This window comes from Cellulomonas sp. P4_D11 (genome assembly GCF_056401915.1).
Map to the genome: position 1 here is coordinate 1 of NZ_JBFUIK010000014.1, position 56,709 is coordinate 56,709.

Consider the following 56,709-nt stretch of genomic DNA (forward strand, 5'->3'; position numbering starts at 1 on the left):
CGCCGCGGCGTCCCGCGTGCCGACCCGGCGGCCGGCCACGGCGAGCCGCCCCTGCACTCCCTCGAGCAGGACGTCGAGGCACGCCGCGCTGGACCAGCGGGGTTCCCAGCCCGCCGCGCGCAGCCGGTCGCTCGCGACGGTCCACGGGTACACGACGAACGCGAGCTCCGACGCCGGCGCCGGCAGCACGCCGACCCGGTGCAGGCGCTCGGCCGTACCGAACGCCGTGGCGGCCGCCAGCTCGACCGTCCGCATCCCGGCGGCGGTCTGCACCTGCGCGGGCTCCAGGACGTCGGTCGCGCCCGCGGTCAGGGTCCCCGCAAGACCGTGCTCGACGGCGAACCGCGCCGCACCCGCCAGGTCGTCGACGTGCAGGAACTGCCACTGCCTCGTGGCGCCCCGCACCGTCAGCAGGCGCGGCGCCTCGAAGTGCCGCGTGACGAAGGTGTCCACGCCCGCGCCGACCACCGCGGCGGGCCGCAGCACGGTCACCAGCGGCAGCTTGCGCCGGGCGCCGCGGGCCGCCACCGCCTCGGCCGCCAGGAGGTCGCCGACCAGCCCGTCGCGCGCCGCCTCGTCCGCACCGGGCAGCGGGTCGGCGTCGTGCACCACGGGCCGGTCGGGCCACGCGCCGTACACGACCGCCGACGTGACCACGACGACGTGCCGTGCCCCGACCGCCTTGGCGGCGGCCAGGCACCGCTGGGTGTGCGCGACGATCGCCGCCTCGCGCTCGCGACGCCCCTTGACGGCCGAGCCGACGAGGTCGCCGGGGTGCGCCACGAGCACGACGACGGTCGCACCGGCGAGCGCGTCCTCCGGTTCTTCGGCGGGTATCTCGTCGACGCTCCGGACGCGCCCGCCCCACGTGGCCGCGATCGCGGATGCGATCGGGCCCCGACCGACCACGACGACATCGTCGTCGTCGACGCTCGCGGGCTCGCCCGGCTGCGCAGCGCCCCGTCGCGCACTGCGCCCTGAGCGAATCTGCTCGCCCACCATCCCTCGTTCCTGTGCTGCGCGGTTACCGTGGTTCGCAGCCGGCCCTATCGTCGCAGGAGGTCCCCGTGAGTCCCGACAACTCCGCTGTCCCCGGAGCCGATGGCGGCGTGCCCGCCTGGGAGCAGGTCATGCGCGCCATGCTCGGCGACAGCGCCGACGAGGCCATCCGCGAGCTCCAGGAGCGCGGCTTCGACCCCGCCGCGATGGCGGCCGCGTCCGGCCTCCCGGACGACCCGGCGGCTCTCCAGCAGGTGTTTGCCCAGGTCCAGGCGCTGCTCGCCGCCTCGGGCGACGACCCCGTCAACTGGCAGATGGCGCACGACCTCGCCCGCCAGCAGGCCGCGGCCGGCGGCGACCCGTCGTTGACGGCGGCGCAGAGCCGGCAGGTGCTCGACGCGCTCGCGGTGGCCGAGCTGTGGCTCGACGCCGCCACCGACCTTCCCCCGTCCACCGGTGCCGCGAAGGCCTGGAGCCGCGCCGAGTGGGTCGAGGCGACCCTGCCGACGTGGCGCACCCTGACCGAGCCGGTGGCGTCCTCCCTCTCCGTCGCCCTGGTCGGCGCCCTGGGCGGTGCCCTTCCCGAGGGTGACGACGACGCGCTCGCGCTGCCCGGCGGGATCGAGCCCGGCCAGCTCCTGCGCCAGCTGGGCTCCGCCGTGTTCGGCATGCAGGTCGGCCAGGCCGCGGGCACGCTCGCGCACGAGGTGTTCGGCACGACCGACATCGGGCTCCCCCTGCTGGACAGGCCGGCGCCGGCGCTCGTCGCGGCCAACGTCGACGCCTTCGCCGAGGGCCTCGACGCCCCCGCCGAGGAGGTCCGCCTGTTCCTCGCGCTCCGCGAGGCCGCCTCCACGCGCCTCTTCACGCACGTCCCGTGGCTCCGGGCGCACCTGCTGGCGACCGTCGAGACCTACGCGCGCGGCATCACCATCGACGCGGACCAGCTGGAGGAGGCCGTCCGCTCGATCGACGTCACCGACACCGCGGCCCTCCAGCAGGCGCTGTCCGGCGGCGTCTTCGCGCCCCACAGCACGCCCGCGCAGCTCGCGGCGCTCGAGCGGCTCGAGACCGCGCTCGCGCTGGTCGAGGGCTGGGTCGACGAGGTCGCGACGACCGCGGCGCTCCCCCACCTGCCGCACACCATGGCGCTGCGCGAGATGATCCGACGCCGCCGCGCGGCCGGCGGCCCCGCCGAGCAGACGTTCGCCAACCTCGTCGGTCTCGAGCTGCGGCCCCGACGGCTGCGCGACGCCGCCGCGCTGTGGGCGCAGATCGGTCGCGACAACGGCCCGACCGCGCGCGACGCCGTGTGGGACCACCCGGACCTGCTGCCCAGCACCGAGGACCTCGACGACCCGTCGGGCTACGCGGCCCGCCGCGCGACGGCCGTCGACGACGCCGCCGAGGTCGACCGGGCGCTGGCCGAGATCCTCGGCGAGGACCCGGACACCACCACCCCGTCCTGATCGCCCGCGCTCAGCGGTCCCGTCTTCCGTCGACGTCACCGAGCTCGAGCTCGAGCTGGCCGATCGCGTCGTCGTCGTCGCCGGGCGCGAGCTCGTCGGCACCCCCACCGTCGGCGTCGCCGTCGTCGGCCACCAGGTCGTCCACCTCGTCGATGACGACGTCGTCCGGCTCCTCCAGCCCGCCGTCGTCCACCTCGTCCGCGGGGTCCTCGTCGCCGACCGACCCCTCACCGTCCTCCGGTTCCTGCCCCCGCTCGGCCGCGTACGCATAGCCCTCGAGGAAGCCCCGGGCGCGCAGGGTGCGCGGGTAGCCGTCGAGCTCCGCCCAGAAGTCGGGGCCGTGCCCGGCGTGCAGCAGGTGCGCGAGCTCGTGCAGCAGGACGTAGTCGAGCACCCAGCGCGGCATGCCCCGCACCCGGTCGGAGATCCGGATGGTCCCCTCGGACGGTGTGCACGACCCCCACCGTCGGCCCTGGTTGCTCGACCAGCGCACGCTGGTCGGCTGCGCGCGCCCGCCGAGGTACCGGGCGGACAGGTCGGCGGCGCGCGACGCGAGCTCGGTGTCGGACGGGCGGCGGCGGCGCTCCTGGGCGGCGAGCCGCGCGAGCATGCGGCGGACCCACTCGTTCTCCTGCGCCCGCGTGAACCGCGCGGGGATGGCGACGATGGTCCGCTCGCCCTCCCGCCAGGCCGTCACCGTGCGCACGCGCTTGCGCGAGCGACGGATCTCGACCTGCGACAGGTCCTGCGTGGGCTGCACAGGTGCACGGTAGCGCGGGGGGCCCACGCGCCACGGTTCACCCGTCGGCGCACGGCGCGTCCTGCACGATTCCCCGGGCTGCGGGCGGGTCGACTACTACTGTGGACGCGCGCGGGCGTTGTTGCACCAGCACGCCCGGCCGCCGGCCGGCGGACCCCCGGTCCGGTGCACGACACCGAGGGAGGGCCCCATGGCCGAGACGTATGCAGGCGAGTTCTACTGCGTGAAGTGCAAGGAGAAGCGCGAGGCCGAGGGCGACGTCGTCATCTCGGAATCCGGTCGAAGGATGGCCAAGGCCACCTGTCCGGTGTGCGGCACCAAGCTCAACCGGATCCTCGGCAAGGCCTGAGCACCACCCCTTCGCCCAAGGGCATCGTCCTCCCCGGACGGTGCCCTTCGGCATGTCCGGCCCGCGCGGCCTTGTGGACGACGCGGCCCGGCTCCGTCGGCCCGCTGCCAGAGTGACGTCCGTGAGACTGCGAGCCGGGCTGCGCGTGCTGCGGCGCACCGCCACCGAGGTGCAGGTGGGCACCGACCCGCGCTGGGCGGTGCGGCTGCCCGACCTGACCCGCGCCGAGACGGACCTCCTGGTCGCCGTCGACCCGGGCACCGACCTCGCCGGGCTCGACGCCGTCGCGGCGGGGTGCGGCGTCGACCCGGAGCGCGTGCGGGCCGTCGTGGCCACGCTCACGGCGGCGGGACTGACCGACGACAGCCCGCCCCGCCCGGCACTGCGCGGAGCGGGCGCCGTCGACGCGGACGTCTGGACGCTGCTCCGCGCGGACGCCGACGGGCCCGGGGTCGTGCGGGAGCGCTCGGACCGGGTGGTCGGGGTCCTCGGGCTCGGCCCGACCGGCCTCGGCATCGCGGTCGGGCTGGCGGCGGCCGGCGTCGGCACCGTCCTCGTCGACGACGACCGGTCCGTGCGGTCGACCGACGTCGGCACCTGCGGTTACCGCTGGGCCGACGTCGGCTCCGCGCGGGAGCACGTGACCTCCCGGCTGCTGCGCGACGTCGCTCCGCACGTGTCGACCGTCTCGGACCGGCGCCCGGATGTCGTGGTCGTCGTCGAGGACCGGGTGGCCGACCCCCTGCGTGGTCCCGCGCTCGTCGCGGGCTCCACGGCCCACCTGTCGGTCGTCGTGCGGGAGGCCGACGTCGTGGTCGGTCCGTTCGTCGTGCCGGGCGTCGGCCCCTGCCTGCGCTGCCTCGACCTCCACCGCGCCGACGCCGACGACGCCTGGCCCGCTCTGTGCACGCAGCTGCGCGCCGACTCGGCGACGTCCCGAGAGCCTGGGGTCGTCGCCACGGTGTGCGCCGGTCTGGGTGCCGCGGCCGTCGTCGCCCACCTCGACCGGGCACCTGGCCTGGCGCCCGGCGTCTCGTTCGAGGTCGCCCTGCCGGACGCCGTCCCCCGCAGACGCACGTGGGCGGTGCACCCCGAGTGCGGGTGCACCGCCCTCCCGGCGTCGCTGGTCGGCGCGCAGGGATCAGTGCCGGTTCGTTGAGCCACGGCCTCAGGCCGCGGGAACCGCGTTCTTCCGCGGGCGACCGCGACCACGCTTGGTCGCGACCACCACACCGCCGACGAACACCTCGCCGCCCCAGACACCCCACGGCTCCGCGCGCTCGATGGCGCCCGCGAGGCACCCCTCGATGAGCGGGCACTCGCGGCAGAGCGCCTTGGCCTGCTCGACCTCGGCGGTCCGCTCGGCGAACCACAGCTCGGGGTCGCCCGACCGGCACGGGATGAAGTCGGCGACGAGCTGGTCGAACGTCTGGCGGTCGTCAGTCGCCGAAGTGCTGTCGGTGAGGGGCCACGGGCCGGATCCGCCCTGGTTCACCGTGTCGAGCAGCGTCGTGAGCCGCACGATGTCCTCCTGATGTCCTTGCTGGTGAACGTGTTGCGTCGGTGCGGACCGATCGCCAACCCGTTCGCCCGGATCATCGGGAGAAACAGAAAGGCCGCGGGTCCGAGTTCGGACTCCGCGGCCTGAGGCCCTCAGTGAGGGTCAGATCATGGGAGTCCGGATCAGGTGCTGACGGGGATCGGTCGCCGTGCGACGCTTCGCAAGCCCGCCCGTGAGGTCCAGAGCGCTGCCGCCGATGGGCGCAGCGATCCCCTGGGACCGGAACGTGACGGGTGCGACGAGTCGCGGGAGGAACGCGTAAGCGTCCGGCGTCGCGATCATCGTGATGTTCTCCATCAGTGCACCCACCCCCTCTCCGGCTCGGACCTTCGCTTCTTCAGCGCGGTCCCTCAACAAGGACGTGCTCACCCTAGAACGGGGCTCAGAACGCGGACAACCGATTTAACGAAGTTTCGTCGACCAATTTCTGCCAACCCACTTCCGGCTCAACGAGCGGGTGCGCGACCGGCCGTTCCGACCGCCGTCCGCACCGTCGTGAGCACGTCCTCCCCGATGCCCGCGAGCGTCGTCGGCCCGACTCCGCGGACGGCACCCAGCTCCTCGAGCGTGCCCGGGCAGCGCTCCGCGATGGCGCGGATGGTCGCACTGGTCAGCACAGAGGCCGGCTGCCGGCGCACCTCGGCCGCGTGCGCGTCGCGCCAGGCGGTCAGCCGATCGACCACGAGCTGCTGGCGGTCGTCGAGCTCACGCGGCGCGACGGTGGCCCGGCGGCGCTCGTCGGGCCACAGGTCCGTGAGGAACCGGGACACGCCTCGGGTCGCGCGGGCGCGGGGATGGCGGGCCCTCGAGTAGGACAGCTGCAGGTGCTCGCGCGCCCGCGTGATGCCCACGTAGAGCAGTCGCCGCTCCTCGGCCACGGCCGCGTCGGTCTGCGCCTGGACCGTGGGGAGCAGGCCGTCGGAGAGGCCGACGAGGAAGACGGCGTCCCACTCGAGGCCCTTGGCGGCGTGGAGCGACGCGAGCGTCACACCCTCGACGGTCGGCGCGTGCTGGGCCGCCGCGCGCTCGTCGAGCTCCGCGACCAGGTCCGCCACCGTGGGCGGGACGCCGGCCGTCGGGGGTGCGGCGGCGAGGGCGTCGGCGAGGGAGACGAGCGCCTGCAGCGCGTCCCAGCGCTCGCGGGCGGCCCCTCGGCCCTCCGGCGGCGAGTCGGTCCAGCCGGCGCTGCGCAGGATGTCCCGCACGGACTCCGGCATCGGGACGTCCGGGTCCGCGGCCCGGGCACCGCCGCGCAGGAGCACCAGCGCCTTGCGCACGTCGGCGCGCGCGAAGAACCGGGCGTTCCCCCGCACCTGGTAGGCGATGCCTCGCTCGGACAACGCCGCCTCGAAGGCCTCCGACTGCACGTTGGTCCGGTACAGCACGGCCATGTCGGCGAGCGCGACTCCGCGCCGCGCCAGGTCGGCGATGCCCTGCGCGACGGCCGCCGCCTCGGCGTCGTCGTCGGGGTAGGCGGCGTACGCGACGTCCGGACCGTCGGGGCGCTGCGCGCGCAGCGCGAGCGGGGCAGGTCCGCCCGCCCTGCGCGAGGCGTCCATCACATGGTTGGCCAGGCCGACGACCTGCGGCGTGGAGCGGTAGTCCCGGACGAGCTCGACCGTCGTCGCGCGGGGGTACGTCGCCGTGAACGAGGTGAGGTGGTGGGCCGTGGCGCCGGCGAAGGAGTAGATGGTCTGGCTGGGGTCGCCGACGACGCAGAGCTCCTGCCGACCGCCGAGCCACTGGTCGAGCAGGTACTGCTGCAGCGGGCTGACGTCCTGGTACTCGTCGACGACGAAGTGCTGGTACTGCTCGCGGACCGAGTCCGCGACGTCCCTGCGCTCCGCGAGCATGGCCGCGAGGAGCAGCAGCACGTCCTCGAAGTCGATGACCCCCTGCTGGTCCTTGGCCGACTCGTAGGCCGCCATCAGGCGCGCGACCGACTGCGGGTCGGTGCCGCCCGGGCCGGGCCGGTCGGTCGCGGCCGCGGCCTTGGCGTAGTCGTCGGCCGTGACCAGCGAGACCTTGGCCCACTCGATCTCGGAGGCCAGGTCCCGCACGCTCTCCCGGTCGGTCTCGAGGCCGACCAGCTGCGCCGCGTGCGCCACGAGCTTGACCTTCTGCTCGAGGATGCGCGGCGGCGGGCCGCCCACGACCTTGGGCCAGAAGAACCCGAGCTGGCGCAGGGCCGCCGCGTGGAAGGTCCGGGCCTGCACCCCGGACGCGCCGAGCAGGCGCAGCCGGGTGCGCATCTCGCCTGCGGCCCGGGCCGTGAACGTCACGGCCAGGACGTTGGCCGGGCGGTAGGCGCCGACCTGGATCCCGTAGGCGATGCGGTGCGTGATCGCCCGGGTCTTGCCCGTGCCGGCGCCCGCCAGCACGCGCACGGGCCCCCGCAGGGTGGTCGCGACGGCGCGCTGCTCGGGGTCGAGCGCATCGAGGAGGGCTTCGGCGGACATCGGGCACAGTCTCGCAGGCGCCGCCGACAGCTCGTCCCCTCCTGTGCACCTCGGGTACCGTCACCCGACCGTGCGACACCGGGAAGAGACCGGACCGCGCGGACGTTGATGCCCTGGGCGACGATCTCGCCCTGCACATCCCGCCGACCGACCCGAGGACCGATGACCACGCAGACCCTGCCCGACGCCGGCACCATCACCATGTACTCCACGACGTGGTGCGGCTACTGCCGCCGGCTCAAGACGCAGCTGGACTCGGCCGGCATCGGCTACACGGAGGTCAACATCGAGGAGCACCCCGACGCCGCGTCGCTGGTGGAGTCCCTCAACGACGGCAACCAGACGGTGCCGACGGTCGTGTTCCCCGACGGGACCGCGGCGACCAACCCCTCCCTCGCGCAGGTGCGCGACCGCCTCTCCTAGAGCGGCCCGACCCGCCTAGAGCGGTCCCCCGAACCACTCCTCCACCAGGGCGCGCGCGATCGACGCCCGCCCGGGTGGGATGACCTCGCCCGAGCCGACCGCCGCGGCGAGCTCGTCGCGCGAGAACCAGCGTGCGTCCGTCAGCTCGACGCCGTCCACGGTGACGTCGGTGGACAGCGCCGACGCCCGGAACCCCAGCATCAGCGACGCCGGGAACGGCCACGGCTGGCTGCCCCGGTAGGACACGTCACCGACGGCGACGCCCGTCTCCTCCGCGACCTCGCGGCGCACCGCGTGCTCGAGCGACTCCCCCGCCTCGACGAACCCCGCCAGGGTCGACCACCGGCCCGCGGCCCAGTGCGCCGCGTGCCCCAGCAGCAGGCGGTCGTCGGCGTCGACGACCGCCATGATCACCGCCGGGTCGGTGCGCGGGTAGTGCTCCGAGGCGTCGACCACGCAGACGCGCGTCCACCCCGACTGCTCCACCCGCGTCGCGCCGCCGCACCGCGGGCACCGGGGATGCCGGGCGTGCCAGGAGTCGAGGGCGACCGCCGTCGTCGCGAGCCCGGCCTCCTGCGCCGACAGCGCCGCGCCGATGTCGCGCAGCGACACCCAGTCGAGCCCGTCGGGGAGCGCCGGGGCGCTCACGGCCTCGGGCGTCGCGTGGACCAGGACGTCCGAGGCCTCGCCGACCCGCGGCGCCGGTCGGCCGTCCGGGACGCGGCGCGCCAGGTAGACCTCGCCGGCGTCACCGCGCCCCAGCAGCAGCCACTCGCCGCCCGCCGGCAGCAGCCGCGCCACGTCCTGCGGGGCGAGCAGCGCGACCCTCGGCTCCGGGGTCGCGACGACCGCCCCGTCGCAGACCAGGAGCACGCGCGTGCTCTCGTCGGCGAGCGCCGCGGGCACGAACCCGGGGGCGGTGCGCAGCAGCGCGGCGCGGTCGACGCCGGCGCGGGACAGCGGGAGGTCATCCGGAACGATCACGCCGTCACGGTACGCGGCGGGGCGATGCCCGGCCCCAGGACGGGCGACATCGGACTATTCGGGCGGAGACACGCCGAGCCGCACGGCAAGGACCGCTCCGTCGCCCGCCTATCCTGGGCGGGTGGTTCGATCCCCTCTCGCCCTGGCCGCGCTGGCGACCGTCGCCGTCCCGGGACTCGACGCCTTCGACGTCCGGCGGCCCGCCCAGCCCGGGTCCGACTTCGACACGGCCGTCGTCATCGACGCCCACCGCAACCGGTGGGTCGTCCGCGCGCCTCAGCACGCCGCCGCGGGCGCGGCGCTCGAGGCCGAGGTCGTCCTGCTCAGCGGGCTGGCGGCCGAGGTCGAGCGCGGCACGCTTCCCTTCGCCGTCCCGGCCCCCGTCGGCTTCGCCCACCTGCCCGAGGGCGGGCGCGCGACGGTGCACCCCGAGATCCCCGGCGAGCCGCTGCGGCTCGAGCACCTCGCCCCCGGTCCCGGACTCGCCGCAGCGCTCGGTCGGGCCATCGCCGCCGTGCACGAGCTGCCCACCAGCCTCGTCGAGAACGCCGGCCTGCCGGTCTACGACGCGGGCGAGTACCGGCAGCGGCGACAGTCCGAGGTCGACGAGGCAGCGCGCACAGGCAAGGTCCCGGCCGCCCTCCTGCGGCGCTGGGAGGAGCGGCTCGAGGACGTCGCCCTGTGGCGCTTCCGGCCGACGGTCGTCCACGGCGACCTCACCAGCGACCGCGTGCTCGTCCACGGCGACGCGGTGACCGGCATCCTGCACTGGGGCGACGTGTGCGTCGCCGACCCCGCCGACGACCTCGCGTGGCTGCTGGTCGCCGCGGCGCCCGACGCGGTCGACTCGATCATGGAGGCGTACCAGCTGCGCCGGACCGAGCTCACCGACCCGCACCTGACCGACCGCGCCCTGCTCGCGGGCGAGCTCGCGCTCGCCCGGTGGCTCCTCTACGGCGTGCGCACGCAGGACGACGAGATCATCGACGACGCGGTCGCGATGCTCCAGGACCTCGACGCGCACACGCGCCGAGACGCCGACGCCGAACCCCTGATGGCCTGACCGACCCGCTCGGTCGCGGCCGGCGTCAGCCGGCGTCCACGAGCGTGGCGAGGCGGGCTGCGCCGGACGCCTGGTCGACCGCTCGGTCGCGGCTCGCGTCAGTCGGCGTCGAAGAGCGTGGGTGAGGCGGGCTGCGCCGGACGCCGGGACGGGGCGGCGTTCGCGCCCTCCCAGCCCGGCCGGCGGCGCGCCGACGCATTCGTCCTGGCGCCGCGCCGGTTGGCCCGGGGCTGCACGGCGCCGACGCCCTGCGGCCCGCTCGCCCGGGTCGCCTCGTGCAGCAGCCGCGTGAGCTCCGCCTCGTCCAGCAGCCGCTCCGGGTAGACCGTGACCCCGGCGCCGACGTAGCAGAACGCCGCACGCACCTGGTCGACCGGCGTCCCGGTCCACCGCGACCAGGCGAGCCGGTACACGGCCAGCTGCAGCTCGCGGGAGGCGCGCGCGGCGCCGTCCTTCGGGGGTGCGCCCGTCTTCCAGTCGACGACGACCACCGCGTCGGAGCTCCCGCCAACGATCGTCCGCTCCGGGTCCGGGAAGACCGCGTCGATGCGGGAGCGCAGCACGTAGCCGTCCACCGAGATCTCGATGTCGACCTCGACGGCGACCGGCGACCGGTTCGCCCACTCGGTCGCCAGGAACGCCTCGCGGAGCGCGTGCTCGTCCAGGTCGAGCGCCGCCGAGTCGTCGTCCGCTCCCGGGAGGGCATCGACGTCGACCAGGGAGGCGCTGCCGTACCAGCCCTCGACCCACGCGTGGAACCGGGTGCCGCGGCGGGCCTGCGGCGACGGCTCTGCGGGGACGGGGCGCCGCAGGTGCTGCGCGAACTCGGTGGGATCGCCCTCGAGCCGGACCAGCGCGGAGGCCGACAGGTGCGCGGGCAGCTCGACGTCCCCCGAGGGCGTCCGCGCGCGCTCACGCTCGGCGAGCAGGCGCTCCGCCAGCACCTCCCACCGGTGCGCCGAGGACGACCGGCCGCCGCCGTCCGTCGTGGGCAGCCCGCGCGGACCGTCCGGCCGATCCCGTCGAGATCCGTCCGCCGACGGGCCGGCGTCGGGCACCACCGACAGCTCGGGCGCCGGCTCCTGGGCGAGGACTGACATGGCGGCGCGGACCTGCTCGGCCGCCACCTCGACGTGGGCGCGGCGGGTCGGGCCGGCGCCCGCGGGGTCGGCGGCGAACGGGTCCGCCGGCCAGGTCGCGGACACGGTCAGCGACGCGCGCGGGTTCGTCCCGTCCTCCCCCGGCGCCTTGTCCCAGCCACCGGTCTCGACCAGGCCGGCCTCGGCGAGCTCGGTGAGGAACGTCGAGACCTTGCGGACCCGCGTGCCGTCGCCCCACCAGGCGGCGGTGAGCAGCAGGTCGGAGCGGGCGCGCGTGAGCGCCACGTACGCGAGGCGCCGCTCCTCGGCCACCTCGTGGTCGCCGGCGTCGAGCACGAACCGCCGGCGCCGCTCCTCCAGGTCCTTGGGGTCCGCGGCCCCGGCGTACTCGAACGTGGGCAGGTCGTGCCGGTCGCCGCGCAGCGGGTACGGCAGCGAGCCGAGCCCGGTCAGCCACGCCGAGTCCTTCGGACCGTCCTTGCCCTGCGTCGGCGTCGCCGGGAGTCCGCCGTCCACCAGGCCCGCGACCGCCACGACGTCCCACTCGAGGCCCTTGGCCGCGTGCACGGTGATGAGCTGGACGGCGTCGGGGTCCGGCTCGGAGACCGGCATGTCGAGCCCGTTCTCCCGGCTGTCGGCGGCCTCGAGCCACGCGAGGAACCCCCCGAGGTTCGGGTGGTCCGCGGACCGGGCGAACTCCACCGCCACGTCGCGGAAGGCGTCGAGCTGCGCCCGCGCACGGCCCGGAGACGTGTGCGCCCGCGCGGCGACCTCGATGTCGAGACCGAGCAGCCGCTCCGCCTCGCCCACCAGCTCCGGGACCGACAGATAGGTGTGCGCCCGCAGGACCCGCAGCGTCGCGGCGAGCTCCCCGAGCCGGGCCCGACCGACCGCGCTCAGGGTCCGACCTCCCCGGCTGGTCCAGCCGGCGGCCGGCAGCTCCGAGATCGCGTCGAGCGCGTCCACGATGCTCCGCTCGTCGACCGCGTCGGCCTCGACCACCACGCCCGACGCCGCCGCATCGGCGCCTGTCGTCGGAGGCACGTCGACGCTCGTCGAGGACGAGGCGGTCTCGCCGCCCCGCGACCCTCCGCCCGTCGCCGCCCGGTCACGCGCCCGTGCCCGGCCGTCGTGCCGCGCCGCGAGCTCGCCCGACCAGGCCGCCAGCGCGTGCAGGTCGGCCGCGCCGAGGCGGGTGCGGGCGCCGGTGAGCAGTCGCATGAGCGCATCCCCGCGGGACGGGTCGTGCGCGGTCTGCAGGAGGGCCACGAGATCGACCACCTCGGGCGCCGAGAGCAGCCCACCGAGGCCGACAACCTCCACGGGCAGCCCGGCGTCCCGCAGGGCGCGGCGCAGCGGCTCGAACTGCGACCGCTTGCGGCAGAGCACGGCGGCGGTGACCCGTTCCCGCCCGGGCCGCGCCGGACGCCAGCGGTCGCGCACGAACCGCGCGACGGCCCGCGCCTCGTCCTCGAGCGTCTCCGCGACGTGCGCGTGCACGCGTCCCTCGCCGGCACCGTCGCGGGCGGCGAGGACGGGCACGGCGACCCGGGTGGCCGACGCCCGCAGCGGCGCCGCCACGTGGTTGGCCGCCGCCAGGATCAGGCGGTCGTTGCGCCACGAGGTCGAGAGCAGGTGCACGTCCGCCGGCGCGCGGGTGCCGTCCTCGCGAACCTGCGGGAACGACGTCGGGAAGCCCTCGAGCCCGCCCGCGCTCGCGCCGCGCCAGCCGTAGATCGACTGGTGCGGGTCGCCGACCGCGGTCACGGGGTGGCCGCCGCCGAACAGCGCGCCGAGCAGGGTCAGCTGGGCGTACGACGTGTCCTGGTACTCGTCGAGCAGGACCACGCGGAACCGCTGGCGCTCGCCCGCGCCCACCTCGGGCACGTCGAGCGCGAGCCGGGCGGCCAGGGCGACCTGGTCGCCGAAGTCGATGGCGTCGCCCGCGCGCTTGCGGGTCCGGTACTCGGCGACGAGGTCGAGCACCCGCACCCGCTCCCCCAGCGAGCGCAGCAGCTTCTTGACGTCCGCGTACGGCTCCCGCGGCGGCGTGCCGGCGGGCGTCGCGGCGATCGCCTCGAGGATGCCCTCGACCCCGGCCCGGGCGCCGGCGGCGTCGAGCAGGTGCTCGTCCAGCGCGCCGGACAGGGCAAGGACGGCCTCGACCACGGTGGACGTCGCGGCGTCGGTGTCGAGGTCGTCGCTCCACGCCTCCACCACCTCGGAGGCGAGCTGCCACTGCGCGGCCTCCCCCAGCAGCCGGGCCGACGGGTCGAGGCCGAGCCGCAGCGCGTGGTCCGCCACGACGGACGCGGCGTACGAGTTGTACGTCGAGATCGTCGGCCGGGACAGCCCGGCGAGGGCGTCGCCACGTGCGGGGTCGAGGGAGCCGCCGAGCACGACCCCCTCCGCCGCGGCGGCGCGGGCCAGCGTGCGCAACCGCTTGCGCACGCGCTCGGCCAGCTCGCCCGCGGCCTTCCGCGTGAAGGTCAGGCCCAGCACCTGGTCGGGCTCGACGATGCCGTTGGCCAGCAGCCACACGACGCGTGCCGCCATCGTCTCGGTCTTGCCCGACCCGGCCCCGGCCACCACGAGAGACGGTGCGAGCGGCGCCTCGATGACGAGGCGCTGCTCGGGTGTGGGCGGGGGCTGGCCGACGAGCGACGCGATCTGGGCGGCGCTGAGACGGACCGTCATGCGACCACCTGCCCGCCCTCGCCGCGGACCGGGCACGAGCGCCGGACCGGGCAGCGGTCGCACAGGTCGTTCGCGGTCGCCTGGAACGTGGACGCCGCCATCCGGTCGGCCACCTGGTCGACCATCGTCCGCGCCCAGCTGGGCCCGTCGCGCTCCGGACCGAGCGGCTCCTGCGTGCGCAGGACGGCGGTGGCGCCCGTGCCGAGGAAGACCAGCTGCGCGCCTCCGCTCGTCGTCCCGTCAGGCAGGCCGTCGAAGGCGCCCGAGTCGACGGCGAGCTGGTACGCGCCGAGCTGGGGGTTCTCCGCCGACTTGCTCACGCTGGGCGGGCTCGCGCCGGTCTTGAGGTCCACCACGCGCACCACGGGAGTCCCACCGTCGTCGGCCACGAGCTCGATGCGGTCCGCGGACCCTCGCAAGGTGGCGCGGTCAGTGTCGAGGGAGAAGGCCCCCTCCACCAGCAGCGGCTCCCCCGCCGTCCGCAGGTAGACCGCGAGCCGGTGCACCATCGCGTCCGCCTTGCGGCGCGTCGCCAGCGCCGGCCACCCGGTGCCGAGGCCCAGCTCGCCCCACCGTCGGTCCAGCGCCTCCGACAGCTCCGCCTCGGTCCCGCGGGGGTGCTCCTGGGCGATCGCGTGCAGCAGCGTGCCGAGGCTCTGCCCGCCGCTGGCGGACGCGGTGCCGCCCGCCGCCTCGAGGGCCCACCGGAGCGCGCAGCGCTGCGCCGTCTCGACCTTCGACGGCGAGACCGGCACGCGCTCGTCGGCGGCCCAGAGGGGCTCGTCGCTCGAGGGTGCCGCCAGCCCGTACCACTGCGCCGGGTCGGCACCCTCGACGCCCGCGGCGGCCAGCCGGGCGAGCGTGCTCGCCGCGGCAGGGTCCGGCTCGACGCCGTCGACGGTCGCCTGCTCCAGGTGCGCCCGGAGCTGCGCGACGAGCCCGCGCAGGTCCAAGGGCGCCGGGACGGACGTGCGCCGCGGGTCGACCTCGTCGTCGGCCGGGTCCACCAGGTCGAGGAACGGCGACGGCTGGTGGTCCGCGTCGTCCACCGCGGTGACCAGCAGCGAGCGGCGGGCGCGCGAGCAGGCGACCACGAACGAGCGCAGCTCGTCGGCGAGGACCGCCTCCCGCGCCGCGGCACCGTCGGCGGCACCCGAGCCGGTGCGCCCGGCGACCACGTCCACGAGCACCTGCGCGCCGAGCAGCGAGTCGCGCAGCCGCAGGTCCGGCCAGGACCCCTCCTGCACGCCCGCCACCACGACGACGTCCCACTCGCGCCCGGCGGCCCCCGCGGGCGTCAGGACCTGGACCGACGCGCGACGCGCGCGGGCGGCGAGCGAGTCCGAGGGCAGGTCCTGCGCCTGCAACCAGTCGACGAACGCCGCCGGCGTGGAGCGCGGCATGCGGTCCACGAACGTCTCGGCCGCGCGGAACAGCGCGAGCACCGCGTCGAGGTCACGGTCCGCGCGCTCCCCGGCGGCTCCGCCGGCGAGGGCCGACCGACGCCACGGCTCCGCCTGCTCGGCCGCGTGCCACAGCGCCCAGAGCACCGTCTGGGCGTCCGCGCCGGCGACGGCCGCCGCGCGTCGACCCGCGGTCAGCACCCGCGCGAGCCGCGCGATCGGACGGACCACCGTCGAGGCGTCCTCGTCCGACGAGAGCGCCTCGACCAGCAGCGCGTCGCTGGTGCGGCCGCCGCCCTCGGCCAGCTCCTGGGCGCGCAGCGCGCGCCGGACGCGCCGCAGGCCGACGGTGTCGAGGCCACCCAGCGGCGAGCACGCCAGCCGGGCCGCGGTCGCGGCGTCCAGCGGCACGGCGCCGACGCACACCCGCATCGCGTCGAGCAGCGGCCGGACCGCCGGCTCCTCCCGCAGCGGGACGTCGCTGCCCAGCACACTCACCGGGACGGACGCCCCCGCGAGCGCGCGCCGCAACGCGGTCACCTGAGCGCCCGACCGGGCCACCACGGCCATCTGGCCCCACGCCACCCCGCGCTCCACGTGCGCGCTGCGCAGGGCGTGCGCCACGAACGCCGCCTCCTGCGCGGTGCTCGGCAGGATGGCGACCCGGACGTCGCCGCCGTCCGCGCGTGCCGCCGACGCCCGCCGGTGCTGGACCGCCCCGACGGCACCGACCCGCTCGGCGATCCGCCCGACCACCCCGCGCAGCGCGGGGTCGTGCCGCCACGCGGTGCGCAGCACGACCGTGCGCGCGCCGAGCTCACCCGGGCCGGACCCCGCGACGCCGGCCCGGCCGACGAGGGACGGGGTCGCGCCGCGGAACGTCTGGACCGCCGCGTCGGGGTCCGCCAGCAGGACGACCCGGGCGCCGTCGTCGGCCAGCGCACGCACCAGCCGGGCGGTGGCGGACGTGCTCTCCTGGTGGTCGTCGACGACGACGAGCGACCAGCGCGGGCGGACCGCGCCGGGGACCTCGTCCTCCCACGACAGCAGCGCCTGCGCGGCCTCGTCCACCACGACCGCCGGGTCGAGTCGCGCGCCCAGGTCCGGCGTGCCGGTGCGCAGCTGGACCACGTCGAGGTACTCCTCGTACAGCTGGGCCGCGCTAGCCCACACCGGCCGGCCGTGCTCCCGGGCGAGCGCGGCGAGGTCCACCGGCGTCAGGCCGCGCTCGGCGGCCCGCATGAGCAGGTCGCGCAGCTCGTCGCGGAACGGGCGCAGCCCCAGCACGTCCGGGCGCACCTCCGGCGGCCAGGCCAGCGGCACGCCCTCGCCGGCGGCGTGGCCCGCCAGGAGGTCGCCGATGAGCAGGTCCTGCTCGGCGCCGGACACGAGGGTCGGGGCAGGCTCGCCCAGCAGCGAGGCCCGCGCCCGCAGGACGGAGAACGCCGCCGCCGCCGCGGTCTGCACCAGCGGACGGCCGGACGTCCTGCGCAGCCGCGCCGAGAGCCGGTCCCGCAGGTCCGCGGCCGCCCGCCGGCCCGACGCGAGGACGAGGACGTCCTCCGCGGCGAGCCCGCCCTCGACCGCCGCGACGACCACCTCGAGCGCCACCGTCGTCTTGCCCGTCCCCGGGGCCCCGAGCACCAGCAGCGCGCGATCGGTCGCCGAGACGGCCGCGGCCTGGTCGACGTCGAGCTCGACCGGTGCACCGGGACCGTCGACCGGGGCGTCCGCGAAGGCCGGGCGCACGAGGCGCAGGGCGGGCGCGGAGGTGGTCACACGAACGATCCCATCACGAGCCACCGACACCCGGACGCGCGACCCGCGCACGCCGGGCAACACCGTCAGAAGGTCAGGGGAACGGCCACGCGTTGGGCGTGCAGGGCGCCACCCGGTAGGACTGCTGCTGCATCACCGGCGCCACCTGGCCGGCCCCGGGGCACCTCTCGTGCGCGTGCCCGAGGAGGTGGCCGACCTCGTGGTTGACCAGGTACTGCCGGTACAGGGTCTTGTCCTGCGCGTACTCGTCGGTGGCCTCGACCCAGCGGCGCAGGTTCAGTGCGGCGTGGCCGGCCCGCCCGCAGGACACCTCGCCGTCGGTGCGCAGGGGCGCGCAGAGGTCGTCGACGGTCTCCGGCGAGGCGAGCAGCACGCGGATCTCGGCGTCGCCGTCGGTGCGTGCGAACGACAGCGAGCCGTCGCCGCCCCAGCCGCGCGGGTCGTTGAGGGTCGCCATGACGGTCGCGGCGAAGGCGACCCCGTCGATCGCCAGGCCGTCCTCGACCTCGACCCGCACGGTGCGGACCGCGCCGGTACCCGGACCCGGGTCGGTGCCGGCGACCACCGTGAAGGTCCCCGCGGCGAACTCGGGCACGTCCGTCGACAGCAGCCCGGCGGCCATGTCCTGCGGCGTCAGGCCCGGCGGCAGCGCGAAGACGTTCGGCGGCGGCTCGCTGGGGAGCATCCCGAGCGGCGCCTCGACGGGATCCGTGAGGCCGGGCAGGCGACCGCTCGACATCCGGCTCTGGGAGCCGTCGCGGTCGAGCAGCTCGGCGTCGTGCGCGGGCCGGACAGCCGGGCCCGACGACGGCCCGAGCACGCCCTCGACCATCGCGGCCGCCTGGGTGGAACCGCCCGCCCACCACCCGCCGGCAGCCCCGAGCGCCAGGCCGGCGAGCACGGCGGCGACGGCCGGCATGAGGCTGCGCCGTGAGCGCGAGCGGTGCCGGTGCGGACGACGCCGAGGGACCGGCGGGCGCCGGTGCGCGCGCGCCGGTCCCTGGCCCGTCCGGAGCGCTCCCGGAGCCGTCACCCGGTCATCGTCGCATCCCTGACACATCCCGTCGCTACCATCGCGGGATGACGGACGGGACAGACGACTCGACCCCGAGGGCCCGCAGCCCGCGGATGGCTCGCGACGAGCGCCGCGCCCAGGTCCTGCGCATCGCCCAGGAGCTCTTCTCGTCGGAGGGCTTCCACCACGTCTCCATGGACGACATCGCCGACCGCGCCGAGGTCAGCAAGCCCGTCCTGTACCGCCACTTCCCGTCCAAGCTCGACCTGTACCTCGCCGTCGTGGACCAGAACGGCGCGGACCTGCTGGTCGCGGTCGACGACGCGGTCAAGGGCATCGAGCAGGGCCCGGTCCGCCGGGGCGACGGCCGCGACGTCATCGCCGCGATCGTCAAGGCGTACATCATGTTCGTCGAGGGCGCAGGAGAGTCGTCCGCGCTGCTCTTCGAGTCGGACGTCACGCACGACGCCGACGTGCGGGCCAGGGTCGAGCACGCGTCGTCCGAGGCCGCCCACCGCATCTCGGTCGTCCTCTCGCAGGTCACGGCCCTGTCGCTCGACGACGCAGGCATGCTCGCGGTCGCGCTCATCGCGATGGCGCAGGGCGCCGCGACCCACCGGCTGCGCCAGCCGTCCGACGTCGGCCCCGAGCGCACGGTCGAGCTGGTGTCCCAGCTGGCCTGGGGCGGGGTGTCCGCGCTGATCCGTCCCGACTTCGTGTACGAGGACGCCTAGGATCGGACGACGTGCCACGGCCCACCGGGCTGATCGAGGCACGGGGACGACCCGAGAACCACAGCGTGGAGTAAGGACGTGAAGGAGATGACGGTGGAGATCACCATCGGCGTGCAGAACCTGCCTCGGGAGATCAACCTGGAGTCCGACCAGACGCCGGACGAGGTCGCCGCCGCCGTGGCAGCCGCCCTGAGCGGCCGGCCCGCGCTCGAGCTGGTCGACGTGCGCGGCCGCCGGGTCATCGTGCCGACGGCGAGCCTCGGCTACGTCGAGATCGGCTCCGAGTCGAAGGGCCGCGTCGGCTTCGGCAACATCTGACGCGACGACCGAGCAGAAGAGCCCCGCACGATCGTGCGGGGCTCTTTCGCGTCTCAGGCCGTGAGGCCCAGGCGGCTCATCCGGCGGGTGTGCTGCGCCGTGAGCTCGCCGAAGAGCTTGGTGGGCGGGTTCGGCGGGGCCGCGTCCAGGTTGGCGGACCCCAGCGCGACGAGCCGCACCAGCGCGGGCCGCTGGACCAGCAGGCGCTGCACCACGCCGAGCGCCTCGCCGACGAGCCGACGGCCCCACAGGGCGAGGCGGGCGGTGAGCACGCCGTCGGCCGACCCCGCGGCGTCGAGCTCGGCGACCGCGAGCTCGGCGTGCGACGCGTCGTCGAGCACCTCGAGCACCACCGCGCGGGACCCCTCGTCGAGCCCCTCGGCGGCCAGCCGGCAGAAGTCGTCGGCCACGCCGTACCCGACGTAGGCCTTGAGCAGCCGCTCCCACCAGGAGCTGGGCTGCGTGCGAGCGTCGAAGTCGTCGAGCACGTCGTGGTACTGCCGCACCGCGGCGACGGGGTCGCCGCCGATCGCGGTGATGCGGGCGAGGACGCGGTCGCGGCGCTCGACGGCGGCGGCCGCGAACCGGCTGAGCTCGAGGCTCTGCTCGATGGTCGGGGCGAGCGTCGAGTCGGCGGCGAGCCGGGAGAACGCGACGTGCTCGAGCTGGGCGACGAGTCCGAGGAGCTCCACCGCGTCCGCGAGCTCGAGGGAGCCCGGCGCAGGAATGGCCTCAGCACCGGTCCGTGCGTGCGTCGTCGTCATCCGAGGATCGTAGACCCGGAGCCACGGTGCGGGCCGCCCGGCGGGGCGTCGACCGGGGCGTCACAGCGGTCAGATAGACTGTGCAGGTAATTCGGTTGCCCGGTCGTCTCGGTTCTCCAGTTCGTTCGACGATCAGACCTATTCTCGCGCAGCCCCGGACATCGTCCGGAAGACGCTCGCGGGTCGACTTTCACGATCGGCTGCCGGCCAACCCGCGTGGTGAACTCCGCTGTCGCCCGGGACGCTCCGACACCCGTCGGCCCCGGCAGCGCGCGGCCCACCACCCTTCGCAGTGAAGAGTCCTCGTGACCACCACCGACGAGACGCCGGAGCAGGTCTCTGCTCTGGCCGAGCCCATGACCCGACCCCTCAAGAACACCTGGTCCTCCGTGCAGGCCGTCGAGGCCTCGTTCGCGGACTTCGACGTCCGCCCGGAGATCGTCCAGGCGCTGGCCGACGCCGGCATCACGCACCCGTTCCCCATCCAGGCCATGACGCTGCCGGTCGCCCTCTCGGGCCACGACATCATCGGCCAGGCCAAGACGGGCACCGGCAAGACCCTCGGCTTCGGCGTCCCGCTGCTCCACCGCGTGGTCGCCCCCGGCGAGGAGGGCTACGAGCAGCTGGCCCACCCGGGCAAGCCGCAGGCCCTCGTCGTCGTCCCGACGCGCGAGCTCGCCGTGCAGGTAGCCGGCGACCTGGCGACCGCGAGCTCGCGCCGGTCCGTGCGCGTGCTGCAGGTCTACGGCGGCCGCGCGTACGAGCCGCAGATCGCCGCCCTGAACAGCGGCGTCGACGTGGTCGTCGGCACCCCTGGGCGCATGATCGACCTGCTCAAGCAGAAGCACCTCGACCTCTCGCACGTGAAGGCGGTCGTCCTCGACGAGGCCGACGAGATGCTCGACCTCGGCTTCCTGCCGGACGTCGAGACGCTCCTCGCCGCCACCCCGGCGAGCCGCCACACCATGCTCTTCTCCGCGACCATGCCGGGCGCCGTCGTCGCGATGGCGCGCCGCTACATGACGCAGCCGACGCACATCCGGGCCGCCGACCCGGACGACGACGGCCAGACCGTCAAGAACATCAAGCAGGTCGTCTACCGAGCGCACGCCCTGGACAAGGTCGAGATGCTCGCGCGCATCCTGCAGGCCCGCGGCCGCGGCCTGACGATCGTCTTCGCGCGCACCAAGCGCACGGCCGCCAAGGTGGCCGACGACCTGGTCGAGCGCGGGTTCGCCGCCGGCGCCCTGCACGGCGACCTCGGTCAGGGCGCCCGCGAGCAGGCGCTGCGCGCGTTCCGTCACGGCAAGGTCGACGTGCTCGTCGCCACCGACGTCGCCGCCCGCGGCATCGACGTCGAGGCCGTCACGCACGTCATCAACTACCAGTGCCCCGAGGACGAGAAGACCTACCTGCACCGCACCGGCCGCACCGGCCGCGCGGGCGCCAAGGGCACCGCGGTCACGTTCGTCGACTGGGACGACATCCCGCGCTGGGGCCTGATCGACAAGGCGCTCGGCCTGGGCATCCCCGAGCCGATCGAGTCGTACTCGAGCTCGGCGCACGTCTACGAGGACCTCGACATCCCCGCCGGCACCAAGGGCCGCCTGCCGAAGTCGCAGCAGACCCGCGAGGGCCTGGGCGCCGAGAAGCTCGAGGACCTGGGCGAGACGGGCAAGCGTGGCGGGGGCAGCGGCCGTCCGACCGGCTCGCACTCCGACCAGATCCGCGGCAACCGCGGTGGCGACTCGCGTCGGGGCGCCGACTCCCGCTCGGCCGGCTCCCGTTCCGGTGACACCCGGCCCGCGTCGGCTCCGCAGGCCGCTGCTCCGCGCGCCGAGCACCCGGCCGACGAGTCCGGCGAGGGTGGCACCCGCCGCCGTCGCGGTGGCCGTGGCCGGGGTCGCGGCGAGGCCGGTGCCGAGAACACGACGCCGTCCGCCGGGTCGCCGTCGAACGGCCCGTCCGCCGAGCAGGGCGCCGAGGGCGCGTCGACCGGTGGCACCCGCCGGAGCCGCAACCGTCGCCGCACGCGCAGCGGACAGTCGGCCGAGGGCGGCGGCGCCCCGCAGGCGTCGGCCACCGAGGGCTGACACAGATGGATCGGACGGGGTGCGAGCTCTCCGCAGTCAGTGGAGAGCCGCGGCGAGCAGCAGGCCCGCGATCCGCGTGACCAGGATGGTGCCGGAGTCGCCGAGGATGCGGTGGATGACGTTGGCGAACCGCATCGCCAGGTACAGAGCCACGTGCACCGCCACGACGCCGAGCGCGATGGCCACCCAGTCGGCGACGGTCTTGTCGGACTGCTGGACGAACACCATGGTGGCGACGATGGCGCCGGGGCCGGCCAGCAGGGGCGTGCCCAGCGGCACGAGCGCGACGTTGACCTTGCCGTTCCCCGACGGCTGCGGCTCCTCCATCTTGCCGGTCAGCAGCTCCATCGCGATGAGCAGCAGGAGGAGCCCGCCGGACGCCTGGAGCGCGGGCAGCGTGATGTGCATGTAGTTGAGCAGCGACTGCCCGAACAGCGCGAACGCGACGATCACGCCGAGCGCGACGAGCACGGCCTGGCGGGCGGCGCGGTTGCGCTGCTGACGGGTCATGGCGCCCGTGAGGCCGAGGAAGATCGGCACCACACCGGGCGGGTCCATGATGACGAAGAGCGTGATGAAGACGGACGCGAACAGGTAGGCGTCGAACACGTTGCTCACGGCCGCACCACCGACGTCGCCCCCTGCTCCTCGATCGCCGCGAGCACCTCGGGCGCGGTGAGATTCTCCCCCAGCCGGTTGGCCTTGCCGTCCCCGTGGTAGTCGCTCGAGCCGGTGATCAGCAGGCCGAGCCGGTCCGCGATCGCGGTCAGCCGCTCGCGCTGCGCCGCGGAGTGGTCGCGGTGGTGCACCTCCAGCCCGGCCAGCCCGGCCGCCGCGAGCCGGTCGAACACGCGGTCCGGCACGATGTGGCCGCGGGCGTCGGCCCCCGGGTGCGCGAAGACGGGCACCCCGCCGGCGGCCCGGATCGCGCGCACGGCGTCGGGGCCGTCGGGCGCGTAGTGGGGCACGTGGTACGGACCGCCGGACGCCAGCAGGTACGCGAACGCGGCGTCGCGGTCGGGCACGACACCGCGCGCGACGAGGGCGTCGGCGATGTGCGGACGGCCGACGACGACGGCGTCGTGGGACTGTGCGAGCACGTCGTCCCACGTGATCGGCACGTCGGCCCCGAGCAGGTCGACGATCTGCCGGGCGCGGTTCAGGCGCGCGGCACGCGTGCGGTCCAGCTCGGCCGTGAGCGCCGGGTGCGTCGGGTCCTGCAGGTAGGACAGCAGGTGGATGCTGATGCCGTTCGCGCGGGCGGAGACCTCGGTCCCGCGGACGAGCGCGATGCCGTGCGCGTGGGACGCAGCGGTGGCGTCGGCCCACCCTGCCGTCGTGTCGTGGTCGGTGAGTGCGACGACGTCGAGCCCCGCGGCCGCCGCGGCCGCCACCACCTGCGCCGGCGCCTCGGTCCCGTCCGACGCCGTCGAGTGGGTGTGGAGGTCGATGCGCACGGCCCCACGCTAGCGGCGCGCGCGCCCGGCCCCGTCCACCCGGATGGGAGGATGGTCGCCATGAGTGACGAGCTGACGCCCGAGGCCACCTCCGACCAGCCGCTCGCGGACCGCGGCAACAACCGGTCCCAGCGTCCCGGGTCCCCGGAGTTCGTCCGCTGGATCACGTCCGGCTGGGGCGAGCGTCCCTCGTCGACCCTCGAGCGCAGCCCGGCCGCCGGCCCGAGCGCGGCCCGCCGCTCGGCCCTCTCGGCGACGTTCCCCGGCGAGCGCCTGGTGATCCCGGCCGGCACGTTCAAGGTGCGCTCGAACGACACGGACTTCCGCTTCCGTCCGCACTCCGCTTTCGCGCACCTCACGGGCCTGGGCGCCGAGCAGGAGCCGGACGCCGTGCTGGTGCTGCACCCCGTCGAGGACGGCACGGGCGACGACGGCAGCGGGCACCACGCCGTCCTGTACATCCGGCCCCTCGCGGGACGCGACACCGTCGAGTTCTTCTCCGACTCCCGCTACGGCGAGTTCTGGGTGGGCGCCCGCCCGACGCTCGAGGACCTGGAGCGGCTCACCGGCATCCGCACCGCGCACGTCGACGACCTGCGTGACGGGGTGGCCAAGGACGTCGGCGAGGACGGCGTGCGCGTCCGCGTGGTGCCCGACGTCGACGAGGCCATCGAGGAGCTGGTCGAGGAGATCCGCGCCACCGAGGCCGCGCACCAGCGCGACGAGCGGCTGGCCGAGGCGCTGTCCGAGCTGCGTCTGGTGAAGGACGCGTACGAGATCGAGCAGATGCGCCTCGCCGTCGACACGACCATCGACGGCTTCGAGAAGATCGTGCGCGCGCTCCCCGAGGCCGTCGCGCACCGGCGCGGCGAGCGGGTCATCGAGGGCACGTTCCTCGGGCACGCGCGGCTCGAGGGCAACGCGGTCGGCTACGAGACCATCGCCGCGTCCGGCGAGCACGCCACGACGCTGCACTGGACCGACAACGACGGCCAGGTGCGGGCGGGCGAGCTCGTGCTGGTCGACGCCGGCGTCGAGGTCGACTCGCTCTACACCGCGGACGTCACGCGCACGCTGCCCGTCGACGGGACCTTCACCGAGGTGCAGCGCCGGGTCTACCAGGCGGTGCTCGACGCGGCGGACGCCGGCTTCGCGGCCGCGGTCCCGGGTGCGCGCTTCCGGGACGTGCACGACGCCGCCATGCAGGTCATCGCGGAGCGCCTCGAGGAATGGGGCCTGCTGCCCGTCTCGGCCGAGGAGGCGCTGCTGCCGGAGAACCAGCACCACCGCCGCTGGATGGTGCACGGCACCAGCCACCACCTGGGTCTGGACGTGCACGACTGCGCCGTCGCGCGCGCCGAGCTCTACGTCGACGGCGTGCTCGAGCCCGGCATGGTGTTCACGATCGAGCCCGGCCTGTACTTCAAGTCGGACGACCTGCAGGTGCCCGAGGAGTACCGGGGCATCGGCGTACGGATCGAGGACGACGTCCTGGTCACCGCCGACGGCAACGAGAACCTGTCCGCCGCGCTCCCCCGCGACCCCGACGCCGTCGAGGCGTGGATGGCGGGCCTGCTCCGCGGCTGAGCTGTCGATCGGCTCCACCTGTCCACGTCACACCTGCGCAAGGGACATCCCCTCGACGCAGGAGGCAGACATGGACGGCATGAACCTCGGGCTCGCGCTGCTGTACTCGAAGGCCGCGACGCTCCGCGAGGTGCGCAGCGGCTTCCCGGACGGGCCGCAGGTCGACCCGCGACCGACGCGCCGCGAGCTCCGGGCCGAACGGCTCAGGGCGCGGTCGGCGGCCCGCTCGGCGGCGAGGTCGGCCCGGGCTGGTCGGCAGGCGGTCCGCTCGGCGGAGAAGGTGGTGCGGGCGGCCCGACCGGAGGCACGGTCGGCGAGCCCCACGGCTGCGAGCCCGCACCCGGCGGGTACGCAGCCGACGGATCCGACGGACTGGTGGTGGTGAGCGGCGCGGGCGGGCGTGCGGGCCAGCCGGACTGCACGCCGCCGACTTCCCGCAGCAGCTCGCGCGCCTTGTGCGCCTGCTCGGCCAGGCACAGCACGGCGTAGGACGACGCGACGATCTGGCTGGTCGACGTGAAGTCGCGCCGCCCGCGCGAGAACGAGTACGTGATCACGGAGAAGAGCAGGCCGAACGCCCCGCCGATGAAGATCGCCGGCACCAGCGGGCTCTGCGCCCCGGGCGACGAGAACAGGCTGAGCAGGAGGCCGACGAACAGGCCGAACCAGGCCCCGGACAGGAACCCGCCGAGCGCCGCCCGGGGGTAGGACAGCCGCCCGGTGACCCGCTCGACCATCCGGAGGTCGGTGCCCACGATGGTCACCATCTGCACGGCGAACGCCTTGTCGGCGAGGTGGTCGACGGCCTTCTGCGCCTCGAGGTACGTGGCGTAGGCCGCGACGGTCTCGCCCTGCGGTGGCGTGGGCGTGCGCGGGGGGCGGGCGTTGCCGGAGAACGACATGCCGCGATCCTCTCCCAGCGGCGGAAGGATGGCCAGGCCCGGGCGACCGGCAGGTGACACGCGGCCGGACGACCGGCGGGGCGGCGGCCGACGAGCGGGGCCCGGTCTAGGCTGACCGACGTGAGCAGCGTCGGGACCAGGGTGTTCGTCGCGCGCCTTGCCGGGACCAACGTGTTCGACCCCCTCGGTGACCAGGTGGGACGAGTGCGCGACGTCGTCGTGCTGGTGCGCCCCAAGGGCGCGCCCCGGGCCGTCGGGCTCGTGGTCGAGGTGGCGGCCCGTCGGCGCGTGTTCCTGCCGCTGACGCGCGTGACCTCGATCGACTCCGGGCAGGTCATCTCGACCGGCCTGGTGAACATGCGCCGCTTCGAGCAGCGGGCGTTCGAGACCCTCGCCGTGGGCGAGCTGCTGGACCGCACGGTCGAGTTCGTCGACGGGTCGGGGCCGGCCGTCATCGAGGACGTCGCCATCGAGCTCCAGCGCAACGGCGACTGGGTGATCTCGAAGGTCTTCGTCCGCCGGGTCCCCGCCGCCGGGCGGGGCATCCTGCGCCGCCGTGGCGAGACCCTGCTCGTGGCCGTCGACGAGGTCACGGGCCTCGGCCAGGCGACGGCCGCGCAGGGCGCCGAGCTGCTGCTCGCGCAGTACGAGGACCTCAAGCCGGCGGACCTGGCCGACGTCCTGCACGACCTCGGCCTGACCCGGCGGCTGGAGGTCGCCAGCGCGCTGGACAACGAGCGGCTGGCCGACGTGCTGGAGGAGCTCCCCGAGGACGATCAGGTCGGCATCCTGCAGGGCCTGGCTCTGACGCGCGCCGCCGACGTGCTCGAGGCCATGCAGCCCGACGACGCCGCCGACCTGCTGGGCGAGCTGCCCGACGAGCAGGCCGCCGAGCTGCTGGAGCTCATGGAGCCCGACGAGGCCAAGGACGTCCGACGCCTGCTGGCGTACGAGGACAACACCGCCGGCGGTCTGATGACCACCGAGCCGGTGATCCTCGGACCGGAGACCCCGATCGCCGCCGCGCTGGCCCACGTGCGCCGCCAGGACCTCACGCCCGCGCTCGCGTCGATGGTGTTCGTCGCGCGGCCGCCGCTGGAGACGCCCACCGGCCGGTTCATCGGCGTCGTGCACCTGCAGCGCCTGCTGCGCGAACCCCCGCACGAGGCCATCGGGTCGATCGTCGACACGGACATCGACGCGATCCCCGTCGACGCCCCGCTGCTGGCCGTGACCCGCAACCTGGCCACCTACAACCTCCTCGCCGTGCCCGTGGTCGACAGCGAGAAGCGCCTGCTCGGCGTGGTCTCGGTGGACGACGTCCTCGACCACCTGCTCCCCGAGGACTGGCGCGAGACCGACGACGAGGGCAACTTCTCCGACGCGGACGCGCTGGGCGGACCCCGCCCGGGGGTGAGCCGTGGCTGACCGCCTCGACACGCCGCTGGAGTCGCGGCGCCGCTTCATCCGCCGGCCGCAGCTGGACGAGGACGCCTCGGGCAAGATCTCGGAGAGCATCGCCCGGTTCCTGGGCACCCCGCGCTTCATCATCTACCTGACGCTGTTCTGCCTCGTGTGGATCGCGTGGAACGTGTACGCCCCGGACGACCTGCGCTTCGACCAGGCGGCGAACGGGTTCACGGCCCTGACCCTCGTGCTGTCGCTGCAGGCCTCCTACGCCGCGCCGCTCATCCTGCTCGCACAGAACCGACAGACGGACCGCGACCGGGTGCAGGCCGAGCAGGACCGTCAGCGCTCCGAGCGGAACCTCGCGGACACCGAGTTCCTGGCGCGCGAGATGGCCGCGCTGCGCATCGCGCTGTCCGAGGTGGCCACCCGCGACTTCGTGCGGTCCGAGCTGCGCAACATGCTCGAGGACCTCGTCGCGGAGCGGGAGGGCGACGACGACGACCGCGACCGCGAGCGCCCCGAGAAGAAGAGCGACCGCGGCGACAAGAAGCGCCAGCCGCGCGGGCCGTCGGACAAGGCCGCGCGGGGCTGACCCCGAGCGCGACCTACGATGGGCCCCATGCCGGAGCCCCTCGACCCGCTGTCCGACGCCATCCGCGGCGCCCTCGCGCACGTGCTGGATCCCGAGATCAAGCGCCCGATCACCGCGCTGGGCATGGTCCGGTCGATCGAGGTCGTCGGCTCGCGGGCGACCGTCGGCATCGACCTGACCACCCCCGGCTGCCCGCTGAAGGACACGCTCACGCGCGACGTCAGCGCGGCCGCGGCCGCCGTCGACGGGATCTCGGACGTGTCCGTGGTGTTCGGCGTGATGTCGGCCGAGCAGCGCACCGCGCTGCGCACCCTCCTGCGGGGCAGCGCGTCCGAGCCGGTGATCCCGTTCGCGCAGCCGCAGTCGCTGACCAAGGTGTTCGCGATCGCGTCCGGCAAGGGCGGTGTCGGCAAGTCGTCCGTCACGGCGAACCTCGCGGTCGCGATGGCCGCCGACGGGCTCAAGGTCGGCATCGTCGACGCGGACATCTACGGATTCTCGATCCCGCGCATGCTCGGTGTGACCCGCCAGCCGACCCGCGTGGACGACATGCTCCTGCCGCCCGAGGCCTTCGGCGTCCTCGTCGTCTCGATCGGCATGTTCGTGCCGCCCGGGCAGCCGGTCGTGTGGCGGGGGCCGATGCTGCACCGCGCCCTGCAGCAGTTCCTCGCGGACGTGTTCTGGGGCGACCTCGACGTGCTGCTCCTCGACCTGCCCCCGGGCACCGGCGACATCGCGATCTCGGTCGCGCAGCTGCTGCCCAGCTCGGAGATCGTCGTCGTGACCACCCCGCAGGTGGCCGCCGCCGAGGTGGCCGAGCGCGCCGGCTCGGTGGCCGTCCAGACCCGCCAGCACGTGGTCGGCGTGGTGGAGAACATGTCGTGGCTCGAGCAGCCCGACGGGTCGCGGCTGGAGCTGTTCGGCTCCGGCGGCGGCGAGCGCGTCGCCGAGAACCTGAGCCGGCTCACCGGCTCCGACGTGCCGCTGCTGGGTCAGGTGCCGCTCGACGTGCGTCTGCGCGAGGCCGGTGACGACGGCACCCCCGTGGTGCTCTCCGACCCCGACTCGCCCGCCGCGCAGGCGCTGCGCGAGGTCGCGCGCTCGCTCGTGTCGCGCCGCCGCGGCCTCGCCGGTCGTTCCCTGGGTCTGACGCCGGCCGGTCGCTGACCCCTAGCTGGCCGCGCGCCGCGTGAGGACCAGATGGACGACCCCGGACGGTGACGGCGTCGCCTCGATGGCGAAGCGCTGCTCGAGGCCTTCGAGCCCGTCCCAGAGCCGCTCGCCACGGCCCAGCACGATCGGCACCAGGACGACGTGCAGGTGGTCGATCAGGTCGGCCTCGAGGAACTGCCGGACGGTGCTGACGCCGCCGCCGATCCGGACGTCGAGGTCGCCGGCCAGGGCGCGCGCCTGCGCCAGCGCGGAAACGGGGTCGGCGTCGACGAAGTGGAACGTCGTCCCGCCCTCCATCTCGAGGGTCGGCCGCGGGTGGTGGGTCAGGACGACGACGGGGGTGTGGAAGACGGGGTCGTCGCCCCACCAGCCCTTCCACTCCTCGTCCGTCCAGGGACCGCGCTGGGGGCCGAACTTGTTGCGCCCCATGATCTCCGCGCCGATCCCGGGCCCCCACGCGCTGGCGAACGCCTCGTCGACGCCGAAGGACCCGTCCGACTCCCCGTGGATGCCCATCGCGCGGAACGTCCGCGTCTCGAAGGCCCACTCCATCAGCCGGTGGCCCGCGTGACCGAACGGAGCCTCGAGCCGCTGACCCTCGCCGGCGCCGAAGCCGTCGAGGGAGACCGAGAAGTTGTGCACGCGCACGAGGGACATGTCATCTCCTGACGAGCTCGCCCCGACCTGGTGCGATCGCACCCGACGGCTCACGACCGACGATGGACGACGCACGGCACGCTGCGCAACCGGACCGCCGTCGTGTTGAGGTTTGTTTGATCTCGTGCGATGCTGTTCGGGTGCTCGCCTCCCAGCGCCAGGAACGGATCCTCGCCGCCGTGCGCGCCGACGGCGCCGCCCGGGTGGCGGACCTGGTCGAGAGCCTCGACGTCTCGGACATGACGGTCCGGCGCGACATCGCCGAGCTGGCCCGCGCGGGACTGGTCCGGCGCGTGCACGGCGGTGCCGTCGCCCCCGACGCGCTCGGGCGGCCCACCGACGAGCCCGGCTTCGAGGCCAAGCGCTCCTGGGCCGGCCCGGAGAAGGCCGCGATCGCCCGTGCCGCGCTGGCGACGGTCGAGCCGGGGCAGGCCATCGCGCTGTCCGCGGGCACGACGACGTTCCTGCTGGCGGAGCTGCTGGCCGGCGCGGGCATCGGCACCCTCACCGTGGTGACCAACGGCCTGCGGATCGCCGACGTGCTGTACGGCGCACCCGGCATCGAGGTCATCCTCACGGGCGGGGTGCGGACGCCGTCCGACGCGCTCGTGGGCCCCGTCGCCGACGCCACGCTGGCCGGCCTGCGCGTCGACCGCACGTACCTCGGCGTGCACGGCCTCGACGCCGCCGGGCTCACCACGCCGAACCTCGCGGAGGCGGCCACCGACCGCGCGCTCATGGCCTGCGCCGCGGCGACCACCGTGCTCGCCGACCACACCAAGTGGGGGGTGGTCGGGCTGGCCCGCATCGCCGCGCTCGACGACGTCGACACCCTCCTCACCGACGACGCCCTGCCCGCCGACGCCCGACGACACCTGACCGCGACCACCCTGGTCACGGTCGACACCACGGGAGCCACCACGTGAACGTCCGCCTGACCACGACCACGCTCGCCGACGGTCGGGAGCTCATCTACTTCGACGACTCGGAGCCGTACGTCTCCGGCGCGGCGACCCGCGAGCTCCACGACGCCCGGCCCCTGGTCGACCGGTTCGCCCCCGTGCCGGACGCCGACGGCGTCCCGCAGCCGGTCACGGGACCGGAGCTGCGTCGCGACCCGCTCACCGGCGAGTGGATCCCGATGGCCGCGCACCGCATGAACCGCACGTTCCTGCCGCCGGCCGACGCCAACCCGCTGGCTCCCGCCAAGCCCGGCGCCGTGTACCAGGACGGCGAGATCCCGGCGCAGGACTACGACGTCGTGGTGTTCGAGAACCGCTTCCCGTCGCTGCTCGCGATCCCGGGCGTCCCCGACGCACCCGTGCAGCGCGACGGCGAGCCGCTCTGGACGGTCCGGCCCGCCGCCGGTCGCTGCGAGGTCATCTGCTTCTCGGCCGACTCGACGGCGTCGCTGAGCACGGTGTCCCCGCTCCGGATGCGCACGATCGTCGAGGCGTGGGCGCAGCGGACCGAGGCGCTGCACGCGCTGCCCGGCATCGAGCAGGTGTTCGTGTTCGAGAACCGCGGCAAGGAGATCGGCGTCACGCTGCACCACCCGCACGGGCAGATCTACGCGTTCCCCTACCTGACGCCCAAGACCACGTCGATGCTGGCGCAGGCGCGCGAGCACCGGGAGCGGACCGGGCGCCTGCTGGGCCGCGACGTGCTCGACGCGGAGCTGGCCCACGGCGAGCGGATCGTGCTGGAGTCCGAGCACTGGGTGGCCTACGTGCCGTTCGCCGCGCGCTGGCCCGTCGAGGTGCACCTGGCCCCGCGCCGGGACGTCCCCGACCTGCCGGCGCTCACCGACGCCGAGCGCGAGGACCTCGCGACGACCTACCTGACGCTGCTGCAGCGGCTCGACCGGTTCTTCGTCGGCCCCGACGGCGAGGCGATCCCGCTGCCGTACATCTCCGGCTGGCACCAGGCCCCCGTGCGCGAGGGCCGCGAGGACTCCCGCCTGCACCTGCAGCTGTTCTCGGTGCTCCGGGCGCCGGGCAAGCTCAAGTACCTGGCCGGCGTCGAGTCCGGCATGGGCGCCTGGATCAGCGACACCACCCCCGAGCGCATCGCGACCCGACTGCAGGAGCTGGCATGACCCCCGAGTGGCTCGAGGCCTGGACCCCGTCCGACGGCGCGGAGCGTGCCGTCGAGCTCTTCACCGCGCGCTTCGAGGCCGCGCCCGACGGCTCCTGGTCCGCACCGGGCCGCGTCAACCTCATCGGCGAGCACACCGACTACAACGGCGGCCTCTGCCTGCCCATCGCGCTCCCCCACCGCACCTACGCGGCCCTCCGGCGTCGCGACGACGACGTCGTGCGCCTGGTCTCCGCGCAGGAGCCGGACGGGCTACGGACCGTCGACCTCGCCGACGTCGCGCCCGGGACCGTCGACGGCTGGGCGGGGTACGTCGTGGGCGTCGCGTGGGCGCTGCGCCAGGCCGGGCACGCGGTGACCGGCTTCGACGTCGCGGTCGACTCCTGCGTGCCGTACGGCGCCGGGCTGTCGTCGTCGGCGGCGCTCGAGGCGTCGGTCGCGGTCGCGCTCGACGCGGTGTTCGCGCTGGGCCTCGCGGGTTCCGACGAGGGCCGCGCCACGCTCGCGGCCCTGTGCGTGCGCGCCGAGAACGAGATCGCGGGCGCCCCGACGGGCGGCATGGACCAGGCCGCCGCCCTGCGTGCCCGCGAGGGGAACGCGCTGCTGCTCGACTGCCTCGACGGCTCGGTCCGGCACGTCCCGTTCGACCTCGCCGCGCACGACCTTGCGCTGCTCGTCGTCGACACCCGGGCCGAGCACGCGTTGGTCGACGGCCAGTACGCCGAGCGGCGTGCGTCGTGCGAGGCGGCGGCCGCGCGGCTGGGCGTCGGCACCCTGCGCGAGATCTCCGACGACCCCCGCGGCCTGGAGTGGGCGCTCGACAAGCTCGACGACGACGTGCAGGTCCGGCGCGTCCGACACGTGGTGAACGAGATCGACCGCGTGACGTGGTTCGTCGCGCTGCTCGACGCGGGCGAGGTCGGGCTGGTCGGGACGCTCATGAACCAGTCGCACGCCTCGCTGCGCGACGACTACGAGGTGTCGAGCCTCGAGCTCGACCTGGTCGTCGACACCGCCCGCGCGGCTGGTGCCGTCGGCGCGCGGATGACCGGCGGCGGGTTCGGGGGGTCGGCGATCGCGCTCGTGTCCGCGGACGAGGTCGACCGCGTGGCGCACGCCGTGGCGGAGGCGTTCGCGTCCGCGGGCCTGCGGGCGCCGGCGTTCCTCGTCGCGACCGCCGCGGCCGCCGCGAGCTGAGCCGGGCGCCGCGCGCGGAGCCCCGCCCGGCGGCGCGAGTGCCTGGGCGCGAGGGCGTGGGTTCGGCACGAGAACGTGGATGCGCACCCGCGTTCTCGTGCCGAACCCACGTTCTCGCACTCGACTCCGCGTCAACCGGCGCAGCCGCGACGTGCGCGTGACCTGCGTGTCGGTCCTTGACCGCTAGTACGCAGCGCGCAGTAGTGTCTGCCGCACGGTAACGGGTCGACCCTGCCCGCCAGATCATCCTCGCGGTGGATCCGCAGGTCATCGGCGGGTCGATACGTTCCGGACGCCGTCCCGCCACCGACATCGAGGAGCCCGACCGTGGGGGTCACCCGCAGGATCATCTTCCCGACCATCCGCCTGCTCCTGTGGGCGATCATCGCGGCCGCCCTGGTGAAGATCGCGTTCGCCGGCGCCGACGTCACCACGACGGACAACTCGCTCAAGCCGACCGGCGCGATCGTCGAGCCGACCGTCGAGGTGGCCACCGGCACCGTGACCAACGCGGTGACGGTGCAGGCGTCGGTCGTGGCGGACCCGGCGGTCGTCGTCCGGGCCACGCTGGCCGGCACGGTGTCCAAGCTGCTGGTCGCCGACGGCGCGGCGGTCGCCGTCGGCACGCCGATCCTCGAGATCCGTCAGGAGACCCCGCAGGACCCGATCGTGACGACGAACCCCGAGACCGGCGAGCAGACCACGACCGAGCGCCGGCCCAAGGTCGTCGTCGAGACCGTCAAGGCGCCCGTCGCGGGCACGCTGTCGATGCCCACGCTCAAGGACCAGGTGGTGTCGGTGGGCGACGAGGTGGGCAAGGTGGCGCCCGGCACGCTCTCGGTCACCGGGACGCTGACGCCGGACCAGCAGTACCGGCTGGTCGGCGCCCCGACGCAGGCGAGCGTCACGCTCAACGGTGGGCCGGCCCCGTTCGACTGCACCGGCCTGCGGGTCGGAGCGGCGGCGTCCACGAGCGGCGACCCGACGGGCGACGGGTCCGCGCCGGCGTCGTCGGGCACCGTGACCTGCGCGATCCCGGCGGGCGTGACCGCGTTCCCCGGGCTCGGGGCGAGCGTCGAGGTCACCAACGGCTCGGCCGCCGACGTGGTCGTGGTGCCGATCACGGCCGTGCAGGGCACCGTCCAGAAGGGGAACGTCTGGGTGGTCGCCGCGGACGGCAGCAACGAGAAGCGGCCGGTCGGGCTCGGCCTGACCGACGGCCAGAACGTGCAGATCACCGACGGGCTGGCGGCCGGGGACACGATCCTCGAGTTCATCCCCGTGCCCGGCGGCGCCGGCAAGCCGGTCGACTGCAACCTCAACTACGACCCGGCTGTGTGCGGCGGATGAGCCTCCTCGAGCTCACCGACGTCACGCGCGCGGTCCGGCTGCCCGACGACCGCCTGCTCCACATCCTCCAGGGCGTGACCCTCGCGGTCGACGCGGGCGAGCACGTCGCCATCGTCGGCCGGTCCGGCACGGGCAAGTCGACCCTGCTCAACATCCTGGGCCTGCTCGACGCACCCACCAGCGGGCAGTATCTGCTCGAGGGCGTGCCCATCGGCAAGCTCTCGAACGGCGCGCGGACCAGGCGGCGCGGCCGCGACTTCGGGTTCGTGTTCCAGCAGTTCAACCTGCTGCCCGGCCGCACCGCGCTCGAGAACGTCGCCGCTCCCCTGCTCTACGCGCGCGGGCGGCAGTTCTGGTCCCGCAAGCGACTCGCCGGGCAGATGCTCGAGCGGGTCGGCCTGGGCGACCGGGTGGACACGATGCCCGACAAGCTGTCGGGCGGAGAGCAGCAGCGCGTCGCCATCGCCCGCGCGCTGGTCCGCGGGCCGCGCGTGATCCTGGCCGACGAGCCGACGGGTGCGCTCGACGTCGAGACCGGCGGCGAGGTCATGGACCTGCTCGACGAGATCGCGTCACAGACCGGCGCCGCGCTGGTGACCATCACGCACGACCTGGCGGTCGCCGCGCGTGCGGAGCGGCAGTACCGGCTCACCGAGGGGGTCCTGGTGCCGATCACGCTCGACACCACCTCCGAGTGGGTCGGCGACGTCCCGCTCGTCGCGGACCGGTCGTCCCGCACCGAGCGCCGCCTGCCCGAGGCGGAGGTCTCCGCATGACCGGCGTCGTCGGGGCGATCGTCGAGGCCTGGGGCGAGCTGCGCATCCACAAGCTCCGCGTGCTGCTGGCCCTCATCGGCGTGGCCTGCGCGGTCACCGCCATCACCGGGGTCACCGCCCTGGTCTCCATGCTCAACCAGTCGTTCAAGGAGCAGAGCGAGCGCCAGTCGGGCCGGGTGGTCACGCTCAACGTCAACGCCTGGCCGCAGGACGCGTCCGCCACGACCCCGGACGGCTGGGACGCCGAGTTCGAGCGCGTGCTGGAGCGCTACGACATCACGTACGCCAGCCGCAACGAGTGGACGCAGGCGGTCGTCCGGTTCCCCGACGGGACCCGGCCCACGCAGCTGCAGGCGGTCGACGCCGACCTGGGCACCATCAACCGGATCGTGCCCGACCAGGGCCGCTGGTTCACCGACGCCGACGAGGAGGCGATGGCCCCGACGCTCGTCGTCAACCAGGCGTTCCTCGACGCGCAGGGGCTCAGCGACCTCTCGTCGCACCCCACCGTGGAGCTGGGCGACCGGGCACCGGTGACCGCGACCGTCGTGGGCGTGCTGCACGACGACTGGCCCGGCGCCGACCCGATCGCGTACGTGCTCTACGACCAGTTCCACCGGTGGATCGGGCCGGACGGATCGGGCACGCAGGCCGGCGGCTCCGGGCCGACCGTCCCGAACCCGATGATGCCGATGCAGGTGCCGGCGATGTACCTGTGGGTACCCACGGACCAGTCCGACGCCCTCGGCGAGCAGATCAAGCGGGACATGCAGGCAGTCGCCCCCGGGTGGCAGGTGGACGTGCAGGACAACAACTACGACAACGGCGGGCTGGACCGCGCGACCAAGTGGGTCGGCATCGGCGTGGGCGGCTTCGCGCTGCTGCTCGGCGGGCTCGGCCTGGTGAACATCGCGCTGGTGACCGTGCGCTACCGGATCCGGGAGATTGGCATCCGGCGGTCGTTCGGCGCGACGTCCGGGCGGGTGTTCTTCGGCGTGCTGCTGGAGTCGGTGGTCGCGACGGTGGTCGCCGGCCTGGTCGGCGTCGTGCTCGCCGTGGCCATCATCAAGAACATCCCGGTCGACCGCGTGTTCGGCGCCGGCATCCAGGACATGCCTCCGTTCCCCGTGAGCGCGGCCCTGGTCGGGATGGCGGCGGCCGTGGCGGTCGGCGCCCTGGCCGGCCTCATCCCGGCGACCTTCGCCGTGCGGGTCAAGGTGATCGACGCCATCCGCTACTGACGTCGTATCCGACCTGAGACGGATGTGTCGACCGCGCGAGGTCTCTAACGTCACGAGCACAGCACCGCGCAGGGGATGACGAGCGCCGGGCGACCGCGGAGGGCGGGAGCCCGGCGTTCGTCATGAGGCCGGGCGGCGGGTGACGTCCTCGTGCAGGGCCCAGAAGACCGAGTAGGGCGTGGCGTCGAGGTCCGGCGTCCGGGCGGCGAAGTCCTGGAAGACCTCGTCCACCCGGGTGAGGAGCTCGTCGAGAGCGGCCGCGTCGAGGCGCAGGCCGAGCCGCGTGGCCAGCACCGTGGCGGGATCGACCAGCGCCACCTCCTCGAGGAAGGTGTCGATGAGGATCCGGCTCATCCCCGGACCTCCGGGGGTGCGCCAGGACTTCCGCGTGGCCCTGTACGGCACCTCGCGGGACCCGCGGGCACCGCGCCGGACCGGCTCGGCCGCCAGGAAGCCACGATCGACCAGGGTGCGGACGTGGTGCAGCACGGTCGCGGGGTTGCGACCCAACCGGTCGGCGATCTCCCGGTTGGTCAGCGGCTCGTCGAGACAGAGCCGCAGGATCCGGATGCGCACGGTGCTCGCCAGGGCTCGGGCATCGGCGTCGACGTCGGCCTCGGCAACGACGCGCGAGGTGCTGTCTGCGGGTGCGCTCTCCGTCATGCGTCGATCCTCGCACAGTGATTGACATTTCCCAATCACTTGTCGATGCTGGTGGCCGTGAGCACCGAGACACCCACCAGGTCGCTGATCCACCACGCGGACTTCCGCCGGCTGTGGACCGGCGACGCCCTCGGCCAGCTCGGCGCCCAGCTGACCGCGCTCGCGCTGCCGATCTTCGCGGTGCAGCAGCTGGCCGCCACCGAGTGGCAGATGGGCGTGCTCAACGCCGCCGAGTACGCCGCGTTCCTGGTGATCGGGCTGCCGGCCGGCGCGTGGGTGGACCGGATGCGCAAGCGGCGCGTGCTCATCGTGGCGGACCTCGTGCGGGCCACGGTGCTCGCGATCGTCGTCGCGACCGCCGTGACAGGGCACGCCTCGATCCCCCTGCTCATCGTGGCCGGGCTCGTCATCAGCGTGGCCACCGTCTTCTTCGACGTCTCCCACCAGAGCTACATCCCGGGGCTCGTCGGCCTGGACCACCTGGTCGAGGGCAACTCGAAGCTGCAGGCCACGGCGTCGGTCGCGCAGGTGGCAGCGCCCGCGATCGGTGGCCTCGCGCTGCGCGTCATCACCGCGCCGGCCCTCATCGCGGTCACCGTCGTCACCTACCTCGCCTCGGCGTTCGCGGTCGGCCGGATCACGCACCAGGAGACGCCGCCGCACCCCGACACGCGCCGACCGCTCAAGGTCGAGATCGCCGAGGGCCTGCAGTTCGTCGTCCGCGAGCCGTACCTGCGCCGGATCGTCGCGTGCACGTCGCTCGGCAACTTCGCGGGCGCCATCGCCGGCGCGGTCACCGTCATCTACGTGCTGCGGACCCTCGGCCTGGGCACGGCCGCGTACGGCGCGGTCCTGTCGGCCGGGTCGATCGGGGCCCTGCTCGGCGCGGTCGTCGCCGGTCGGCTCGCGCAGTGGGTGGGCGAGGGCCGCATCATCCCGCTGTCCGCGCTGGTGATGGCACCGGCGGCCGCCCTCATGCCGCTCGCGTCGACCAGCACCGTCCCCGCGGCCGTGCTGCTCATCGCGGGCGGCGCGCTGTTCGGCTTCGCCGTCATCGTCTACAACGTCGCGCAGGTCAGCTTCCGCCAGCGGGTGTGCCCGCCGCCGCTGCTCGGGCGCATGAACGCGTCCGTGCGGTTCATCGTGTGGGGCACGATGCCGATCGGTGGGCTGCTGGGCGGCTGGCTCGGGACCCACCTCGGCGTCCTGCCGACGCTCTGGGTCTCCGTCGCCCTCATGGCAGCATCCGCGCTGCCCGTGCTGATCTCCCCGCTGCTGCGGATGCGCGACCTGCCGGGAGCCCCGGTCGCCGACGAGCCCGCGACCGCCGCGACCGACGCCTGAGCGGCTGCCGGTCGCGGCGCGGGCCAGGTCAGTCGCGCCGAGCGTCCGCGGCGAGCAGGACCTCGAGCCGGGCGCGGTACTCGGTCTCGTCGATCTCGCCCCGGGCGTAGCGCTCGGCCAGCACGCTGCGCGCACCGCCGGTCCCGCGGGGGCCGTTGCCCTCCCAGTAGCGACGGCGACGACGGCCGCCCAGCACGAGGAACAGCGCGATCACGCCGAACCAGAAGAGCGGGATGAACAGGAACCAGGGACCCGGTCCCCAGCCCCAGCCGTACCCGACGGGGTGGGACAGGAGCGTGGCGAGCATGACGACCTCCGACGATGCGTGGCGGCCGACCGTCGACCGCACCACCACCGTCGCCCGCCGAGCCCCACCGCGTCGTCGTCCACCGGGACCGTCCTGGTCGCTCCGATCGGAGTCAGCCGGCCCACCCGGGGCGCACCAGCCCCGACTCGTAGGCGAGCACCACCATCTGCGCGCGGTCCCTCGCGCCCAGCTTCGTCGCGGCGCGCAGCACGTGGGTCTTGACGGTCAGCGGGCTGAGGAAGAGCCGCGCGCCGATCTCGTCGTTGGACAGTCCCTCGGCGACGAGCACGAGCACCTCGCGCTCGCGTGGCGTGAGGTCCGCGAGCGCCGACGGCTCCGGGACCTCGCGCGTCGCCCGGGCGACGGTGGCCAGGAGCCGTCGCGTCACGGTCGGCGAGAGGAGCGCGTCCCCGGCGGCCACCACCCGCACCGCCCGCAGCAGGTCGGCCGGCTCCGTGTCCTTGACCAGGAACCCGGACGCGCCGCCGCGGATCGCCTCGGCCACGTACTCGTCGAGCTCGAACGTGGTCACGACGACCACCCGGACGCCCGCCGCCCGAGGCTCGTCGACGATCCGGCGCGTCGCCGTCAGCCCGTCGGTGCCCGGCATCCGGATGTCCATGAGCACCACGTCCGGGAGCAGCTCGAGCGCGAGCCGGACCGCGTCGTCGCCCGTGGCCGCCTCGCCGACCACGTCCATGTCGGGCTCGGCGTCGATGAGCGCACGGAAGCCGCCGCGGACGAGGCCCTGGTCGTCGGCGAGGAGCACCCGGATGGTCACTGCGGGACCTCCAGCCGGACCCGGAAGCCCTCGGGCCCGGACGCGGCCGTCAGCACGCCTCCGACGGCCGCGGCCCGCTCCCGCATCCCCCGCAGCCCGTAGCCCTCGACGAGCGCCGCCACGGGCGGACCGTCGTCGGCGACCTCGAGCACGATCGTCTCCCCCACCGCGAGCGTGACCTGCACGGACGCCTCGGGTGCGTGCCGCCGGACGTTGGTGAGCGCCTCCTGCAGCGTGCGGTGCACCACCCCGGCGACGGGCTCCGCCAGCTCGCGCTCGAGCCCGTCGGCGTCGACGGCGAGGCCGGCGGCCCGGGCGCGGTCGACGAGCCTCTGGAGCCCCGCACCGGTCGCCGGCTCGCGCGGCGCCTCCCCCTCGGCCCGCAGGATCCCCAGCACCTCCCGCACCTCGTCGAGGGCGTCCCGGCTGGCGTCGCGGATCTCCACGAGGGCCTGCCGCGCGGCCTCGGGCTCACGGTCCATGAGGTGCAGCCCGACGCCGGCCTGCACGGTGATCCCGGACAGCGAGTGCGCGAGCACGTCGTGCAGCTCCCGCGCGATGCGCAGCCGCTCCGCCGCGACGGCCGACTCCTCGCGCGACATGCGCGCCGCGCGGACGGCCTGCATCCGCTCCCGACGCCCGCGCGCGCCCTCACCGAGCAGCATCGCGATCGCGAGGCCCGTCACGGTGAGCGTCGTGTACACGGGGTTCAGGCCGTCAGGGCGGAGCCCCAGCAGGACGACCGCGAGCGCGCCGACGGCTCCCGAGGCGAGCGACAGGAGCCGTCGTCGCGTCGCACCGAGGGCCACGACGACGAAGCCCAGCGGCACCAGCGCCGGGCCCGGCTCGTAGCCGAGCGCCAGGTACGCCACGGGCGCGACGACGGCCAGGACCGATCCGACGACGGCGGGAGCGCCGCGGCGCACCACGAGCACCAGCGACGCCGGCGCCACGAGCAGGAGCAGGACGCCGAGGATGTCGAACGCGCGCGCGGCCGGGTGCCAGGCGTTGGCGCCCGCGCAGCCGAGGACCGTCAGCAGCCCGAGGAACGCGGCCGGCACGGCGATCCAGCCGGCGCGCCCCCGGCCCCACGGCGGGCCCGGCCACGGGGCGGTCGCGGGCGTCATCCGACCACCGTAGCCAGGGACGTCGGGACGACGCGTGCTCCGTGCGGAGCGTCGCGGGCGCGCCGGACGGAGCGCTACGAGCGGCGCCGAGCCACCAGCACCAGCGTGCCGCCGATCAGCAGAGCACCCAGCCCGAGCCCCAGGACGGGCGCCGCGTCGGCCCCGGTCGCGGCCAGGACCCCGTCGTCGTCGGGCGCGGGCGTCGGGAGGGGTGCCGGCGTGGGCGCGGGGGTCGGCGTCGGCGCGACCGCGCTCACCGTGACCGTCACGGCGGTCGTCGTACACAGGTCGGCGGCCGTCGATGCGCAGATCGAGTAGGTGAACGTGTCGGTCCCCGTGAAGCCGGCCGCCGGGACGTAGCGGGCGACGCCCCCCGAGAAGGCGACGGCGCCGTGGAGCGGCGCGGCCGCGAGCGTCGGACCGGCGACGTCGCCGAGATCGTTCCCTGTGACGCCGATGTCGACCGCGGTGTCCTGCGGCGTCGTCGCGGCGTCGGGCTGCGCCACCGGGTAGACCTCGACCGTCACCTGCCCGCTGCCGCACAGCTGCGGGACGCCGTCGTCGCACACGAAGTCGCCGTAGGAGTCGCGCCCCGCGAAGCCCGCCCGCGGGGTGTAGGTCGTCGTGGCGTCGGCGCCGACGACCGCGGTCCCCGTGCGCGGCGGCACGCCGCGGTAGGTCGTCAGCGCGTCCCCGGCGTCGGGATCGTCGACGACGAGGGTGCCCGGCACGGGCGTGCCCGTCGTGGTGGTCAGGGTGAGTGGAGCGACCGTCGGAGGGTCGTTCTGCGCCAGGACGGTGACGGTCACGGCGGCGGTGTCGCAGAACGTCGGCACCGTCGGCGAGCAGATCCGGTACTCGAACGAGTCGACCCCGGTGAAGCCCGGACCGGGCGTGTAGATGGCGTGACCGGCAGCCGGGTCGAGCGTGACGAACCCGTTCGACGGCGGGGTCACCGGTGTCGCGTCGAGCGGGGCGCCGTCCGTGTCGTTGCTGACCACCGGGACCGTCACGGGCTGCCCGGCGAACGTCTCCGCCAGGTCGTCCGTGGCGCGCGGTCGGACGTTGATCGTGACCGAGGCGGTGTCGCAGGCGACGGGCTGGGCGTTGTCGCAGACCTCGAAGTCGAACGTGTCGACGCCGGCGAAGTCGGACAGCGACTCGTAGACGAAGCCGCCGCTCGGGCTGACGAGCGCGAGGCCGTTCCCCGGGGGCGCCGACATGCTGAACGTCAGCTCCTGCCCCGGATCGGGATCCGTCGCCGTCACGGTCCCGAGAACGAGCGCGCCGGTCGTGGTGTCGCGGACGAGGTCGTCGGCGACCGGCGCCGTGTTGGTCGGCGGCGCGCCGACGACCACCGTCTCCACCGTGCTCGACTCTGCGCTCCCGTCGTTGTTGGACGGCGACGGGTCCGCGGTGGTGGACGTCCCGCTCACCACGTTGACGAGGGTGGACCCGACCGGCGCCGTCGCGACGCCGGAGAATCTGAGCGGCACCGTGCCACCTGCGGCGACCGTGCCCAGCTGCCAGCTGAGGACGCCGCCGGTGACCGTCCCCGTGGTCGAGGACGGGTCGAGCGTGAAGCCGGCGGGCAACGGGTCGGAGATCACCACGTCGGTCGCGTCGGACGGCCCGAGGTTGATCACGGTGATCTGGTACGTCACCGTGCCGCCCTCGAGCACGGTCGCCGGGCCGGCCTTGCTCACCTCGAGGTCGGCGGTCTGGTTGCCCGGGACCGCGCAGTCGGGCAGCACCGCGGTCGGCGCCACCGGCGCGCGGACCACGTTGGTCACGGTGCCGGTCTCGACGTCGAAGATCTGACCTGGCGGCGCGACGGTCTGCACCCGGATGGGGGTCGCGGCCGAGTCGCCGACGAAGCTGCCCTGCACGCTCGTCGCGCCGGAGAACTGGTAGCCGCCGAAGCCACCCACCGACCCGTCGTCCGTGAGGCCGGCGGCGGTGAGTACAGCGCCGCTCGACTGCCGCCACGCCCCGTTGTTGAGGAAGACGCCGTCCACCGTGACCAGTCCGGAGTTCCCGGACAGCGCGCTGTTGTTGGTAAAGCCCCCGAGAGTGCCCAGCGCGCACGTGTTCTGCAGCGCTCCGGAGCCGTTGACCGTCAGCCCGACGTCGAAGGTGGCCAGCCCGGCGTTGTCGAGCGTGCCGTTCAGCATCCCCTGGCCGAACACCGCGAGCGTCCCGCTGTTCTCGAAGTGCACCGCGCTGTTCAGGGTCAGGTCGCCCTGCACCTGGACCACGCCCTCGTTGAGGTACGCGCCGCCGGAGGGCGAGAAGGAGCCGGCCACCACGAGCTCCGCGTCCGGGTAGACGTGCACGTCAGCGGTGCCATTGACTCCGAGGCCGGCGAAGTCGGCGGTCCCCTCGAGCTCGAGCGAGAACCCGGCGTTGACGACGACGGAGGGGAAGTCGAGGACGCCGCCCGCCGCCACCGCGATCGCCCCGGCGGCGTTGTTCATGTAGTGCCCGGTCAGCGTCGCGCCGGACGCCACGCACAGCGTGCCACCGGCGGGGAGGGCGTCGATGCCCGCAGTGACGTCGGACGCGACAAGGACGACCTCTCCAGACCCGACGGTGATCGACGTGGCACCCGCGGCCACGGTCCGCGTGGGCGACGCGCACTGGGAGGCGAAGTCCGCCTGGGCGCCGGAGGAGGGGACGAGCACCAAGCCCGCGAGCACGACGAGGGCGGACACGAGCAGGGCCGCCGGCCGCACCGCCGCTCGACGCGTCACCTGCGCCCCCATCCCTCGACCCCTGTGGCGCCACGTTAAACGATTCGGACATCACGGGCGACGTCAGAGGTCGTACTCGACCACCACGGGCGCGTGGTCGGAGAAGCGCTCGGCGTACGTCGCCGCGCGGTCGACGGTCGCCTTGACCGCGGCGTCGGCGAGGTCGGGCGTGGCCAGCTGGTAGTCGATGCGCCAGCCGGCGTCGTTGTCGAACGCCTGCCCGCGCCAGGACCACCACGTGAACGGCCCCGGTCCCTCGCCGCCGAGCTCGCGGCCGAGGTCGTGCCAGCCGAGGTCGTCGAACCAGCGGTCGAGGTACGCGCGCTCGCGCGGCAGGAACCCCGCCGACTTGAGGTTGCCCTTCCAGTTCCTGATGTCCGCCTCGCGGTGCGCGATGTTCACGTCGCCGGCGACGACGGCGTAGCCGCCCTGCTCGGCGATGTCCGCCAGCCGCCCGGTCACGTGGTCGAGGAAGGCATACTTCTCGTCCATCGACGGCGTCCCGAGCGTCCCGGAGTGCAGGTAGGTGGACACGACGGTGATGCTCCGCGCCGGCGCACCCTCGTGCGCCGGCAGCGCCAGGTCGGCCTCGACCCAGCGACCGGAGTCGCCCGTCACCCCGGTCTTCAGCCCGATCCGGACCGCCGTCATCGGCAGCCTGCTCGCGATGGCGACGCCCGCGCGGCCCTTGGTCTCGCTGGCCTCGTGAGCCAGGTGCCACTCCCCCGCCGGCAGGTGGTCGGCCAGGATCTCGTCGGTGGCCCGGACCTCCTGCAGGAGGATCACGTCGGGGTTCCGGGCGGCGAGCCAGGTCCCCATCCCCCGCTTGAAGGCGGCCCGGATCCCGTTGACGTTCACGCTCGCGATGGTCAGCACCGGACCATCCAACCCCACGTCACGGACAGCTCAGGACCCTGCGTACGCGGCCTCCAGCGCGGCGACGTCCAGCTTGCCCATGGTCAGCATGGCCGCCATCGCCCGCGCGACGCCGTCGGCGTCGGGTCGCGACATGATCTGGTCCAGCTGGACGGGCACCACCTGCCAGGACACGCCGAACTTGTCGACGAGCCAGCCGCACTGGCTGGGCCGGCCGCCGTCGGCGACGAGCGTCTCCCAGTAGTGGTCGACATCCGCCTGGTCCTGGCAGTCGAGGACGAACGAGAACGCCTCGTCCAGCACGAACGTCGGGCCGGCGTTGAGGAACGTCACGCGCATGCCGTCGATGGAGAGCTCGACGATGAACTCGGCGCCCTCGGAGACGTCGGGCGTGCCCGGCGGCGCCGTCACCACCGAGTGGATGGTGGTGTTCGGGATGACCTCGGCGTAGAACCGTGCGGCGTCGGCGGCCTGGTCGTCGAACCAGAGGTGCGGGCGGACGATGCCCATGACTGCTCTCCCTCCGACGACCGGGGCCGGCCGTCACCCACCCAGCCTGGCCCCGATCGCGGAAGTTCTCAGCCCAGGAGGCGCTCCGCCGTGTCGACGACGTTGCTCAGCAGCATCGCCCGCGTCATCGGGCCGACGCCGCCCGGGTTCGGGGACACCCACGCGGCGACCTCGAGCACGCTCGGGTCGACGTCGCCGACGACGCGGCTCTTGCCCGTCTCCGGGTCCGTCGCGCGCGAGACGCCGACGTCGACGACGACCGCGCCCGGCTTGACGATGTCCGCCGTGATGATGCCGGGCACCCCGGCCGCCGCGATGATCACGTCGGCGTTGCGGGTGTGCTCCGCGAGGTCCTGCGTGCCGGTGTGCGTGAGCGTGACGGTCGCGTTGATCTCGCGCCGCGTGAGCAGCAGCCCGATGGAGCGCCCCACCGTGACGCCGCGGCCGACGATCACGATGTCCGCGCCGCGCAGGTCGATGTCGTGCCGCAGCAGGAGGTCGATGATGCCTCGCGGGGTGCACGGCAGCGGGGACGTCACCGGCTCGTTGACCCGCAGCACCAGCCGCCCGAGGTTGGTCGGGTGCAGGCCGTCGGCGTCCTTGTCGGGGTCGACGAGCTCGAGCACCCGGTTGGTGTCGATGCCCTTCGGCAGCGGCAGCTGCACGATGAACCCGGTGCACTCCGGGTCCTCGTTGAGCCGCCGCACCGCCGCCTCGATCTCGTCCTGCGTGGCCGTGGCCGGCAGGTCCTCCCGGATCGAGGCGATGCCCACCTCGGCGCAGTCCTTGTGCTTGCCGGCCACGTACCAGCGCGAGCCGGGGTCGTCGCCGACGAGCAACGTCCCCAGGCCCGGCCGCACGCCGCGGTCCGCCAGCGCGACGACCCGCTCGGTCAGCTCCGCCTTGATCCGGGCCGCCGTGGCGGTCCCGTCGAGAAGCCGAGCCGTCATCAGTACTGCTGCAGGTCGGAGTACAGCGGGAAGGACTCGGTGAGCTTGAGCACCCGGGCCCGCAGCGCCTCGACGTCCGTGGCCGCACCGTTGATGAGCGCGGTCGCGATGATGTCCGCGACCTCGGTGAACTCCGCGTCGCCGAAGCCACGGGTGGCCAGCGCGGGCGTGCCGATGCGCAGGCCCGAGGTGACGCGCGGGGGGCGCGGGTCAAAGGGCACCGCGTTGCGGTTCACCGTGATGCCGGCCTCGTGCAGGAGGTCCTCGGCCTGCTGGCCGTCGAGGTCCGAGTGCCGCAGGTCGACGAGAACGAGGTGGACGTCGGTGCCGCCCGTGAGCACGGAGACGCCGGCCGCCGTGACGTCCGGGGCCGAGAGCCGCTCCGCGACGAGGCGGGCACCGTCGAGCGTGCGCTGCTGACGGTCCTTGAACTCCTCGGTGCCGGCCACCTTGAACGCGACGGCCTTAGCGGCGATCACGTGCATGAGCGGTCCGCCCTGCTGGCCCGGGAACACGGCCGAGTCGATCTTCTTGGCGAGCTCCTCGCGGCTCAGGATGAAGCCCGAGCGGGGGCCGCCGATCGTCTTGTGCACCGTCGACGAGACGACGTCGGAGTGCGGCACGGGGCTCGGGTGCAGGCCCGCGGCCACCAGGCCGGCGAAGTGCGCCATGTCGACCCAGAGCTTGGCGCCCACCTCGTCGGCGATGGACCGGAACGCCGCGAAGTCGAGCTGGCGCGGGTACGCGGACCAGCCGCCGATGATCACGTCGGGGCGCTGCTCGAGCGCCTTCTCGCGCACGACGTCCATGTCGACCAGGAACGTCTGGGGGTCCACGCCGTACGCGCCGACCTGGTAGAGCCTGCCCGAGAAGTTGATCTTCATGCCGTGCGTGAGGTGGCCGCCGTGCGCGAGCTCGAGGCCGAGGATCTTGTCGCCCGCGTTGATCAGGGCGTGCAGCACGGCCGCGTTCGCCGTGGCGCCCGAGTGCGGCTGGACGTTGGCGTGCTCGGCGCCGAACAGGGACTTGGCGCGGGCGATCGCGATGTTCTCCGCGATGTCGACCTGCTCGCAGCCGCCGTAGTAGCGGCGGCCCGGGTAGCCCTCGGCGTACTTGTTGGTGAGCACGGAGCCCTGCGCCTGCAGGACCGCGCGGGGGACGAAGTTCTCGCTCGCGATCATCTCGAGCGTGCCCTGCTGGCGGGCGAGCTCACCGTCGAGGACGGCGGCGATCTCCGGGTCCAGCTGGGAGATGTTCTGATCCATCAGGGGGATCTGGTCGGCGCTCATGGCACTCCTTCGCAGTCAGCGTGTGCGTGCGCGTCCGGCACCCGCACACTCGTGTGTGGTGACCGGGGGCCCAGGCGTCCGACCCGTTGGTCTGCTGCTGCGTCGCTCCCCGGTGGTGACCCACCCGTTTCGCCAGTCGCGACGCGCACAGACTAGCAACCTCGGGTCGGGCCTGCGTCGGCCGTCTCAGGCGTCGTCGGCGTCGCCCAGGATCTTGCGGAGGTACGCGTAGGTGAGGTCGCCCGCGGTCTGGTCGTGCTGGTGCTCGTACCCGTGCTTGGCGTACAGCGCGAGGTTCTGGACCGAGTCGCGGCCGGTGAACACCCAGACCTCCTCGATGCCCTCAGGCAGGTGCGGCAGGATCGCCATGAGCATCTGGGTGCCGAAGCCCTGGCCCTGCAGGTCGGGGGCCACGGCGAACCGGCCGAGCGTGGCCTTGGGGCCCTCGATGAGCATCCGGATCGAGCCGACCAGCCGGTGCCCGTACCAGCCGCCGAGCGTGATGACGCCGTCCTTCTCGAGGTCCTCCTGGAGCTCCTCGAGCGTCTGCGTGAGCGGCGGGATGTGCGGGTCCCCGTACTGCTGCGCCTCGGTGACGAACGCGGCGCGGCGGAGCGTGAGCAGCTCGCCGGCGTCGTCGCGGGTCACCGAACGGATCTGGAGGTCGGCCTGCGTCATGCGGCCCATCGTGTCAGCCGATCCGCACGACCACTACTCTCGGACCTCGTGTCCTCCGACTCATCTGCCGCCATCCACTGGGTCCTGACCCTCTCCTGCCCGGACCGCCCCGGGATCGTGCACGCGGTCGCCGGGCTGCTGGCCGAGCACGGGGGGAACATCACCGAGTCGCAGCAGTTCGGGGACCCCCTGTCGGGGCTGTTCTTCATGCGGGTGCAGGTGACGGCGACGACGCCGCGCGACGAGCTCGAGGCCGCGTTCGCCCCGGTGGCCGCCCAGTTCGGGATGGACTGGGCGCTCGACGTCGTCGGCCGCCCCGTCCGGACGCTGGTCATGGGCTCGACGGCGGCGCACTGCCTCAACGACCTCGCGTTCCGCCAGCGGTCCGAGAACCTGCCGATCGACCTGGTCGCGGTGGTCTCGAACCACACGGCCCTCGAGCCGCTCGCGCAGTTCTACGGCATCCCCTTCCACCACGTCCCCGTGACTGCCGCGACCAAGCAGCAGGCCGAGGCGCGACTGCTCGGGCTGGTCGAGGAGCTCGACGTCGAGCTCGTCGTGCTGGCGCGGTACATGCAGATCCTGTCCGACGACCTCTGCCGGGCGCTGCAGGGCCGGGTCATCAACATCCATCACTCGTTCCTGCCGTCGTTCAAGGGCGCGCGCCCGTACGCGCAGGCCCACGACCGCGGGGTCAAGCTCATCGGCGCCACGGCCCACTACGTCACCGGCGACCTCGACGAGGGCCCGATCATCGAGCAGGACGTCGAGCGGGTCGACCACTCCCGCCACGTCGAGGACCTCGTGGCGCTGGGGCAGGACGTCGAGCGCCGGGCCCTGGCCCGGGCGGTGCGCTGGCACGCCGAGCACCGCGTGCTCCTCGACGGCCACCGCACCATCGTCTTCCGCTGAGCGTCGCCGCCTGAGGGCGGCGCCGAAGTCGCGTCCGCGCCGCGGTGACCGTCACCGTGAAGACTTTGTCTCACCCGGCGCGACAAAGTCTTCACGAAAACCACCCGCCTCCCGAAGGTCAGGCCTCGCGGGCGCGGCGCTGCAGGGCGTCGATCGTCACGGCGACGGCCAGGACGAGGCCGGTGACCACCAGCCGCGCGGACTGGTCGAGGTTGAGCAGGGTCAGCCCGGTGGAGATCGACTGGACGACGAGGATGCCGACGAGGGCCGACCACGCCGACCCGCGCCCACCGAACAGGCTCGTCCCGCCGATGACCGCGGCGGCGATGGCGGTGAGGTTGGTGTCGCCGGCGCCGCTGCCCTGGTTGGCGGCCGCGAGCCGGCCGACGGCGAGCACCCCGCCGAGCGCCGCGAGCGTCGAGCAGGCCACGAACGCGGACACGAACACCCGTCGCACGGGCACCCCGGCCTTGCGGGCCGCCTCGGCGTCGCCTCCGACGGCGCGCACGAACCGGCCCCACCGGGTGCGGCGGAGCATGAGGTCGGTCACGGCGACCAGGCCGACGAACAGCGCGAACACGGCGCCGACGCCGCGGTTGGTCCCGAGGTAGGCGACGACCACCGAGAGCACGGCGGCCAGGGCGGCGATGCGGGCCACGACCTGCCAGAGCGGCGCGACGGGCAGCTCGGCGCGCAGCCGGCGGACCCGGTCCATGACCCGGCCGGTGCCATAGGCGGCGACGACCGCGACGACGATCACCCACGCCGTGACGGGCGCGAGGAAGGCCGTCTGGCAGAACCGGACCAGCCACCACTCGAACGGGAGGTTGACCGACCCGGTCGGCCCGAGCACCCGCATCTGCAGCCCCGTGATCACCAGCAGGCCGGCCAGGGTGAACACGAAGCTGGGCACGTTGAGCCGCGTGTGCAGCGCCGCGTAGATGGAGCCCACCAGCACGCCAACCGCGAGCGCCGCCAGCACGGCGAGCCACAGCGGCCAGCCCAGCTGGACGGACCCGACCGCCACGACCGCTGCCGCCAACCCGGAGACGGCCCCGACGGAGAGGTCGATCTGGCCGACGTGCAGCGTGAGCACCACGCCGAGGGCGATGACGCCCGTCGCGGCGGACTGCTGCGTGAGGTTGACCAGGTTGTCGCTGGACAGGAAGTGCGGGTTGAGGATCTGGAACACCAGCCAGATGAGCACGAGCACGACGGCGACCGGGAGCACCCCGAGGTCGCCGGTGCGCAGGCGCTGCCACGTCGTCGCCGCGATGCCGGTGTGGTCGACGGCGCTCATCGGGCGATCCCCGTCACGGCCGCCAGCAGCTCTTCGTAGCTGGTCTTCGCCGCGTCGAACTCGCCGTTGACCCGGCCCAGCCGGAGCACGACGATCCGATCCGCCACGGCCTGCACGTCGGCCAGCGAGTGGCTGGTCAGTACGACCCCGTGCCCGCGCTCGCGCAGGCGCTCGACCAGCGTGAGGAACTCCGCCGTCTGGCGCAGGCCGAGCGCGGCGGTCGGCTCGTCCAGGACGATGACGCGGGGCTCCCCCAGCAGCGAGCGGGCGATCGCGACGGCCTGCCGCTGCCCGCCGGACAGGGCTGCCACGGGCACCCGCACCGACGGCACGCGCGCGGCGAGCTGGTTGAGCAGCTCCCAGGCGTGCTTCTCCATGGTGACCTCGTCGAGCAGGAGCCCGCGCTCGGCCTCGTGCCCGAGGTAGAGGTTCTCGACGACGTCGAGGTTCGCGCACAGGGCGAGGTCCTGAAACACCGCGGCGATGCCCAGGCCGCGCGCGACGGAGGGGGACGACAGCGCGACGGGGCGGCCGTCGACCAGCACCTCGCCCTCGTCGGGGAGCAGCGCACCGGTGAGGGTGCCGACGAGGGTGGACTTGCCCGCGCCGTTGTCGCCGATCACGGCGACGACCTCGTGCGCGTGCACCTGGAGGTCGACGTCGACCAGCGCGCGGGCGGCGCCGTAGCTCTTGGAGACGCCGCGGAGCGAGAGGACGGGCAGGTCGGGCGCGGTCATGAGGTTCCCTCGTCGAGCAGGCCCGCGGCGGTGCAGGCGTCGGTGTAGGGCTCCACGCAGATCTCCTCGGTGGTGTACACGCCGCCGTCGACGATGACGCGGCGCAGGTTGTCGACGGTCACGGGGACCGGGCTGAGCAGCAGGGCCGGGACTCCCTGCACGCGGGACGTGGTGACCGGGACCTCGCCGCGCAGCACGCGCACGGCGAGCTCCGCGGCGGTGCGGGCCTGCGAGCCGATGGCCTTGTAGACGGTCATGGACTGGTCGCCGGTGACGATGCGCTGGATGGCGGCCAGCTCGGCGTCCTGCCCCGTGACGGGCGGGACCGGGTCCAGGCCCGCGGCCTTCATCGCCGAGATCGCGCCGCCCGCCGTGCCGTCGTTGGCCGCGTAGACCGCGTCGACCTGCCCGGCGTACTGCGTGAGCTGCCCGGTCACCCACTCCTGGGCCTTGTCCGGGCTCCAGTCGGGGGTGTCGTAGGAGGCGAGCACCTCGACGGGTGCGCCGGCGAACGCGTCGGCGACGCCCGCCTGCAGCGCCGCCGAGTTCGGGTCGGTCGCCGCGCCGTTGACCATCAGGACCCCCTGGGGCGGCTCGTCGGGACCGCTCCGGGTCGTCGCCAGGTCGCGCACCAGCGCCTCGCCCTGCAGCCGGCCGATCCGGCGGCTGTCGAAGGACACGTAGTAGTCGAGGTCGGCGTCCTTGATGAAGCGGTCGTAGGCGATCACCGGCACGCCGCGCCGGTGCGCCTGGCCCACGATGCTGACCGCCGCGGCGCTGTCGACCGCGTCGAGCACGATGACCCCGGCTCCCTGCGTCAGCGCGGACTCGGCCTGCTGCTGCTGCGCGGCGGCGTCCTGGTCGGCGTTGGCGTAGATCACGCGGCACTCGGGGCACCGGTCGGCCACGACGCGCTCGAACTCGGGCCGGTCGACGGCCTCGTACCGCGCGGTCTTCGACTCGGGCAGCAGCAGGGCGATGACCTGGTCCGACGGCGCCTGCCCGGTCGGGACCGCGGCGCAGCCCGCCAGCGCGAGCACGGCGACGAGGGCCGCCAGCAGTGCGCGCGTCACAGGACCACCGCCCCGGGTCCGGCGATCGTGACCCGGTCGAGCGCGACGGCCAGCGCGCCGCGCACCTCGGCCGCGGCGCCCAGCTCCGCGGCGACCACCGGCACGGGGCCGGCGATGCTCGGGATGGTGCGCTGGGCGAGCGCCACGCGCATCGGCTCGAGCAGCAGGTCGCCGGCCTCGGCGAGCTCGCCGCCCACCACCAGCAGCTCGGGGTCGAACAGGTTGCACACGCTCGCGGCGGCGACGCCGAGGTGGTGGCCGGCGTCGGCGATCACTCGTCGGCACCCCGCGTCGCCCTCGTCCGCTCGGGCGATGACGTCCCGCAGCGTCAGGTTGCCGTGGCTGGGCCGCAGCATGTCGAGCAGGACGGGCGCACCGACGTACATCTCGAGGCAGCCGCGGTTGCCGCAGCGGCAGATGGGGCCCTGGTCGTCGATCGTCGTGTGGCCGATCTCCCCCGCCGCGCCCACGCGGCCGTGGAAGACCTCGCCGCCGAGCACGAGCCCGCCGCCGACCCCGTGCGAGGCGCGCACGTACACCACGTGCTGCCTGCCGCGGGCGGCACCGAGCCGGACCTCCGCGAGCGCGCCGAGGTTGGCGTCGTTCTCGACGTAGACCGGCAGGCCGAGCCGGTCCCCCAGCATCTCGGGCACGGCGGCGCCGTCCCAGCCGCGCAGCATGCCGAGCGACGACAGCCGGCCGGTCCGGACGTCGACGGGCGCGGGCACGCCGACGCCCACGGCGAGCACCTCGGACATGACGGCGTCGACGGAGTCGACCATCTCGGTGAGCAGCATCGCGGCGCGCTCGAGGCCCTGGTCCGCGCGGTGGTCGGGCGGCAGCGGCATGCGCTGCTCGGCGACGATGCGGTGCGCGACGTCCGACAGGGCCACCCGGAGGGACCGGGTGCCGAAGTGCATGCCGGCCACCAGCCCGAGGTTGCGGGCGAGGGTGACCTGCTGGGCGCGGCGTCCGCTGCGCGACGTGGGCGCCGTGTGCAGGACGCCGGCGGTCGTGAGCTCCTTGACGATGTTCGACACCGTGGCCGGGGACAGGCCAGTGACGCCGGCCAGCTCGACCTGCGTGAGCGAGCCACGCTGCTGGACGGCGCTGACGATCCGCGCTCTGTTGGCTTCACGCAGTGAAGTCTGGGAGCCCGGAGTGACCCGGTCATTGCCCATCGGCGAAGGATACACACGCCCCGCCGCGGCCCCGGGGCCGGACGCTCCGGACGTCCTCCGCCGCTGCCCGCCAGGAGCGTCGGCGGGTCCCGACTGCCGCTCCGACCTGCAGAGATGGAGGAGGAATGCCCCAAACCCGGAGCCATCAGACGTCTCTGCGCGACTCGCGCCTGCAGGAGGTGAATCCCAGATCACGATTTGGCGACTCATGCGTTCATTTCTTGACTTCAACGCCGCCATGCCGCTGAGATGTGACCCGGATCGGGCGAGGCGCACTGGTGGGCCTCCGTCCGATCGCCCGGCGGACTGCTCCCGCACTGCCGGGCGAGCACACCGGGCCGCGGGAACCACCTCCGCGGTCGTCATCACCCCTATCCACGGCAAAGAAGGCGTAGGAGTCACATGCGTAACGCACGCAAGTTCACCGCCATGGCCGCAGGCCTCGCCGTCGCCAGCCTCGCGCTCGCGGCGTGCAGCTCCGGCGACGGCGGCAGCTCGGACGACTCGTCCGGCGGCGCCGGCGACAAGGTCGAGGTCTTCACCTGGTGGGCGAGCGGGTCCGAGAAGCTCGGTCTCGACGCGCTCGTCGGCGTGTTCGACACCCAGCACCCTGACGTCGAGTTCATCAACGGCGCCGTCGCCGGTGGTGCCGGCTCGGCCGCCAAGGACCTGCTCCAGACCCGCCTCCAGGCGAACGACCCGCCGGACACGTTCCAGGCCCACGCGGGCGCGGAGCTGACCGACTACATCAACGCCGGCCAGGTCGAGGACGTCTCGAGCCTGTACGACGAGTTCGGTCTGCGCGACGCGTTCCCGGCCGACCTGGTCGACCGCCTCACCGTCGACGGCAAGATCTACTCGATCCCGTCGAACATCCACCGCGCGAACGTCGTCTGGGCCAACACCCAGGTCCTCACGGACTCGGGCCTGGACCCGGCCGCGAAGTACGACACGATCGACGACTGGTTCGTCGCGCTCGACGCCGTCAAGGAGAAGACCGGCCGCACGCCGCTGTCGGTGGCGACCACGTGGACCCAGGTCAACCTGCTCGAGACCATCCTCCTGTCCGACCTGGGCGCCGACGGCTACAGCGGCCTGTGGGACGGGTCGACCGACTGGTCCGGCGATGACGTCACCAAGGCGCTCTCCGACTTCGAGAAGCTCATGAGCTACACGAACGAGGACCGCGACGGGCTCGACTGGCCCGACGCGACGCAGCAGGTCATCGACGGCAACGCCGCGTTCAACGTCATGGGCGACTGGGCCGTGGCGGCGTTCGAGGAGGCCGGCAAGAAGGCTCCGGCCGACTACGTCTACATGCCGGTCCCCGGCACCGACGGCGTCTTCGACTTCCTCGCCGACTCGTTCACGCTCCCCGTCAACGCCCCGCACCCCGCGGGCGCCAAGGCGTGGCTGCAGACGATCGGCTCGCTCGAGGGCCAGGTCGCGTTCAACAAGGCCAAGGGTTCCATCCCGGCCCGCAAGGACGCCAAGCCCGAGGACTTCTCGGAGTACCAGCAGTCCGCGATGAAGTCCTTCGGTGAGGACACCATCGTGTCCTCGCTGGCGCACGGCGCAGCGGCCCCGGCCGCCTGGGCCAACGCGATCTCGGACGCCACCAGCAAGTTCACCACCGGTGGTGGCGACCTCGCCGGCTTCCAGGCCGACCTGGTCGCGGCCGCCGAGGCCAACGCCGGCTGACCTGCCCCACCGCACGACCCGGCCCCGTCCCGGTCCTGGTGAACCCAGGGCCGGGGCGGGTCCTCGTGCAGCACGGCCCGCCCGACCCGTCCGAACGCTCGTCACGACCACAGGAGGCACTCGTGCCCCGACAGATCCGCAAGTGGGGGCCTCCCCTCCTGCTCATCTCGCCGACCTTGATCCTGCTCGGCGTCTTCGTCTACGGGCTCCTCGCGGTCAACGCGAACACGTCGACGAAGGACATCCACAACTCGGCCCAGGCCAACGGCAAGGCGCCTGTCGGCTTCGTCGGCCTCGAGAACTACGTCAACCTGTTCTCGTCCGACGAGTTCCAGCACTCGCTGAAGAACCTCGTGATCTACACGGTGGTCTTCCTCGTCGGCACGATGTTCTTCGGCTTCCTGTGGGCCTGGCTCCTCGACCGGCCCGTGCGGTTCGAGGGCGTCTTCCGCTCCATCTACCTGTTCCCGATGGCGGTCTCGTTCGTCGCCTCGGGCGTCGTGTGGCGCTGGCTGCTGAACTCCAACCAGGGTGAGAGCGCGTCGGGCCTGAACCGGCTGTTCCAGATGATCGGCCTGCCGTTCCTCCAGAACAACTGGTGGAACAACGTCAACGTCGGCATCGCGGCCATCGCGATCCCCGCCATCTGGCAGCTGTCCGGGTACGTCATGGCACTGTTCCTCGCCGGCTTCCGGGGCATCCCGGAGGAGCTGCGCGAGGCGTCCCAGATCGACGGCGCCACCAACTGGCAGATGTACCGCCACGTGATCTTCCCGCAGCTGAGCCCCGTCGCCCTGTCCGCCGTGATCATCGTCGGCCACATGTCGCTCAAGGCCTTCGACCTGATCATGTCGATCTCGAAGCCGGCGAACTACCAGACCAAGGTCCCCGCCATCGACATGTACGTCTTCAAGTCGAGCTTCGACTACTCGAACGCCGCAGCCGTGGGCGCGATCCTGCTGGTCATCGTCGCCGTGCTGATCATCCCGTACCTGGTGCACCTCAACCGGACGGAGAAGCACTGATGACCACCGTCACCCCCGCGGAGCTCGCCGCTCCCCTCGGCACGCCCGCCGCCGCCCCGGTGGCCGTCGGCCGCAGCCGGTTCTCCAAGGGCCGCACCGCCAAGTACGCGCTGCTGATCTTCTTCACGCTCATCGTCCTGATCCCGGTCTACGTGCTCATCGTGACCAGCTTCAAGGGCCAGGGCGACGCCACCCCGGCGCGTGCCTGGAACCTGCCGCAGGTGTGGACCATGGAGAACTGGACGGGCGCGTGGAGCGCACTGTCGCCGTCCCTGTGGCGCACCTTCGAGATGGTGATCCCGGCCGCGATCATCTCGTCGTTCCTGGGCTCGATGAACGGCTTCGTGCTCGCGCGCTGGCGGTTCAGGGGTGCGGACCTCGTCTTCACGCTGATCCTGTTCGGGATGTTCATCCCCTACCAGGCCGTGATGATCCCGCTCCTGCAGCTCATCCTCGGCGCCGGCATCCCCTCGGGCGTCCCGTCGCTGATCATCCTGCACGTGATCTACGGCCTGCCGATCACGACGCTGATCTTCCGCAACTACTACATGTCCATCCCCGAGGAGCTCGTCGAGGCCTCGCGCATGGACGGCGCGGGCATGCTGCGGACCTACTGGTCGGTCGTGCTCCCGATCTCGGTGCCCAGCTTCGTCGTCGTCCTGATCTGGCAGTTCACCTCGGCGTGGAACGACTTCCTGTTCGCGGTGTTCTTCTCGTCCAGCCAGAACGGCCCGGTCACCCTGGCCCTCAACAACCTGGCCAACGGTGCTCTGCTCACCAACTACGGCATCTCGATGGCGGGCGCGCTGCTCGCGTCGCTGCCCACGCTGCTGGTGTACGTGCTCCTCGGCAAGTACTTCATCGGCGGCCTCATGTCCGGGTCGGTCAAGGGCTGATGCCCCTGGCATGACCACCTGCCGCGGTCTCCGCAACCCGGCACGGCCGAAGGGCCCGCGACAGTCACCTGTCGCGGGCCCTTCGTGCGTCCGGGCTCAGGGCGCAGACGGGTTCAGCGCAGCGCGCTCATCCGGCGCAGCATCGCGTTGTCCAGGCTGGTCGCCCCCGTGATCGCGGCGAGCACGGACTCGTAGGT

At 74.0% G+C, this 56,709-nt stretch carries 51 protein-coding genes, 1 pseudogene and 1 riboswitch (1 of these 53 only partly in view); of the genes and pseudogenes, 23 read left to right on the plus strand and 29 right to left on the minus strand.

The window, feature by feature from the left end; genetic code table 11:
* The coding region (locus AC1DT4_RS10440; RefSeq protein WP_477089722.1) for an NAD-dependent epimerase/dehydratase family protein at positions 1–909 on the minus strand (909 nt) is incomplete at its 3' end.
* A 158-nt stretch (positions 910–1,067) separates the two neighbouring features.
* On the opposite strand from AC1DT4_RS10440, the gene AC1DT4_RS10445 reads away from it, so the two are divergent.
* Positions 1,068–2,468, plus strand: coding sequence for a zinc-dependent metalloprotease (locus AC1DT4_RS10445; RefSeq protein ID WP_477089723.1), 1,401 nt, complete (start codon positions 1,068–1,070; stop codon positions 2,466–2,468).
* Positions 2,469–2,715: 247 nt separating this feature from the next.
* Here the strand turns inward: AC1DT4_RS10445 and AC1DT4_RS10450 are convergent.
* Positions 2,716–3,228 (minus strand): annotated as a pseudogene (locus AC1DT4_RS10450) (SprT-like domain-containing protein); the annotation flags it as partial.
* Between the two features lie 190 nt (positions 3,229–3,418).
* Here AC1DT4_RS10450 and AC1DT4_RS10455 point away from each other — a divergent pair.
* Positions 3,419–3,577, plus strand: a complete 159-nt coding sequence (locus AC1DT4_RS10455) for a DUF5679 domain-containing protein (protein WP_370504085.1) — start codon at positions 3,419–3,421, stop codon at positions 3,575–3,577.
* Between the two features lie 121 nt (positions 3,578–3,698).
* Positions 3,699–4,736, plus strand: a complete 1,038-nt coding sequence (locus tag AC1DT4_RS10460; RefSeq protein ID WP_477089724.1) for a thiamine biosynthesis protein ThiF — start codon at positions 3,699–3,701, stop codon at positions 4,734–4,736.
* A gap of 9 nt (positions 4,737–4,745) precedes the next feature.
* Here the strand turns inward: AC1DT4_RS10460 and AC1DT4_RS10465 are convergent, their stop codons facing one another.
* From AC1DT4_RS10465 to AC1DT4_RS10475, 3 genes are all read right to left on the minus strand, one after another.
* Entirely contained in the window at positions 4,746–5,099 is a 354-nt protein-coding gene (locus tag AC1DT4_RS10465) for a WhiB family transcriptional regulator (RefSeq protein ID WP_477089725.1), read from the minus strand.
* Between the two features lie 141 nt (positions 5,100–5,240).
* A complete protein-coding gene (locus AC1DT4_RS10470) occupies positions 5,241–5,435 on the minus strand; it encodes a hypothetical protein (RefSeq protein ID WP_477089726.1) in 195 nt (64 codons plus the stop codon).
* Positions 5,436–5,584: 149 nt separating this feature from the next.
* Entirely contained in the window at positions 5,585–7,597 is a 2,013-nt protein-coding gene (locus tag AC1DT4_RS10475; RefSeq protein WP_477089727.1) for an ATP-dependent DNA helicase UvrD2, read from the minus strand.
* A gap of 162 nt (positions 7,598–7,759) precedes the next feature.
* Here AC1DT4_RS10475 and AC1DT4_RS10480 point away from each other — a divergent pair, with 162 nt between their 5' ends.
* A complete protein-coding gene (locus tag AC1DT4_RS10480; protein WP_477089728.1) occupies positions 7,760–8,020 on the plus strand; it encodes a mycoredoxin in 261 nt (86 codons plus the stop codon).
* A gap of 15 nt (positions 8,021–8,035) precedes the next feature.
* On the opposite strand, the gene nudC is transcribed toward AC1DT4_RS10480, so the two are convergent.
* Positions 8,036–9,004: an NAD(+) diphosphatase gene (nudC, locus tag AC1DT4_RS10485; protein WP_477089729.1), complete on the minus strand. Its 969-nt coding sequence runs from the start codon at positions 9,002–9,004 to the stop codon at positions 8,036–8,038.
* A 121-nt stretch (positions 9,005–9,125) separates the two neighbouring features.
* Between nudC and AC1DT4_RS10490 the strand changes: the two genes are divergently transcribed.
* Complete coding sequence (locus AC1DT4_RS10490; RefSeq protein WP_477089730.1) at positions 9,126–10,067, plus strand: phosphotransferase; 942 nt, start codon at positions 9,126–9,128, stop codon at positions 10,065–10,067.
* Positions 10,068–10,165: 98 nt separating this feature from the next.
* On the opposite strand, the gene AC1DT4_RS10495 is transcribed toward AC1DT4_RS10490, so the two are convergent.
* The 3 genes from AC1DT4_RS10495 to AC1DT4_RS10505 form a co-directional block, all read right to left on the minus strand.
* Complete coding sequence (locus AC1DT4_RS10495) at positions 10,166–13,864, minus strand: ATP-dependent DNA helicase (RefSeq protein WP_477089731.1); 3,699 nt, start codon at positions 13,862–13,864, stop codon at positions 10,166–10,168.
* Positions 13,861–17,046 carry an ATP-dependent helicase gene (locus AC1DT4_RS10500; RefSeq protein ID WP_477089732.1) on the minus strand — a complete coding sequence of 1,062 codons (3,186 nt, stop codon included), beginning with the start codon at positions 17,044–17,046 and terminating at the stop codon, positions 13,861–13,863. The genes AC1DT4_RS10495 and AC1DT4_RS10500 overlap by 4 nt, the downstream gene beginning before the upstream one ends.
* Before the next feature lie 73 nt (positions 17,047–17,119).
* Positions 17,120–17,965 carry a DUF3152 domain-containing protein gene (locus AC1DT4_RS10505; RefSeq protein ID WP_477089733.1) on the minus strand — a complete coding sequence of 282 codons (846 nt, stop codon included), beginning with the start codon at positions 17,963–17,965 and terminating at the stop codon, positions 17,120–17,122.
* Between the two features lie 161 nt (positions 17,966–18,126).
* On the opposite strand from AC1DT4_RS10505, the gene AC1DT4_RS10510 reads away from it, so the two are divergent.
* Both AC1DT4_RS10510 and AC1DT4_RS10515 read left to right on the plus strand, forming a co-directional pair.
* Entirely contained in the window at positions 18,127–18,795 is a 669-nt protein-coding gene (locus AC1DT4_RS10510; RefSeq protein WP_477089734.1) for a TetR/AcrR family transcriptional regulator, read from the plus strand.
* 93 nt (positions 18,796–18,888) lie between these two features.
* A complete protein-coding gene (locus AC1DT4_RS10515; RefSeq protein WP_477089735.1) occupies positions 18,889–19,113 on the plus strand; it encodes a DUF3107 domain-containing protein in 225 nt (74 codons plus the stop codon).
* Positions 19,114–19,166: 53 nt separating this feature from the next.
* Here AC1DT4_RS10515 and AC1DT4_RS10520 read toward each other — a convergent pair whose 3' ends face one another.
* Positions 19,167–19,877 carry a ferritin-like fold-containing protein gene (locus AC1DT4_RS10520; RefSeq protein ID WP_477089736.1) on the minus strand — a complete coding sequence of 237 codons (711 nt, stop codon included), beginning with the start codon at positions 19,875–19,877 and terminating at the stop codon, positions 19,167–19,169.
* Between the two features lie 356 nt (positions 19,878–20,233).
* On the opposite strand from AC1DT4_RS10520, the gene AC1DT4_RS10525 reads away from it, so the two are divergent.
* The gene (locus AC1DT4_RS10525) at positions 20,234–21,970 is read left to right on the plus strand and encodes a DEAD/DEAH box helicase (RefSeq protein ID WP_477089835.1); all 1,737 of its coding nucleotides are present in this window, start codon (positions 20,234–20,236) and stop codon (positions 21,968–21,970) included.
* A gap of 36 nt (positions 21,971–22,006) precedes the next feature.
* Here the strand turns inward: AC1DT4_RS10525 and AC1DT4_RS10530 are convergent, their stop codons facing one another.
* Together AC1DT4_RS10530 and AC1DT4_RS10535 are read right to left on the minus strand one after the other, a co-directional pair.
* The gene (locus AC1DT4_RS10530) at positions 22,007–22,588 is read right to left on the minus strand and encodes a MarC family protein (protein ID WP_477089737.1); all 582 of its coding nucleotides are present in this window, start codon (positions 22,586–22,588) and stop codon (positions 22,007–22,009) included.
* A complete protein-coding gene (locus AC1DT4_RS10535; RefSeq protein ID WP_477089738.1) occupies positions 22,585–23,427 on the minus strand; it encodes a PHP domain-containing protein in 843 nt (280 codons plus the stop codon). The genes AC1DT4_RS10530 and AC1DT4_RS10535 overlap by 4 nt, the downstream gene beginning before the upstream one ends.
* A gap of 60 nt (positions 23,428–23,487) precedes the next feature.
* Here AC1DT4_RS10535 and AC1DT4_RS10540 point away from each other — a divergent pair, with 60 nt between their 5' ends.
* Positions 23,488–25,014: an aminopeptidase P family protein gene (locus AC1DT4_RS10540; protein ID WP_477089739.1), complete on the plus strand. Its 1,527-nt coding sequence runs from the start codon at positions 23,488–23,490 to the stop codon at positions 25,012–25,014.
* A 203-nt stretch (positions 25,015–25,217) separates the two neighbouring features.
* On the opposite strand, the gene AC1DT4_RS10545 is transcribed toward AC1DT4_RS10540, so the two are convergent.
* Positions 25,218–25,916, minus strand: a complete 699-nt coding sequence (locus AC1DT4_RS10545; RefSeq protein WP_477089740.1) for a YflT domain-containing protein — start codon at positions 25,914–25,916, stop codon at positions 25,218–25,220.
* A gap of 120 nt (positions 25,917–26,036) precedes the next feature.
* On the opposite strand from AC1DT4_RS10545, the gene AC1DT4_RS10550 reads away from it, so the two are divergent.
* Genes AC1DT4_RS10550 through AC1DT4_RS10560 form a run of 3 tightly spaced genes read left to right on the plus strand, consistent with a single transcriptional unit; the run spans position 26,037 to position 29,085 of the window.
* Positions 26,037–27,344, plus strand: coding sequence for a magnesium transporter MgtE N-terminal domain-containing protein (locus tag AC1DT4_RS10550; RefSeq protein ID WP_477089741.1), 1,308 nt, complete (start codon positions 26,037–26,039; stop codon positions 27,342–27,344).
* The gene (locus AC1DT4_RS10555) at positions 27,337–27,918 is read left to right on the plus strand and encodes a DUF1003 domain-containing protein (protein ID WP_477089742.1); all 582 of its coding nucleotides are present in this window, start codon (positions 27,337–27,339) and stop codon (positions 27,916–27,918) included. The genes AC1DT4_RS10550 and AC1DT4_RS10555 overlap by 8 nt, the downstream gene beginning before the upstream one ends.
* A gap of 27 nt (positions 27,919–27,945) precedes the next feature.
* Positions 27,946–29,085 carry an Mrp/NBP35 family ATP-binding protein gene (locus AC1DT4_RS10560; protein WP_477089743.1) on the plus strand — a complete coding sequence of 380 codons (1,140 nt, stop codon included), beginning with the start codon at positions 27,946–27,948 and terminating at the stop codon, positions 29,083–29,085.
* A gap of 3 nt (positions 29,086–29,088) precedes the next feature.
* Here AC1DT4_RS10560 and AC1DT4_RS10565 read toward each other — a convergent pair whose 3' ends face one another.
* A complete protein-coding gene (locus AC1DT4_RS10565) occupies positions 29,089–29,748 on the minus strand; it encodes a dihydrofolate reductase family protein (RefSeq protein ID WP_477089744.1) in 660 nt (219 codons plus the stop codon).
* Positions 29,749–29,888: 140 nt separating this feature from the next.
* Between AC1DT4_RS10565 and AC1DT4_RS10570 the strand changes: the two genes are divergently transcribed.
* The 6 genes from AC1DT4_RS10570 (at position 29,889) to AC1DT4_RS10595 (ending at position 36,409) form a co-directional block, all read left to right on the plus strand.
* Positions 29,889–30,674 (plus strand): DeoR/GlpR family DNA-binding transcription regulator, encoded by a 786-nt coding sequence (locus tag AC1DT4_RS10570; RefSeq protein ID WP_477089745.1) that lies wholly within the window; start codon positions 29,889–29,891, stop codon positions 30,672–30,674.
* Positions 30,671–31,846 carry a galactose-1-phosphate uridylyltransferase gene (galT, locus tag AC1DT4_RS10575; protein ID WP_477089746.1) on the plus strand — a complete coding sequence of 392 codons (1,176 nt, stop codon included), beginning with the start codon at positions 30,671–30,673 and terminating at the stop codon, positions 31,844–31,846. Before AC1DT4_RS10570 ends, galT begins: the two co-directional genes overlap by 4 nt.
* The gene (gene galK, locus AC1DT4_RS10580; protein WP_477089747.1) at positions 31,843–33,042 is read left to right on the plus strand and encodes a galactokinase; all 1,200 of its coding nucleotides are present in this window, start codon (positions 31,843–31,845) and stop codon (positions 33,040–33,042) included. The genes galT and galK overlap by 4 nt, the downstream gene beginning before the upstream one ends.
* Before the next feature lie 327 nt (positions 33,043–33,369).
* Positions 33,370–34,392: an efflux RND transporter periplasmic adaptor subunit gene (locus AC1DT4_RS10585; protein ID WP_477089748.1), complete on the plus strand. Its 1,023-nt coding sequence runs from the start codon at positions 33,370–33,372 to the stop codon at positions 34,390–34,392.
* The gene (locus AC1DT4_RS10590) at positions 34,389–35,168 is read left to right on the plus strand and encodes an ABC transporter ATP-binding protein (RefSeq protein ID WP_477089749.1); all 780 of its coding nucleotides are present in this window, start codon (positions 34,389–34,391) and stop codon (positions 35,166–35,168) included. The genes AC1DT4_RS10585 and AC1DT4_RS10590 overlap by 4 nt, the downstream gene beginning before the upstream one ends.
* Complete coding sequence (locus AC1DT4_RS10595; RefSeq protein WP_477089750.1) at positions 35,165–36,409, plus strand: ABC transporter permease; 1,245 nt, start codon at positions 35,165–35,167, stop codon at positions 36,407–36,409. Before AC1DT4_RS10590 ends, AC1DT4_RS10595 begins: the two co-directional genes overlap by 4 nt.
* 120 nt (positions 36,410–36,529) lie before the next feature.
* On the opposite strand, the gene AC1DT4_RS10600 is transcribed toward AC1DT4_RS10595, so the two are convergent.
* Positions 36,530–37,072, minus strand: a complete 543-nt coding sequence (locus AC1DT4_RS10600) for an ArsR/SmtB family transcription factor (RefSeq protein ID WP_477089751.1) — start codon at positions 37,070–37,072, stop codon at positions 36,530–36,532.
* Positions 37,073–37,129: 57 nt separating this feature from the next.
* On the opposite strand from AC1DT4_RS10600, the gene AC1DT4_RS10605 reads away from it, so the two are divergent.
* Positions 37,130–38,416, plus strand: coding sequence for an MFS transporter (locus tag AC1DT4_RS10605; RefSeq protein ID WP_477089752.1), 1,287 nt, complete (start codon positions 37,130–37,132; stop codon positions 38,414–38,416).
* A gap of 28 nt (positions 38,417–38,444) precedes the next feature.
* Here the strand turns inward: AC1DT4_RS10605 and AC1DT4_RS10610 are convergent, their stop codons facing one another.
* The 9 genes from AC1DT4_RS10610 to AC1DT4_RS10650 all read right to left on the minus strand — a co-directional run bounded on the left by AC1DT4_RS10610 (position 38,445) and on the right by AC1DT4_RS10650 (position 47,687).
* On the minus strand, positions 38,445–38,723 hold the full coding sequence (locus tag AC1DT4_RS10610) for an SHOCT domain-containing protein (protein ID WP_477089753.1): 279 nt from the start codon (positions 38,721–38,723) through the stop codon (positions 38,445–38,447).
* 112 nt (positions 38,724–38,835) lie between these two features.
* On the minus strand, positions 38,836–39,504 hold the full coding sequence (locus tag AC1DT4_RS10615) for a response regulator (protein WP_477089754.1): 669 nt from the start codon (positions 39,502–39,504) through the stop codon (positions 38,836–38,838).
* Positions 39,501–40,631, minus strand: coding sequence for a sensor histidine kinase (locus AC1DT4_RS10620; protein ID WP_477089755.1), 1,131 nt, complete (start codon positions 40,629–40,631; stop codon positions 39,501–39,503). Before AC1DT4_RS10620 ends, AC1DT4_RS10615 begins: the two co-directional genes overlap by 4 nt.
* A gap of 74 nt (positions 40,632–40,705) precedes the next feature.
* Positions 40,706–43,384: an Ig-like domain-containing protein gene (locus AC1DT4_RS10625; protein WP_477089756.1), complete on the minus strand. Its 2,679-nt coding sequence runs from the start codon at positions 43,382–43,384 to the stop codon at positions 40,706–40,708.
* Positions 43,385–43,447: 63 nt separating this feature from the next.
* Positions 43,448–44,260, minus strand: coding sequence for an exodeoxyribonuclease III (locus AC1DT4_RS10630; RefSeq protein WP_477089757.1), 813 nt, complete (start codon positions 44,258–44,260; stop codon positions 43,448–43,450).
* 30 nt (positions 44,261–44,290) lie between these two features.
* A complete protein-coding gene (locus AC1DT4_RS10635) occupies positions 44,291–44,770 on the minus strand; it encodes a VOC family protein (RefSeq protein ID WP_477089758.1) in 480 nt (159 codons plus the stop codon).
* A gap of 68 nt (positions 44,771–44,838) precedes the next feature.
* A complete protein-coding gene (locus AC1DT4_RS10640; protein ID WP_477089759.1) occupies positions 44,839–45,720 on the minus strand; it encodes a bifunctional methylenetetrahydrofolate dehydrogenase/methenyltetrahydrofolate cyclohydrolase in 882 nt (293 codons plus the stop codon).
* Entirely contained in the window at positions 45,720–47,009 is a 1,290-nt protein-coding gene (gene glyA, locus AC1DT4_RS10645) for a serine hydroxymethyltransferase (RefSeq protein WP_477089760.1), read from the minus strand. Before glyA ends, AC1DT4_RS10640 begins: the two co-directional genes overlap by 1 nt.
* Before the next feature lie 61 nt (positions 47,010–47,070).
* A riboswitch (ZMP/ZTP riboswitch) is annotated at positions 47,071–47,159 on the minus strand.
* A gap of 36 nt (positions 47,160–47,195) precedes the next feature.
* Entirely contained in the window at positions 47,196–47,687 is a 492-nt protein-coding gene (locus AC1DT4_RS10650) for a GNAT family N-acetyltransferase (protein ID WP_477089761.1), read from the minus strand.
* Between the two features lie 48 nt (positions 47,688–47,735).
* Between AC1DT4_RS10650 and purU the strand changes: the two genes are divergently transcribed.
* Entirely contained in the window at positions 47,736–48,599 is an 864-nt protein-coding gene (gene purU, locus AC1DT4_RS10655; protein WP_477089762.1) for a formyltetrahydrofolate deformylase, read from the plus strand.
* 118 nt (positions 48,600–48,717) lie between these two features.
* Here the strand turns inward: purU and AC1DT4_RS10660 are convergent, their stop codons facing one another.
* From AC1DT4_RS10660 to AC1DT4_RS10675, 4 genes are read right to left on the minus strand one after another with little or no spacing between them, the layout of a single operon-like run.
* On the minus strand, positions 48,718–49,899 hold the full coding sequence (locus tag AC1DT4_RS10660; protein ID WP_477089763.1) for a sugar ABC transporter permease: 1,182 nt from the start codon (positions 49,897–49,899) through the stop codon (positions 48,718–48,720).
* Complete coding sequence (locus AC1DT4_RS10665; RefSeq protein WP_477089764.1) at positions 49,896–50,636, minus strand: ATP-binding cassette domain-containing protein; 741 nt, start codon at positions 50,634–50,636, stop codon at positions 49,896–49,898. Before AC1DT4_RS10665 ends, AC1DT4_RS10660 begins: the two co-directional genes overlap by 4 nt.
* Positions 50,633–51,709 carry a substrate-binding domain-containing protein gene (locus AC1DT4_RS10670; protein ID WP_477089765.1) on the minus strand — a complete coding sequence of 359 codons (1,077 nt, stop codon included), beginning with the start codon at positions 51,707–51,709 and terminating at the stop codon, positions 50,633–50,635. Before AC1DT4_RS10670 ends, AC1DT4_RS10665 begins: the two co-directional genes overlap by 4 nt.
* Positions 51,706–52,890 carry an ROK family transcriptional regulator gene (locus tag AC1DT4_RS10675; RefSeq protein WP_477089766.1) on the minus strand — a complete coding sequence of 395 codons (1,185 nt, stop codon included), beginning with the start codon at positions 52,888–52,890 and terminating at the stop codon, positions 51,706–51,708. Before AC1DT4_RS10675 ends, AC1DT4_RS10670 begins: the two co-directional genes overlap by 4 nt.
* Before the next feature lie 402 nt (positions 52,891–53,292).
* Between AC1DT4_RS10675 and AC1DT4_RS10680 the strand changes: the two genes are divergently transcribed.
* From AC1DT4_RS10680 to AC1DT4_RS10690, 3 genes are all read left to right on the plus strand, one after another.
* Positions 53,293–54,591: an ABC transporter substrate-binding protein gene (locus AC1DT4_RS10680; protein WP_477089767.1), complete on the plus strand. Its 1,299-nt coding sequence runs from the start codon at positions 53,293–53,295 to the stop codon at positions 54,589–54,591.
* 122 nt (positions 54,592–54,713) lie between these two features.
* Entirely contained in the window at positions 54,714–55,616 is a 903-nt protein-coding gene (locus AC1DT4_RS10685; RefSeq protein ID WP_477089768.1) for a carbohydrate ABC transporter permease, read from the plus strand.
* Positions 55,616–56,512, plus strand: a complete 897-nt coding sequence (locus tag AC1DT4_RS10690) for a carbohydrate ABC transporter permease (RefSeq protein WP_477089769.1) — start codon at positions 55,616–55,618, stop codon at positions 56,510–56,512. Before AC1DT4_RS10685 ends, AC1DT4_RS10690 begins: the two co-directional genes overlap by 1 nt.
* A gap of 113 nt (positions 56,513–56,625) precedes the next feature.
* Here the strand turns inward: AC1DT4_RS10690 and AC1DT4_RS10695 are convergent, their stop codons facing one another.
* Positions 56,626–56,709: the 3' portion of an ATP-binding cassette domain-containing protein gene (locus AC1DT4_RS10695; protein ID WP_477089770.1), read on the minus strand. Its footprint extends 699 nt past the window's final position; only the last 84 of its 783 coding nucleotides appear in the window; its start codon lies beyond the right edge, outside the window; its stop codon occupies positions 56,626–56,628.

Excerpts from the sequence above, each read along its gene's own strand:
- AC1DT4_RS10455 (WP_370504085.1), top strand. The coding sequence starts at position 3,419 with ATGGCCGAGACGTATGCAGGCGAGTTCTACTGCGTGAAGTGCAAGGAG.
- AC1DT4_RS10470 (WP_477089726.1), bottom strand. The coding sequence starts at position 5,435 with ATGGAGAACATCACGATGATCGCGACGCCGGACGCTTACGCGTTCCTC.
- AC1DT4_RS10475 (WP_477089727.1), bottom strand. The coding sequence starts at position 7,597 with ATGTCCGCCGAAGCCCTCCTCGATGCGCTCGACCCCGAGCAGCGCGCC.
- AC1DT4_RS10480 (WP_477089728.1), top strand. The coding sequence starts at position 7,760 with ATGACCACGCAGACCCTGCCCGACGCCGGCACCATCACCATGTACTCC.
- AC1DT4_RS10495 (WP_477089731.1), bottom strand. The coding sequence starts at position 13,864 with ATGACGGTCCGTCTCAGCGCCGCCCAGATCGCGTCGCTCGTCGGCCAG.
- AC1DT4_RS10505 (WP_477089733.1), bottom strand. The coding sequence starts at position 17,965 with ATGCCGGCCGTCGCCGCCGTGCTCGCCGGCCTGGCGCTCGGGGCTGCC.
- AC1DT4_RS10510 (WP_477089734.1), top strand. The coding sequence starts at position 18,127 with ATGACGGACGGGACAGACGACTCGACCCCGAGGGCCCGCAGCCCGCGG.
- AC1DT4_RS10520 (WP_477089736.1), bottom strand. The coding sequence starts at position 19,877 with ATGACGACGACGCACGCACGGACCGGTGCTGAGGCCATTCCTGCGCCG.
- AC1DT4_RS10525 (WP_477089835.1), top strand. The coding sequence starts at position 20,234 with ATGACCCGACCCCTCAAGAACACCTGGTCCTCCGTGCAGGCCGTCGAG.
- AC1DT4_RS10540 (WP_477089739.1), top strand. The coding sequence starts at position 23,488 with ATGAGTGACGAGCTGACGCCCGAGGCCACCTCCGACCAGCCGCTCGCG.
- AC1DT4_RS10545 (WP_477089740.1), bottom strand. The coding sequence starts at position 25,916 with ATGTCGTTCTCCGGCAACGCCCGCCCCCCGCGCACGCCCACGCCACCG.
- AC1DT4_RS10560 (WP_477089743.1), top strand. The coding sequence starts at position 27,946 with ATGCCGGAGCCCCTCGACCCGCTGTCCGACGCCATCCGCGGCGCCCTC.
- AC1DT4_RS10565 (WP_477089744.1), bottom strand. The coding sequence starts at position 29,748 with ATGTCCCTCGTGCGCGTGCACAACTTCTCGGTCTCCCTCGACGGCTTC.
- galK (WP_477089747.1), top strand. The coding sequence starts at position 31,843 with ATGACCCCCGAGTGGCTCGAGGCCTGGACCCCGTCCGACGGCGCGGAG.
- AC1DT4_RS10590 (WP_477089749.1), top strand. The coding sequence starts at position 34,389 with ATGAGCCTCCTCGAGCTCACCGACGTCACGCGCGCGGTCCGGCTGCCC.
- AC1DT4_RS10595 (WP_477089750.1), top strand. The coding sequence starts at position 35,165 with ATGACCGGCGTCGTCGGGGCGATCGTCGAGGCCTGGGGCGAGCTGCGC.
- AC1DT4_RS10600 (WP_477089751.1), bottom strand. The coding sequence starts at position 37,072 with ATGACGGAGAGCGCACCCGCAGACAGCACCTCGCGCGTCGTTGCCGAG.
- AC1DT4_RS10610 (WP_477089753.1), bottom strand. The coding sequence starts at position 38,723 with ATGCTCGCCACGCTCCTGTCCCACCCCGTCGGGTACGGCTGGGGCTGG.
- AC1DT4_RS10620 (WP_477089755.1), bottom strand. The coding sequence starts at position 40,631 with ATGACGCCCGCGACCGCCCCGTGGCCGGGCCCGCCGTGGGGCCGGGGG.
- AC1DT4_RS10635 (WP_477089758.1), bottom strand. The coding sequence starts at position 44,770 with ATGGGCATCGTCCGCCCGCACCTCTGGTTCGACGACCAGGCCGCCGAC.
- AC1DT4_RS10640 (WP_477089759.1), bottom strand. The coding sequence starts at position 45,720 with ATGACGGCTCGGCTTCTCGACGGGACCGCCACGGCGGCCCGGATCAAG.
- glyA (WP_477089760.1), bottom strand. The coding sequence starts at position 47,009 with ATGAGCGCCGACCAGATCCCCCTGATGGATCAGAACATCTCCCAGCTG.
- AC1DT4_RS10650 (WP_477089761.1), bottom strand. The coding sequence starts at position 47,687 with ATGACGCAGGCCGACCTCCAGATCCGTTCGGTGACCCGCGACGACGCC.
- AC1DT4_RS10660 (WP_477089763.1), bottom strand. The coding sequence starts at position 49,899 with ATGAGCGCCGTCGACCACACCGGCATCGCGGCGACGACGTGGCAGCGC.
- AC1DT4_RS10665 (WP_477089764.1), bottom strand. The coding sequence starts at position 50,636 with ATGACCGCGCCCGACCTGCCCGTCCTCTCGCTCCGCGGCGTCTCCAAG.
- AC1DT4_RS10675 (WP_477089766.1), bottom strand. The coding sequence starts at position 52,890 with ATGGGCAATGACCGGGTCACTCCGGGCTCCCAGACTTCACTGCGTGAA.
- AC1DT4_RS10680 (WP_477089767.1), top strand. The coding sequence starts at position 53,293 with ATGCGTAACGCACGCAAGTTCACCGCCATGGCCGCAGGCCTCGCCGTC.
- AC1DT4_RS10690 (WP_477089769.1), top strand. The coding sequence starts at position 55,616 with ATGACCACCGTCACCCCCGCGGAGCTCGCCGCTCCCCTCGGCACGCCC.